Source organism: Vibrio sp. J383, from assembly GCF_023503985.1.
Classification (GTDB): domain Bacteria; phylum Pseudomonadota; class Gammaproteobacteria; order Enterobacterales; family Vibrionaceae; genus Vibrio; species Vibrio splendidus.
This window is the reverse complement of the sequence record NZ_CP097294.1, coordinates 57,672-115,342: the sequence shown is the minus strand read 5'-3', so window position 1 is coordinate 115,342 and position 57,671 is coordinate 57,672. Positions and strand designations below refer to the sequence as shown.

Annotated in this window: 54 protein-coding genes and 1 riboswitch (2 of these 55 cut by a window edge); of the genes, 33 read left to right on the top strand and 21 right to left on the bottom strand. The window is 44.6% G+C overall.

Going from position 1 to position 57,671, the window contains the following annotated elements; all coding sequences use genetic code 11:
* Together M4S28_RS17010 and M4S28_RS17005 are read right to left on the bottom strand one after the other, a co-directional pair.
* On the bottom strand, positions 1-1,048 hold the 5' portion of the coding sequence (locus tag M4S28_RS17010) for a nucleoside permease (RefSeq protein ID WP_151417438.1). 251 nt of this gene lie to the left of the window's left edge; the window shows 1,048 of its 1,299 coding nt (coding positions 1-1,048); it begins with the start codon at positions 1,046-1,048; its stop codon lies beyond the left edge, outside the window.
* Between the two features lie 341 nt (positions 1,049-1,389).
* Positions 1,390-2,553, bottom strand: coding sequence for an amino acid permease (locus M4S28_RS17005; RefSeq protein WP_249633736.1), 1,164 nt, complete (start codon positions 2,551-2,553; stop codon positions 1,390-1,392).
* 480 nt (positions 2,554-3,033) lie between these two features.
* On the opposite strand from M4S28_RS17005, the gene M4S28_RS17000 reads away from it, so the two are divergent.
* The 4 genes from M4S28_RS17000 (at position 3,034) to M4S28_RS16985 (ending at position 7,556) form a co-directional block, all read left to right on the top strand.
* Positions 3,034-4,272: an MFS transporter gene (locus M4S28_RS17000; RefSeq protein ID WP_249633290.1), complete on the top strand. Its 1,239-nt coding sequence runs from the start codon at positions 3,034-3,036 to the stop codon at positions 4,270-4,272.
* Entirely contained in the window at positions 4,247-5,215 is a 969-nt protein-coding gene (yidZ, locus tag M4S28_RS16995) for an HTH-type transcriptional regulator YidZ (protein ID WP_004732954.1), read from the top strand. The genes M4S28_RS17000 and yidZ overlap by 26 nt, the downstream gene beginning before the upstream one ends.
* A gap of 333 nt (positions 5,216-5,548) precedes the next feature.
* Entirely contained in the window at positions 5,549-6,097 is a 549-nt protein-coding gene (locus M4S28_RS16990) for a carboxymuconolactone decarboxylase family protein (RefSeq protein ID WP_004732957.1), read from the top strand.
* 136 nt (positions 6,098-6,233) lie between these two features.
* Complete coding sequence (locus M4S28_RS16985) at positions 6,234-7,556, top strand: IS4-like element ISVbsp1 family transposase (protein ID WP_009845967.1); 1,323 nt, start codon at positions 6,234-6,236, stop codon at positions 7,554-7,556.
* Positions 7,557-7,625: 69 nt separating this feature from the next.
* Here the strand turns inward: M4S28_RS16985 and M4S28_RS16980 are convergent, their stop codons facing one another.
* Positions 7,626-9,053 carry an aminotransferase-like domain-containing protein gene (locus tag M4S28_RS16980; RefSeq protein ID WP_249633289.1) on the bottom strand — a complete coding sequence of 476 codons (1,428 nt, stop codon included), beginning with the start codon at positions 9,051-9,053 and terminating at the stop codon, positions 7,626-7,628.
* Between the two features lie 123 nt (positions 9,054-9,176).
* Between M4S28_RS16980 and M4S28_RS16975 the strand changes: the two genes are divergently transcribed.
* The gene (locus M4S28_RS16975) at positions 9,177-10,076 is read left to right on the top strand and encodes a DMT family transporter (RefSeq protein ID WP_017076905.1); all 900 of its coding nucleotides are present in this window, start codon (positions 9,177-9,179) and stop codon (positions 10,074-10,076) included.
* Positions 10,077-10,182: 106 nt separating this feature from the next.
* Here the strand turns inward: M4S28_RS16975 and M4S28_RS16970 are convergent, their stop codons facing one another.
* Entirely contained in the window at positions 10,183-10,608 is a 426-nt protein-coding gene (locus M4S28_RS16970; protein WP_010432976.1) for a DUF3010 family protein, read from the bottom strand.
* A 261-nt stretch (positions 10,609-10,869) separates the two neighbouring features.
* Here M4S28_RS16970 and M4S28_RS16965 point away from each other — a divergent pair, with 261 nt between their 5' ends.
* Complete coding sequence (locus M4S28_RS16965) at positions 10,870-12,507, top strand: methyl-accepting chemotaxis protein (RefSeq protein WP_249633288.1); 1,638 nt, start codon at positions 10,870-10,872, stop codon at positions 12,505-12,507.
* A 199-nt stretch (positions 12,508-12,706) separates the two neighbouring features.
* Here M4S28_RS16965 and M4S28_RS16960 read toward each other — a convergent pair whose 3' ends face one another.
* A complete protein-coding gene (locus tag M4S28_RS16960; RefSeq protein ID WP_017076504.1) occupies positions 12,707-13,054 on the bottom strand; it encodes a DUF3316 domain-containing protein in 348 nt (115 codons plus the stop codon).
* Between the two features lie 261 nt (positions 13,055-13,315).
* Here M4S28_RS16960 and M4S28_RS16955 point away from each other — a divergent pair, with 261 nt between their 5' ends.
* Together M4S28_RS16955 and M4S28_RS16950 are read left to right on the top strand one after the other, a co-directional pair.
* Positions 13,316-14,185: a LysR family transcriptional regulator gene (locus tag M4S28_RS16955; RefSeq protein ID WP_017076903.1), complete on the top strand. Its 870-nt coding sequence runs from the start codon at positions 13,316-13,318 to the stop codon at positions 14,183-14,185.
* A 4-nt stretch (positions 14,186-14,189) separates the two neighbouring features.
* Positions 14,190-14,867, top strand: coding sequence for an endonuclease III domain-containing protein (locus tag M4S28_RS16950; protein WP_102560784.1), 678 nt, complete (start codon positions 14,190-14,192; stop codon positions 14,865-14,867).
* Between the two features lie 170 nt (positions 14,868-15,037).
* Here M4S28_RS16950 and M4S28_RS16945 read toward each other — a convergent pair whose 3' ends face one another.
* Positions 15,038-16,699 carry a methyl-accepting chemotaxis protein gene (locus tag M4S28_RS16945; RefSeq protein ID WP_249633287.1) on the bottom strand — a complete coding sequence of 554 codons (1,662 nt, stop codon included), beginning with the start codon at positions 16,697-16,699 and terminating at the stop codon, positions 15,038-15,040.
* Between the two features lie 275 nt (positions 16,700-16,974).
* Here M4S28_RS16945 and M4S28_RS16940 point away from each other — a divergent pair, with 275 nt between their 5' ends.
* The 12 genes from M4S28_RS16940 (at position 16,975) to phnE (M4S28_RS16885) (ending at position 30,654) form a co-directional block, all read left to right on the top strand.
* Entirely contained in the window at positions 16,975-17,487 is a 513-nt protein-coding gene (locus M4S28_RS16940; protein ID WP_249633286.1) for an RNA methyltransferase, read from the top strand.
* 110 nt (positions 17,488-17,597) lie between these two features.
* The gene (locus M4S28_RS16935) at positions 17,598-18,434 is read left to right on the top strand and encodes an SGNH/GDSL hydrolase family protein (protein ID WP_249633285.1); all 837 of its coding nucleotides are present in this window, start codon (positions 17,598-17,600) and stop codon (positions 18,432-18,434) included.
* A gap of 90 nt (positions 18,435-18,524) precedes the next feature.
* The gene (locus tag M4S28_RS16930) at positions 18,525-19,415 is read left to right on the top strand and encodes a LysR family transcriptional regulator (RefSeq protein WP_249633284.1); all 891 of its coding nucleotides are present in this window, start codon (positions 18,525-18,527) and stop codon (positions 19,413-19,415) included.
* 91 nt (positions 19,416-19,506) lie between these two features.
* Positions 19,507-20,514, top strand: a complete 1,008-nt coding sequence (gene dgcN / locus M4S28_RS16925; protein ID WP_249633283.1) for an N-acetyltransferase DgcN — start codon at positions 19,507-19,509, stop codon at positions 20,512-20,514.
* A 57-nt stretch (positions 20,515-20,571) separates the two neighbouring features.
* On the top strand, positions 20,572-21,558 hold the full coding sequence (dgcA, locus tag M4S28_RS16920) for an N-acetyl-D-Glu racemase DgcA (RefSeq protein ID WP_249633282.1): 987 nt from the start codon (positions 20,572-20,574) through the stop codon (positions 21,556-21,558).
* Between the two features lie 382 nt (positions 21,559-21,940).
* Positions 21,941-23,914, top strand: a complete 1,974-nt coding sequence (locus M4S28_RS16915; RefSeq protein WP_249633281.1) for an ATP-binding protein — start codon at positions 21,941-21,943, stop codon at positions 23,912-23,914.
* On the top strand, positions 23,911-25,263 hold the full coding sequence (locus M4S28_RS16910) for a sigma-54-dependent transcriptional regulator (RefSeq protein ID WP_249633280.1): 1,353 nt from the start codon (positions 23,911-23,913) through the stop codon (positions 25,261-25,263). The genes M4S28_RS16915 and M4S28_RS16910 overlap by 4 nt, the downstream gene beginning before the upstream one ends.
* A gap of 313 nt (positions 25,264-25,576) precedes the next feature.
* Positions 25,577-26,797, top strand: coding sequence for a glycerophosphodiester phosphodiesterase family protein (locus tag M4S28_RS16905; RefSeq protein WP_029222231.1), 1,221 nt, complete (start codon positions 25,577-25,579; stop codon positions 26,795-26,797).
* A gap of 300 nt (positions 26,798-27,097) precedes the next feature.
* Positions 27,098-28,138, top strand: a complete 1,041-nt coding sequence (gene phnD, locus M4S28_RS16900) for a phosphate/phosphite/phosphonate ABC transporter substrate-binding protein (protein ID WP_004732989.1) — start codon at positions 27,098-27,100, stop codon at positions 28,136-28,138.
* Positions 28,139-28,268: 130 nt separating this feature from the next.
* Positions 28,269-29,039 carry a phosphonate ABC transporter ATP-binding protein gene (gene phnC, locus M4S28_RS16895; protein ID WP_004732991.1) on the top strand — a complete coding sequence of 257 codons (771 nt, stop codon included), beginning with the start codon at positions 28,269-28,271 and terminating at the stop codon, positions 29,037-29,039.
* On the top strand, positions 29,027-29,851 hold the full coding sequence (gene phnE, locus M4S28_RS16890) for a phosphonate ABC transporter, permease protein PhnE (protein WP_017087092.1): 825 nt from the start codon (positions 29,027-29,029) through the stop codon (positions 29,849-29,851). Before phnC ends, phnE (M4S28_RS16890) begins: the two co-directional genes overlap by 13 nt.
* Positions 29,851-30,654: a phosphonate ABC transporter, permease protein PhnE gene (phnE, locus tag M4S28_RS16885; protein WP_004732994.1), complete on the top strand. Its 804-nt coding sequence runs from the start codon at positions 29,851-29,853 to the stop codon at positions 30,652-30,654. The genes phnE (M4S28_RS16890) and phnE (M4S28_RS16885) overlap by 1 nt, the downstream gene beginning before the upstream one ends.
* A 183-nt stretch (positions 30,655-30,837) precedes the next feature.
* Here the strand turns inward: phnE (M4S28_RS16885) and M4S28_RS16880 are convergent, their stop codons facing one another.
* The 3 genes from M4S28_RS16880 to hpf all read right to left on the bottom strand — a co-directional run bounded on the left by M4S28_RS16880 (position 30,838) and on the right by hpf (position 32,517).
* Complete coding sequence (locus M4S28_RS16880; RefSeq protein ID WP_102491052.1) at positions 30,838-31,617, bottom strand: HAD-IIB family hydrolase; 780 nt, start codon at positions 31,615-31,617, stop codon at positions 30,838-30,840.
* 109 nt (positions 31,618-31,726) lie between these two features.
* On the bottom strand, positions 31,727-31,882 hold the full coding sequence (locus M4S28_RS16875) for a DUF3012 domain-containing protein (protein ID WP_004732998.1): 156 nt from the start codon (positions 31,880-31,882) through the stop codon (positions 31,727-31,729).
* Positions 31,883-32,160: 278 nt separating this feature from the next.
* Positions 32,161-32,517 (bottom strand): ribosome hibernation-promoting factor, HPF/YfiA family, encoded by a 357-nt coding sequence (gene hpf, locus M4S28_RS16870; RefSeq protein WP_004733000.1) that lies wholly within the window; start codon positions 32,515-32,517, stop codon positions 32,161-32,163.
* A gap of 420 nt (positions 32,518-32,937) precedes the next feature.
* On the opposite strand from hpf, the gene M4S28_RS16865 reads away from it, so the two are divergent.
* Both M4S28_RS16865 and M4S28_RS16860 read left to right on the top strand, forming a co-directional pair.
* Positions 32,938-33,522 (top strand): hypothetical protein, encoded by a 585-nt coding sequence (locus M4S28_RS16865; RefSeq protein WP_102536889.1) that lies wholly within the window; start codon positions 32,938-32,940, stop codon positions 33,520-33,522.
* Between the two features lie 411 nt (positions 33,523-33,933).
* Complete coding sequence (locus tag M4S28_RS16860; protein WP_004733003.1) at positions 33,934-35,364, top strand: YfcC family protein; 1,431 nt, start codon at positions 33,934-33,936, stop codon at positions 35,362-35,364.
* A 121-nt stretch (positions 35,365-35,485) separates the two neighbouring features.
* Here M4S28_RS16860 and glgC read toward each other — a convergent pair whose 3' ends face one another.
* Complete coding sequence (gene glgC, locus M4S28_RS16855; protein ID WP_249633279.1) at positions 35,486-36,706, bottom strand: glucose-1-phosphate adenylyltransferase; 1,221 nt, start codon at positions 36,704-36,706, stop codon at positions 35,486-35,488.
* Between the two features lie 399 nt (positions 36,707-37,105).
* Here glgC and ompW point away from each other — a divergent pair, with 399 nt between their 5' ends.
* Both ompW and M4S28_RS16845 read left to right on the top strand, forming a co-directional pair.
* Positions 37,106-37,747 carry an outer membrane protein OmpW gene (gene ompW, locus M4S28_RS16850; RefSeq protein WP_102517189.1) on the top strand — a complete coding sequence of 214 codons (642 nt, stop codon included), beginning with the start codon at positions 37,106-37,108 and terminating at the stop codon, positions 37,745-37,747.
* A 200-nt stretch (positions 37,748-37,947) separates the two neighbouring features.
* A complete protein-coding gene (locus tag M4S28_RS16845; RefSeq protein ID WP_249633278.1) occupies positions 37,948-39,774 on the top strand; it encodes a choice-of-anchor I family protein in 1,827 nt (608 codons plus the stop codon).
* Between the two features lie 106 nt (positions 39,775-39,880).
* Here M4S28_RS16845 and M4S28_RS16840 read toward each other — a convergent pair whose 3' ends face one another.
* Positions 39,881-40,600 (bottom strand): SDR family oxidoreductase, encoded by a 720-nt coding sequence (locus tag M4S28_RS16840; protein ID WP_004733012.1) that lies wholly within the window; start codon positions 40,598-40,600, stop codon positions 39,881-39,883.
* 209 nt (positions 40,601-40,809) lie between these two features.
* On the opposite strand from M4S28_RS16840, the gene M4S28_RS16835 reads away from it, so the two are divergent.
* The gene (locus tag M4S28_RS16835; RefSeq protein ID WP_249633277.1) at positions 40,810-41,715 is read left to right on the top strand and encodes a LysR family transcriptional regulator; all 906 of its coding nucleotides are present in this window, start codon (positions 40,810-40,812) and stop codon (positions 41,713-41,715) included.
* Between the two features lie 57 nt (positions 41,716-41,772).
* Here the strand turns inward: M4S28_RS16835 and M4S28_RS16830 are convergent, their stop codons facing one another.
* The gene (locus M4S28_RS16830; protein ID WP_004733017.1) at positions 41,773-42,111 is read right to left on the bottom strand and encodes a winged helix-turn-helix transcriptional regulator; all 339 of its coding nucleotides are present in this window, start codon (positions 42,109-42,111) and stop codon (positions 41,773-41,775) included.
* Between the two features lie 105 nt (positions 42,112-42,216).
* On the opposite strand from M4S28_RS16830, the gene M4S28_RS16825 reads away from it, so the two are divergent.
* A complete protein-coding gene (locus M4S28_RS16825) occupies positions 42,217-42,984 on the top strand; it encodes an SDR family NAD(P)-dependent oxidoreductase (RefSeq protein ID WP_249633276.1) in 768 nt (255 codons plus the stop codon).
* A gap of 135 nt (positions 42,985-43,119) precedes the next feature.
* Positions 43,120-43,773: a cupin domain-containing protein gene (locus M4S28_RS16820; protein WP_249633275.1), complete on the top strand. Its 654-nt coding sequence runs from the start codon at positions 43,120-43,122 to the stop codon at positions 43,771-43,773.
* 77 nt (positions 43,774-43,850) lie between these two features.
* On the opposite strand, the gene M4S28_RS16815 is transcribed toward M4S28_RS16820, so the two are convergent.
* Entirely contained in the window at positions 43,851-44,489 is a 639-nt protein-coding gene (locus tag M4S28_RS16815) for an NAD(P)-dependent oxidoreductase (protein ID WP_249633274.1), read from the bottom strand.
* A 154-nt stretch (positions 44,490-44,643) separates the two neighbouring features.
* Between M4S28_RS16815 and M4S28_RS16810 the strand changes: the two genes are divergently transcribed.
* Positions 44,644-45,540 carry a LysR family transcriptional regulator gene (locus M4S28_RS16810; protein ID WP_029225576.1) on the top strand — a complete coding sequence of 299 codons (897 nt, stop codon included), beginning with the start codon at positions 44,644-44,646 and terminating at the stop codon, positions 45,538-45,540.
* 146 nt (positions 45,541-45,686) lie between these two features.
* Here M4S28_RS16810 and M4S28_RS16805 read toward each other — a convergent pair whose 3' ends face one another.
* Positions 45,687-46,550 carry a hypothetical protein gene (locus tag M4S28_RS16805; protein ID WP_249633273.1) on the bottom strand — a complete coding sequence of 288 codons (864 nt, stop codon included), beginning with the start codon at positions 46,548-46,550 and terminating at the stop codon, positions 45,687-45,689.
* A gap of 381 nt (positions 46,551-46,931) precedes the next feature.
* Positions 46,932-47,588 (bottom strand): 3,4-dihydroxy-2-butanone-4-phosphate synthase, encoded by a 657-nt coding sequence (ribB, locus tag M4S28_RS16800; protein ID WP_004733029.1) that lies wholly within the window; start codon positions 47,586-47,588, stop codon positions 46,932-46,934.
* A gap of 185 nt (positions 47,589-47,773) precedes the next feature.
* Positions 47,774-47,924: riboswitch (FMN riboswitch) on the bottom strand.
* 385 nt (positions 47,925-48,309) lie between these two features.
* Between ribB and M4S28_RS16795 the strand changes: the two genes are divergently transcribed.
* Positions 48,310-49,056, top strand: a complete 747-nt coding sequence (locus tag M4S28_RS16795) for a phosphatase PAP2 family protein (protein WP_249633272.1) — start codon at positions 48,310-48,312, stop codon at positions 49,054-49,056.
* Between the two features lie 55 nt (positions 49,057-49,111).
* Here M4S28_RS16795 and M4S28_RS16790 read toward each other — a convergent pair whose 3' ends face one another.
* The 3 genes from M4S28_RS16790 to M4S28_RS16780 all read right to left on the bottom strand — a co-directional run bounded on the left by M4S28_RS16790 (position 49,112) and on the right by M4S28_RS16780 (position 51,713).
* Positions 49,112-49,474 (bottom strand): MmcQ/YjbR family DNA-binding protein, encoded by a 363-nt coding sequence (locus M4S28_RS16790; protein WP_249633271.1) that lies wholly within the window; start codon positions 49,472-49,474, stop codon positions 49,112-49,114.
* Between the two features lie 83 nt (positions 49,475-49,557).
* Complete coding sequence (locus M4S28_RS16785; protein WP_198592567.1) at positions 49,558-50,283, bottom strand: sulfite exporter TauE/SafE family protein; 726 nt, start codon at positions 50,281-50,283, stop codon at positions 49,558-49,560.
* Positions 50,284-50,507: 224 nt separating this feature from the next.
* Positions 50,508-51,713 carry an MFS transporter gene (locus M4S28_RS16780; protein ID WP_249633270.1) on the bottom strand — a complete coding sequence of 402 codons (1,206 nt, stop codon included), beginning with the start codon at positions 51,711-51,713 and terminating at the stop codon, positions 50,508-50,510.
* A 29-nt stretch (positions 51,714-51,742) separates the two neighbouring features.
* Between M4S28_RS16780 and M4S28_RS26555 the strand changes: the two genes are divergently transcribed.
* Together M4S28_RS26555 and M4S28_RS16770 are read left to right on the top strand one after the other, a co-directional pair.
* Positions 51,743-51,892, top strand: coding sequence for a hypothetical protein (locus M4S28_RS26555; protein WP_017076875.1), 150 nt, complete (start codon positions 51,743-51,745; stop codon positions 51,890-51,892).
* Between the two features lie 460 nt (positions 51,893-52,352).
* Positions 52,353-52,967, top strand: a complete 615-nt coding sequence (locus tag M4S28_RS16770) for a DUF6198 family protein (protein ID WP_009846279.1) — start codon at positions 52,353-52,355, stop codon at positions 52,965-52,967.
* A gap of 137 nt (positions 52,968-53,104) precedes the next feature.
* Here M4S28_RS16770 and sigZ read toward each other — a convergent pair whose 3' ends face one another.
* Together sigZ and M4S28_RS16760 are read right to left on the bottom strand one after the other, a co-directional pair.
* Positions 53,105-53,719 (bottom strand): RNA polymerase sigma factor SigZ, encoded by a 615-nt coding sequence (sigZ, locus tag M4S28_RS16765; protein ID WP_108203144.1) that lies wholly within the window; start codon positions 53,717-53,719, stop codon positions 53,105-53,107.
* Positions 53,703-53,999: an ArsR/SmtB family transcription factor gene (locus M4S28_RS16760; RefSeq protein WP_004733042.1), complete on the bottom strand. Its 297-nt coding sequence runs from the start codon at positions 53,997-53,999 to the stop codon at positions 53,703-53,705. Before M4S28_RS16760 ends, sigZ begins: the two co-directional genes overlap by 17 nt.
* A gap of 233 nt (positions 54,000-54,232) precedes the next feature.
* Here M4S28_RS16760 and M4S28_RS16755 point away from each other — a divergent pair, with 233 nt between their 5' ends.
* Positions 54,233-55,333 carry a permease gene (locus M4S28_RS16755; protein ID WP_017070391.1) on the top strand — a complete coding sequence of 367 codons (1,101 nt, stop codon included), beginning with the start codon at positions 54,233-54,235 and terminating at the stop codon, positions 55,331-55,333.
* A 142-nt stretch (positions 55,334-55,475) separates the two neighbouring features.
* On the opposite strand, the gene M4S28_RS16750 is transcribed toward M4S28_RS16755, so the two are convergent.
* Positions 55,476-56,678, bottom strand: coding sequence for a hypothetical protein (locus tag M4S28_RS16750; RefSeq protein ID WP_249633268.1), 1,203 nt, complete (start codon positions 56,676-56,678; stop codon positions 55,476-55,478).
* Positions 56,679-57,042: 364 nt separating this feature from the next.
* Here M4S28_RS16750 and M4S28_RS16745 point away from each other — a divergent pair, with 364 nt between their 5' ends.
* A protein-coding gene (locus M4S28_RS16745; RefSeq protein ID WP_249633267.1) for a TackOD1 domain-containing metal-binding protein crosses the window boundary here: on the top strand, positions 57,043-57,671 show its beginning. 727 nt of this gene lie beyond the right edge of the window; only the first 629 of its 1,356 coding nucleotides appear in the window; the start codon lies at positions 57,043-57,045; its stop codon lies off the right edge, out of view.

Here is a 57,671-nt window from a genome sequence, read left to right as displayed (position 1 = left end):
CGATACCTTGGCAACCTAAAGTGATAAGGCCTTGTGCTGCGGTACGCATGTGAGCAGGTGCTTTTTTGTCGACGTAGATGTAAGCCGTTACGAAGTAGAAGTCGTAGCTCACGCCGTGCAAGAGGATGCCTGCGAACAGCAGTGAGTATAGGTACCAAGTGTCTGCGCTTCCGTAGACGAAGAAGCCGTAACGAACTGCTGCCGTAAAGAGACCAAGTAATAGTACCTTCTTAATACCAAATCGTTTGGTGAAGAAAGGTAATGCCAACATGAAGAAGATTTCAGAGAACTGACCCAGCGTCATCCAGCCAGTTGCGTTGCTCATGCCGACTTCGGTTAAGTAGCCGTTTGCGAAGATGTAGTAGAACGCCAATGGCATGCTGAACATGAAAGAACAAACGAAGAATGCTAGGAAGTTTTTGTCTTTCAGCAACACGAGAGCATCAAGGCCAAGCATCACTTTTAGGCTAAGTTTACCGGTACTTTTTGGTGGTGTGTCTGGCAATGTTAACGCGAAGATCCCCAGAGCTAAAGAAGCTAAAGCAGTCAGGATAAGAGGGATATTGCTTGATGAAATATCGCCGTAACCCAACCAACCTGGTAAGAAACCAATCGCAATACCAGAAGCGATCCAGCCGATGGTGCCCATTACACGGATACGCGGGAAGTCACGTTCTACGTCTTCTACGTTAGAGAAAGCAATGCTGTTGGTCAGTGCAATCGTCGGCATGTAAGTTAACGAGTAAAGCAAAAGGATTGGGAAGAAGGTGGCAAACTCGGTTTGTTGAGCCGCTAAGTACATCAAACCTGCACCTGCTATCAACATCACTGAAAGTACTTTCTGCGCTGCGAAGAAACGGTCGGTGATTGATCCAACTAGGATCGGTGAAATGATCGCTGCGATTGCAGTACATGCATAAGACCATGCGATCTCAGTTGGCGTAAAACCATTGGTATTGAGTATTTGCCATAAGGGAACAAACCATGCTCCCCAGATAAACCATTCAATGAACATCATTGAAGACAGTTTGAAGTTAGTCGATTTCATTATTATGTCCTTTAGTACTGTAGGGTACGCAATGATGGTATTTTAAATGACAGTACCAATGCAATACCATTGAGGTTGTTTTGTGATCTAATTATCAGATGTATCAGCAATGGAGTTACTTTATATGATCATAGAGCATGGTGTTTTGAGCTGGTGCTGAGATCTAAATATGACGAGTTTTTTATCTAAATGATTGTTTCTAAGGGCGTTCTTTGAAGGTCTCAGACGATGCTTGTCGAGAAGGGGGTAGGAATAACGTGGGTAGGGGAATTAGGCATAAAAAAAGAGCAGCCAAAGCTGCTCTTCTTGGTATCTTTTTAGGTCTATGACCGAGTGATGAGTTACCCCATAAACCAAGATACGAAAATCAAAGCACCAAAGCCGAATGTTGCCATTAGTGCCGTGTCGCCACCGGCTGCAGTATAGCTGCCTTCGGTTTGTAGGTGAGGGAAGTCAGGTCTACGAACCTTAACCACCATTGCAAGTGGTCCCCAGATAGCTAGGAACACCAATACCATCCCTGCGTAATCCAGCATGCTGACAAACTGGCTAGCGAACAGCTCTGCTAATGCCAAAGGTAAGATGAAGGTCAACGCATAAGCCAACGCTTTGTTGTTGGTCACCGCATCTTTGTTTTGGTCATAAAGCGCCATCGACACGCCGAGGAAAGAAGTCACCAAGGCTAAAGCGGAGAAAAGCGCAATCACCACTTTCAACCAAGCAGATTGGTCGCTGAACGCAGAGATCAACTCAGAGATATTGTGGAACTGACTGATCGCGTCTGTGCCAAGGTTGCCAATAATTGCGAATAACCAAGTCAGGTAGCAGACGAGTGGAATCACTGAACCCAATAGAATCATATTGCGGATCTGTTTTTGAGTCGCTTCTCGGTTGTAGATAACCAGTGACGGGATCACCACCATAGAGGCAAAACTGGTAAAGATAACCGCGCTGTATTGCACCACATCATTAGCGGTGTATTTGCTGGTTTGAGTCAGGTAATCAAGACGAATATTACTAAACAAAGAGGCAATAACAATAAGCAGCATCACCACCATCATGATGAATAAACCACGATTTAATTTGTCGATATATGACTTACCCGCCACCACGATCACACCCATCAATAGGCTGAAAATAGTATAGGCAACCGATGTAGACACATTGACGCCAACGTCGAGCAGCAGCTTGTGAATGATGTCACCGACACCCAAGATATAAGCGATCAGCATGCATACCAGCAACAGGTAAAAGAGTGCATTGATAAAGTGTTTACCTTTACTGCCAAGCGTTAAGTAAGCAACGCTGCTCATGCCACTGTTGTCTTTCGTTTTTGTACACGCTTCCGCTAGTAGAAGCGCAGAGTAGGTGGTGCCGATAAAGATAAGTAGCATCAGTACTGAGCTGATCATGAAACCAAATTGAGCTAATACCATCGGAATGGCCAGCATGCCAGCCCCTAATGCAGTCCCTGAAAGGATTAGGGAACTGCCGAATAATTTCATATTCAAGAAAACAACCTCAAGCGATCCAATTAATTTTTGTTTGGATTGTAAATAATTGTTTCCAAGACTAACAAAATACTCAGTAAAGTTAGGGGTTAATTTCTAATAAATTTTGAATTTTTCTAAAAAAGTTACGAAGCAATTTGCGAGGAGTATGGTTGGGTGAATTAGGTGTTCGGCAGGTGAATTGTTTTAGCCTTTTGATAACCTTTGTAAATTAATCGACGTTCAATAACTCGCACTGCACCTCTGATTAAGAGATGCCTTTATTTCAGAAAAATTCAGTCCAAATCTTGCTTATTTAGTGAATCTCTGCCGGATTTATATATCTAGCACACCCTATTTGACTAGCCCCAATCAATAGACTTCTTGAGAGAGCATGGGGGTTTGTCGTAAATGGAAAGACCTGTTGTCGTAGATGCCACTCGGTAGTTTTGCATTTCGCTCTTATTATCCTCACACCAATTATGTGGGGGTGTTATGTATCGTTTTCTATTTTGTAGTTTCGCACTTGTGCTTTTGTATCCAACGGCCATTGATCTGTATTTGGTTGGGTTACCTCAAATCGCCGCGGACTTAAATGCTTCTGAGGCTCAGCTCCATGCCGCGTTTTCTATCTATCTGGCCGGTATGGCAACGACTATGTTGTTCGCGGGTAAATTTGCCGATAGCGTAGGGAGGAAGCCCGTTGCCATTTTCGGTGCAATTATTTTTACTCTATCGTCGACGTTGGGCGGGGTTGTGAGCAGTGCTGAGTCGTTTCTTATCGTGCGTTTTTTCCAAGGTGTTGGTGCTGGAGCTTGTTATGTGGTGGCGTTCGCCATCTTACGAGATGTCTTAGACGATAAAAGGCGTGCGAAGGTGCTGTCGATGTTAAATGGCATTACTTGCATCGTTCCGGTACTCGCGCCTGTGATTGGTCATCTAATCATGACTATTTACCCATGGCCGAGTTTGTTCACGACCATGGCAGGCATGGGTGTAGTGGTGTGCTTATTGTCTGTATTGGTGCTAAGAGAGACTAAGCTCAACATCAAAGATAATGGGTTAGCCAAAGCCTCTCTCTCTGAGAAATCGCGCTTACCTGAGAAACCTGTAACCCTTCATTCGACTTCAATCGAAACGTTTAAAGAGCCGTTGTTTATTAGCCGAGTGATCATGACCAGTTTCGGCGTAACCACAATTCTCACTTATGTGAATGTCTCTCCACTGTTGATTATGACAGAGCTTGGCTTCGATAGAGGTCAGTACTCTTACACCATGGCATTAACCGCCTTGGTGAGCATGTTGGTGTCATTTTCAGCCCCATTTGCATTGAATGTGTTTAAGCAGAAAAGCTTAATGCTGACCTCTCAAACGTGCTTCATTGTGGCTGCTATTTTGCTAATAGCCTCGATGGATGGTGGATTAGGACATTACGTGACATTAATAGGCTTCGCTTTCGTGTGTGGCGGATTCTCGTTAGGCTTTGGTGTCGCGATGAGCCAAGCATTGAGCAGTTATTCGCAGCGGGCAGGTGTGGCTAGTTCGATTCTTGGTGTTTCTCAAATATGTACGTCGGCATTGTTTATCTGGTTTATGGGCATTATTGGGCTAAGTGCATTGAATATGTTGGTATTTATACTAGCTGTTGGTGGAGTTATCAGTATTGCTCTAATACTATGGGTAGGTCCCTCTCAAGTTAAAAGTGATTATGAAGAAGCCACTAGCCCGTCTTGATCTGAACCTGTTGTTCACTCTGCAATTGCTGCTGCAGGAGCAGAGTGTTTCAAAAGCTGCGAAAAAGCTGAACGTCACGCCTTCTACGGTGAGTAAATCACTCACCAAGCTTAGAGATTGGTTTGATGATCCTTTGTTTGTGAAAACGCCAAGGGGATTAACGCCAACGCCACTTGCACTGAGCATGGTAAAAGATCTTCAAGACTGGCTGCAGATTGGAAGCCAAATACTGACGACTCGTGGTGACGAAGCGCCAAAAGATGTGCGTTTGAATCTAGAGGCAGAATCTCCTTTATCTCTGATCATGCTTAACGAGTTGACGCAAAGCGTGTCTCAACGTTACCCCAACGCGAAAATCAAAATGCGTAACTGGGACTACGATTCGATAGATTCCATCGTACGTGGCGAATCGGATATTGGATTTTCAGGGAGAGAAAGCCATCCACGTTCGAAAGAATCCCTAGACTCACTACCTTATTTCATCGACTTCGAGGTTCTGTTTCACGACTTGCCGGTTGTGTATTTGAGAAAAGATCATCCGGCCTTGAAAGAAGAGTGGAATCTAGAGGCTTTCCTTAAATACCCCCACATCAATATTGTGTGGGAGAAAAGTGAAACATGGGCGCTAGATGAAGTGCTTACTGACCTACAACTAGACCGAAATATCGTACTGACTTTAGCTGGTTTTGAGCAGTCGTTATTTATGACAGCTCAATCAAACCATACCATGACTACCGTTGCGCCGAATTACTGTCGACGTTATGTTGAACAGCTCCACCCCAATCTTACCTGTCTACCTATCCCTTTAGATGAAGAAAACGTCAAAAAGCTGCTGATCCCGTTCACCATGATTTGGCACAAACGCAATGCCTACAACCCCATCGTTCTATGGTTAAAAGACACGCTCAGAGAGCTTTACCAATTTGAAGGGAAAAGTGTCTAACCTTGTGATGAGATTAGATGTTCTGAAGGCTTGTACCGTTAGCATTGATCGTTGATTGAAATAAGAATGCTGACTTATAAGCGAGCCCGTCAGTTGATGCCTGGCGGATTTTCTGTTTTTTAATCATGGGGTTAGGGTTAGCCCCTCTAAAATAAAATCGGTTTTTTCTTAATTGTTGATTCGATAAATAGAATGAAATTGAACGAGTGTTCAAAATAACACTTAAACGATCGTTCTAATTTGATCTACATTGTTTTCACACCAACGGAGAACAGTCATTAATTGCTCCGTGATTGAATAACTTTAGAATCATAAATTGATAGGGATAAAACAATGAGCAACTTCAAAATTCATTCAGTAGAATCAGCACCAGAACAAAGCCAACCTATTCTTGAAGGTGCTAAAAAGCAGATGGGCAGAGTACCGGGTCTTTTCGGTGTGTTGGCTGAATCTCCAAACACACTTAAGGCTTACACTCAGCTTCATCAGGCGTTTAGTGACTCATCTTTCGATGCTGAAGAGCTGACGGTTGTTTGGCAAACCATCAACGTTGAACACGAATGCCACTACTGCGTTCCTGCGCACACAGGTATCGCACATTCAATGAAGGTTGATCCTGCGATCACCGAAGCACTTCGTAATCGCACGGCTCTACCCACTGAAAAGCTGCAAGCACTACATGACTTTACGCTGAGCATGGTACGCAACCGCGGTAATGTACCTGAAAGTGAAATGGCCGCATTTTTCGAAGCGGGCTACGGTCAGCAACAGGTGTTAGAAGTGATTCTTGGCTTGTCTCAGAAAGTGATCAGCAACTATGTAAACCGCGTTGCTAAAACGCCAGTAGACAAGGTGTTCGAACAGTTTGCTTGGCAAGGTTAATTGCATTTAAGCAACCCAAGATATGATAATGATGAAAGCCCCACTCAGTTGAGTGTAATGCCGATCGTTTAAGAAGACTTGAACGATCTTGCAGTTAGCAGATAATCCCCATCAACAACGTTGATGGGGATTTTTTATGCTTGAACAAGAATTAGCAATGGCACACGAGACCATTGAAGATGCCGACAATTATGAATCTGTCGTCGACGCCATTCAGATTGAGTGGATAGAACAAGCTCTTCTTGAAACCAATAAAGCGAGCATAAGACGACGTCGGCTTCCCGCTCAGCAAGCTGTCTGGTTAGTTATTTGGATGGGGCTGCAACGCAACATGTCTATCAAAGAGGTATGCAGTTCATTAGACATTGCGCTTCAGCCTAAACCTGAAGATAGCTGGTCTCGTGTTGCACCTAGTGTCCTAACTGATTCACGCCGACGTCTAGATGAGAGTCCATTAGCGGCTTTGTTTCACACAACGGTAAAGGCTTGGAATGGAGATATCCTTCAACAAGATAAAGACTTAGAGCTTAATGTTCTTGCTGTGGATGGAACTACATTTAGGTGCCAAGATTCCCCAGAGAACGCTGAAGAATTTGGGTTCATCTCTAAAAAATTGAAACCTTACCCTCAACTTCGTTTAGTCGCTTTGATGTCAACAGAAACTCGAATGATTATGGGGGCGGCTTTTGATGGCTGTCATGTCGGTGAAACGACCTTAGCTAAGCGTCTATTCAATGATATCCCCGCACATTCATTGACCTTATTTGATCGTTGTTATTTCTCGGCAGACCTTTTGTTGTCGTGGCAAGAGAGTGCGGAAAATGCTCACTGGTTAATGCCTGCAAAACGTAAGCTACGCTATGAAGTGTTGGAGAAATATGCGGAGAACGACATGCTCATCTCAATGCCCATCTCTCCTCAAGCTCAACGGCAGAATCCGAATTTACCCGCACGTTGGGAAGCCAGATTAGTCCTATATCAAGAGCCAAAAGGTGAGATAAAAGGTTTTATTACTTCACTTACAGACCCTAGTAGATACTCGCTAGAAAGCCTGCTGCGTATTTATTGGCAACGCTGGGAGATAGAAGAAGGTTATGGTGAAATTAAACAGACTCAACTGCAAAGTCACGTCACTTTACGAAGTCGTTTTTCTGCCGGTGTGAAGCAAGAGCTTTGGGGCGTATTACTTGCCTATAACTTAGTGCGATTAGAGATGGTTAAGATAGCTTCAGAAGCCGGGGTTCGAGCGACTAGGGTCAGTTTTACCGCCGCAATTAACCTTATTGATGCGCAATTACGTTGGTTAGCTTTAAGTCCAGACGGAACTCTACCTGTAAAACTGAAAAGGATGAGAGACAGTTTGAGTCACTTCATTCTTCCAGATAAAAGAAAGGACCGAACGTTTCCACGTTCAGTCCTCTTTGTCCCAGCCAAATATCCGTTCAGGTTCAAGCAATAATGCTTATCCGAACGGCATTAACTCAGTTGAGTGGGGCTTTGTTGTTTGGGCTATGTGGGTCTAATCTGGTTAATGTGTATGCTTAGCGATTATCTTCGCTAATGTCACAACCCCTTCTTTCCACTCTTTGCTCTCTTCAATATTGGCGACAGTGAAGCGCAAGCAGTGTTTATATTGGTCATTCGTCCCAAACACAGTACCGGGTAAAATCCCTAACTTGTGCTTTAAACAATCTTGGTAGACGGCATAACTATCGACCGACTCAGGCAATGTTATCCAGTTTAAAAAAGAGCCTTCTGGCTTCGATAAATGATAACGCCCTTCAAGATGAGGATAGCTATCCAATGCTTGTATTAACAAGCTTTGAAACTGCTTTTGGTTGGTTTGGTAGAGTCGTTTCATTTTCGAAAGGTGACTGCGGTATTTTCCTGTTGTGAGGAATTGCCCCACAGCGGATTGCATCAGGTTTGAGCTGCCCATGTTGTCGCATAAAAGGTACTTTTCGACCAAAGGTTGGTAGCGCCCCGACAATAACCAACCGATTCGCAAGCGTGAGTCTAAGGTTTTAGACAGTGAGTTGACGTAGATGACTCTATCTTGGTCATCCAGCTCTTTGAGGCTAGCGATTGGTGTATCGAATGCCAAGCTACCGAACACATCGTCTTCGATAATTGGTAAAGATCCGGTGATCTCCAGTAATGCTTTTCGATTCGCCAATGGCATCCGTGATCCCGTTGGATTAGTAAAGTTTGGCGTTAGCAGCAGTGTTTTCACTTCCCATTTATCTAGAGCGCTTTGTAGTGATGGAATATCAATGCCATGGCTAACACTGCTCGGGATTTCTAAAGCTTGCAAGCCAAGTGATTCGAGCAACAATAAATTACCGAAGTAACAAGGCGACTCTACGGCCACGATGTCACCCGGTTTGGTGAGCGCACGTAGTGCCAAACTGATCGCCTGTTGAGCACCATGAGTAATCGCAATCTCTTTGGATCCCGTAGGTACGCCTAGATCATGGGTGATCTTTAACAATTGCTTTACTAATTGCTCGTCGCCGGGAGGTAATTGGTAATACCCAGGCAATTGAGTTTGTAATCGACTGTGGCGACCAATCTCCGCATACAAGCTACGAATCGCAGGGTTGTTTATGTTCGGGTGCGCAGAACCTGCCAACAGTTTCAGGCGGCCTTTCGGGCGAGAGAGTACCGATTTGGTGACAGACAAAAGGTCCACTTTTTGAGGTTGGCTTGGTGTATCCCTGCTGGTGGTGTTCGGTGTCTTTACGCGATAGCCAGATTTAGGTACCGAGTAAACCCAACCCGTTGCTTCGAGTTCTTGATAGGCGCGAATCACGGTATTTTTGCTTACGCCAAGCTGTTCGCTTAACTGGCGGATCGAGGGAAGGCGATCGTCTGGATGAAAAAGTCCTTTATCGATCTGAGCCTTAATATGTTGTTCGGTAGCAAGGTATTTATTGCCGCTGAGTTCTGCTTCCACGTTTTTCTCCCTCGTTGCCACTCTTAATCTGTAACCATTTAAAGTGTTATATCTGTGTCTTTATTAGTTATCTGTACCCAACTAAGGTAACAGCATTGATGAAGAGTTGACCAGAGGTTTGTAATGCTGATTAAAATGATTCCGTTTGTGTTTGTAATATTGTGGTCGTCAGGCTTTGTTGGCGCACGTCTTGGTGTTGAATATGCCGAACCCGCAACGTTACTCTCACTGAGGATGGTGGCCAACGTAGCGCTGTTCTTGGTTTTGATTGCAATCCTTAAGCGTCGTATCCCTCGTGGTCGCGCATTCTTCCATGCTTGTGTGGTCGGCATCTTGATTCATGGTTTCTACCTTGGTGGCACCTATCTGGCGATTGATATGGGTATGCCTGCCGGGTTGAGTTCTTTACTGGTTGGTTTACAACCGATTCTTACCGCATTGATTATGATCAGCTGTACTTCACAGCGTTTTAATTTTGCACAGTGGCTGGGATTAGCGCTCGGTTTTGCGGGTATTAGCTTGGTGTTGATGGGCAATATTGAATGGCAGTCAGACGACCAAAAAGGCCTGGCAACGTTATTGTGTTTGGTTTCTTTGGTTGGTATTACCTGCGGCACTCTGTATCAGAAGCGTTTCTGTCAGGGGACAGATATGGTCGGCGGCGCGATGGTGCAATACTTGGCTTCTGCTGCGTTGTTTCTACCGTTCGCAATGCGTTACGAAACTATGCAAGTGAACTGGACTGTAGAATTCACGTTGACTCTAATCTGGCTGGTGGTGGTTCTGTCTTGTGTTGCCATCCTTTTGCTGCTTTACATGGTAGAGCACGGTGCATCTTCAAGTGTGGCGTCGGTGTTTTACTTGGTGCCACCGACGACAGCAATTCAAGCCTGGCTTATCTTTGGTGAGTCGTTCGATATCTACGGCGCGACGGGCTTCGCCTTGTCTGCCGCTGCGGTTTATCTGGTGGTGAAAAAGCCGGAATGGATTAAGGCTCGCAGGCGAACAGCGTTAGAGCGGTAAGCGTATTTCATCAAAATTAACTGGGTTTAAAGCCGAGTGATAGAAACAAAAAAGAGCCTGAATATTCAGGCTCTTTCTGTATCAAATATTGGCTAGCGACTATTGATTAGCGCTGCATTAAACAAGCGTAAGCCGTTGTAAACGGTGCTTCTTGGTATTGCTTAAGGCCAGTTTCTTTGAACTTCATCATAAGAGGGTTGCGCTTAAGGCTCTCCTTGATGTCAGCAGGTGATACAACGGTTACGTCTAGGCCGTCGATCAGTTGAATTGCTGCTTCTAGTTTGAAACCAAAGCCACCGCCAGCAAATTTGCCTTTAGTTTGGCGTTGACGAATCACAACTTTGTCTACTTGGTAATCTTCCATTAACTTTGCAAAAGAGAATTGAAAGTCTTTCATATTCTGCGTGTCGTTTGCGTCGCTAATCGCAACCTTTGAAACTCGGCAATCAGGGATATTAAATACACCATCTGACAGAGAAAGAAGACAGATGACAGCATCGTTACCTTTGATTTCAACACCACAAATTTTCATGTTCATACCTATTTACTTTTGAGCCGTACATTATGGTGCTATTTCCATTACTTCTCCAGTATTTGAGCATGTCTGTGGTAAATAAGTGCAAAAACGTCTTTGGCTCTACTTTTTAAAGTTGACCTTTGGTTGAATAATAGACAGTCGATTCAAGGGTAACGTTTGATGTGCGACTAGGTTCACAAACTTTTAGCTAGCTTTTATATTGATACTGTATATTATGCGCGCGTCCCTATTTACTGTGTGGTTATTAACCCCCTTATGAGTATCAACAACCTATCTATTAAGAGTAAAATTGCGATTCCACTAATGGTGATCGTGATTGTTTTCTCGACTGTTACTGTGCTTAATGTCATTAGATCTAATGCTCAGGCTGCGATCAACCATGAGCTGAATAATGTGGTTCAGCCCGTGTTAGACAATTTGGAAGATGGGTATCGTGACATTTACCAAGTTATCGCTTCTGCTCAAGGTCTGCTACTCGCGAAAGACCAAGCGGCGATTGAGTACCAAAAATTTGAGTTTAAAGACAATGCTTACAAAGCGGTTCCTCGTTTTGAAAGTGTGGAAACTTTATATGCAGCGGGCGTGCTAGATCCTTCTTCTCGCAGTGAGTTGTCAAAGCTTGTGAACGCGATGAGCAAATGGGTGGCGCTGCATGAACCAATGTTTGCAGATCCTGCTAGCGCATACCAATACAACATCAATTACTCGTCAGCATTAGACGCTGAGTTTGCAATCATTCGTGTTCAGCTTCGTGATATCAGAACCCTGATTGAACAGAAGCAGAAAGAGCTTCGTCAGCAAGCTGCTGACTCTATCGAATCAAGTAAGTTGATTATTGAAGTGGGTATGGCGGTTGCTGTTTTCGCTGCGCTTTTTGCGATGTGGTTATCTAACCGTTTTATCGTCCAACCAATCCAGAACGTAGAGAAAGCGATGAATGAGATCGCATCGGGCGACGGTAACTTGTCTCAACGCATGAAGGTTGAAGGCAACGACGAAATTGCTCGCTTAAGCTCCGCATTTAACCAGTTTGTTGGCAAGATCCATGTAACCGTGGAGCAAGTTATTCTTACATCGAACGCGGTACGTGGCGAGATGGAAAACATCAAATCACTCACGCAAAGTGTTGCTGAATTTTCATCGAACCAACAGAGAGAAAGTGAAGTCGTCGCGGCAGCGGTTCATGAAATGCAAGCAACTAGCGAAGTGGTCAGTGGTAATGCACTGGATGCCGCAACTGCAAGTAACGTTGCCAATCATGAAGTGGAATCGGCAGATAAGACGCTGGGTTTAACCGTGACTTCTATTGAACGCCTTGCGCAAGATATCGAGAACGCGGGTGGCGTGGTTCAAGAGCTGGATACCGATGTGAAGAACATTGCTTCAATTCTAGGCGTGATCAAAGGCATTGCAGAGCAAACCAACCTGCTTGCATTGAATGCGGCGATTGAAGCCGCTCGTGCCGGTGAGCAAGGCCGTGGTTTTGCCGTAGTCGCAGATGAAGTAAGAGCGTTGGCGAGTAAAACTCAAGACAGTACTGGCGAAATCCAATCAATGATTGAACGCTTAGAAGTGGGTGCTAAACATGCGGTTGGTGTGATGACCGAAAGCAAAGTGAGTGGCGAGAAAACCATTGTTCAGGCAGGAACGGCGGCGTCTTCATTGAGTGAGATTCGAAACTCAATCGGCAAGATGAATGACATGAACACACAAATCGCAACGGCGGCTTCGCAACAGTCTCAAGTGTCTGAAGAAGTGAATAAGAATGTTCAACGCATCGCTGAAAGCACCATGCAAATGGTTGAAATGGCGAGCAGCGCTGAGAATGCTTGCATGGCATTGGCCGAACAGTGTGAAGCGCTTGATAGCCTTGTGTCTCAGTTTGAGGTTTAATCTTCAAAGATAAGCAGATAAGCAGATAAGCAGATAAGCAGATAAGCATGATCTGATAATGGTTGCGCGCTCTGGATCCCATTGATCATAGCTGAACGACAAAAAAGCCCGCATTCTATGAGTGCGGGCTTTCTTTTTGGCTAGGCGATCAGTTTTTTGACTACGTGATCAGTTTTTAGACCTGATCAATCATTCGGTGTTAGCTGCTGCGACCGTCTTTGTATGTGTAACGGTAGTCAACTTTTACGTTCGCTTGGTAATGAATGTCACCGCTCATGTTAGTGATTTTCTTCACTTCCATATTCGCGTCATCAATCTTGAACGAATCGTATTTGGTTGTCTGTTGGAACTGTGGCAGTTCTCTTGAAAGCTCAAAAGGTGTTTTTGCGCTTAACTCATCCATAAGGTTTGTGCCTGCATCGTATGCTTCCGCTTCAGTAACAAATGTATCAGACTTTAGCGTTGTTTCTTGAATCGTTGTTTTAGTTGCTGCAAACGCTGTGGTGCTGAGAACAAGAGTTGATGCAAGTATGATTAATTTTTTCATAGGATTACCTTACTTTGTTGGAATACCTGTGTTCCGGTACAGAACCAACATACCAATGAAGTGGTAAGATGAGTGTCAGGAGAAAAGCCGATTTTGTTAGTATTAGGTAGGAATATGGAGAAATGTCAGGTGTTGGTTGTATTGATTTTGAACGATTGTAGATGCAGACCATTTATGAACAGCGCATATCAAGCAAGGTGACACTGATATCTATCTTCAATACACTGTCTGGGTAACCATCGTTCAGCATAAGGTAAAAACATGGCCAATTGGGAAGGGGTAAGTGAGTTTGTTGCAGTGGCAGAGCGTGAAAGCTTTACTGGTGCGGCGCAGAAGCTCGCTACGTCGGTGGCTCAAATCAGTCGTAGAGTAGCAAATCTCGAAGAACGACTCGCGGTGAAACTGCTCAATCGAACGACGCGTAAGGTTTCTCTAACAGAGGCCGGGCAACTCTATTATCAGCAGTGTAAGTTACTGGTTGAAGGCTTAGAAATTGCTGAGCTTGCGGTCACGCAGATGCAATCCACACCAAAAGGCTTACTGAAAGTCACTGCGCCTGTGACCTATGGTGAGCGCCAACTCGCTCCAATACTTCATCAATTTTTAAAGCTCCATCCGCAGGTCGAACTTGAGCTGATGCTGACCAATCAAAAGCTCGATCTCATCGATTCTGGTGTTGATGTGGCGATTCGCCTTGGCCGCTTAGAAGATTCAAGCTTGGTCGCAAAGAAGTTATCGCAGCGACAGCTTTATGTATGTGCAAGCCCTGAATACATTGAACGCTATGGTGAGCCGCATACGCTTTCTGAATTGAGTCACCATCAATGTTTGGTCGGTGGCTTTGAACATTGGCGATTCAAAGAGAATAAACGCCCTCGCTCGGTTCGTGTTAATGGACGAATTAGGTGTAACAGTGGCTTAGCCTTATTGGATGCCGCTAAACAGAGCATTGGCTTGGTTCAACTGCCAGAATATTACGTGAGTGAAGATCTAGAGTCGGGAGAGTTGGTCGAAGTGCTATCCGATTATCGAGACGACAAAGAAGGGATATGGGCGCTTTATCCTCAGAACCGTAACCTGTCTTCAAAGGTTCGCTTGCTAGTGGACTTCCTGTCTGAGCAATTGGATTAGTTCTATGACCCAAAGCCACAACAATTCAAAGGGTCAAGCCGAGCTGATCCTTAGCGTGTTCGACACCCTTGAGCAGCACTATGGCTATTTTGATTGGTGGCAAAGGGAAGACCCTTACGAGATAGTTTTGGGCGCTATTCTGGTTCAAAACACTAACTGGAAGAACGCAGAGAAAGCGCTCACCAACTTAGGCGATAAGTGCGATCCAAGCTCAGTAGCCGATATGGATCTTGATGACCTTGCCCAAAAGATTCGTTCGAGTGGCTACTACAATCAAAAAGCCATTAAGTTGAAGGCCGTGACAGAGTGGTTTTCGAAGTATCAATACGATATGTCTGTGGTGCGAGAACAAGACAAAGATAAGCTGCGAAATGAGCTATTGGAAGTTAAAGGAATCGGTGGTGAAACGGCTGATGCGATTCTGGTGTATGCGATAGGTAAACCATCTTTTGTGATTGATGCGTACGCAAGAAGGATCTTCACTCGCAATGGGCTCGATGTGCCTAAATCGTATGAAAAATTTCGAACCCTGATGGAAAGCGTGATCCCTCTAGATACTAAAAAGTACGGCCACTATCATGGTTTGCTAGTCGAACATGGTCAGCAGTTTTGTAACCCTAAGCCCAAGTGTGAACATTGTCCTCTGAATCAAAGTTGTGTTGAGGCTGAATTTGGGTCTTAGAGCCGTGCAATATGCTTCCTTATATCAATACCCCATTTAATTAAAAACGGGCCTCAGAGTAGAGATTCTGAAGCCCGTTCTTATTTAGTGTGAAAAGTCTTAACGTTAAGTAGCGCTTACTTGTTATTTATAAGTAGCGTTTATTTACTATTTAATAGACCGTAAATGTCCTAGACCGTGAAGCGATCCACCAAGTGGTACAGCTCATTTGCGCGGCTGTTGAGGTTTTGGCTCCCCGCACGGTTTTGATTCGCTAATGATGCTGATTGTGAGCTTTGATCGGAAATCACCACAATACGTTGAGATATCTCTTGGCCAACAATGTTTTGCTGCTCTGTCGCGGTAGCAATCAATGAGTTCATGTCCATGATCGTATCAATCGACTCTTGGATTTTCGCCAGTGCTGCGGCTGCGGCATTCGCTTCTTCCACCGTTTGAGCACTTTTATTTTGGCTCGAATCCATTGCTTTTACGGCAGCATCTGAGGCGGCTTTTAGCTGCTGAATCATTTTATGGATGTCGCCAGTGCTTTCTTGAGTTCGGCTTGCCAGTTTACGAACCTCGTCCGCAACCACTGCAAATCCACGCCCTTGCTCACCTGCACGAGCGGCTTCAATTGCTGCATTCAGTGCTAATAAGTTTGTTTGTTCGGCAATATCTTGAATGACCGTCAGTGACGACGAAATGTTTTGTACATCACCCTCTAATCTAGATACCACTGTGTTGGCTTCGGATACTTCGCTAGCAAGACCAGCAACAGAGTTGGCAGCAGCGTTCACTATTTGTTGAGCTTCTTTGGCATTACCCTCTGCAAGCTTCGCTGAGTCAGCCGCCTGGCTTGCGTTACTGGAGATCTCTTGTGCTGTTGTTGTCATTTCAGTCATTGCTGTTGCAACTTGTTCAGTCTCTTCACGCTGACCAGTGGCAATTTCATCAACCTGAGCGGCGCGAGAAGACATACTGCTGGTTTCAGCGACGACTTGCTGGCCAACATCACTCACGCTGCGGATGATGGTTTGTAGGCTAGCGACGAAGGCGTTGAAGTTCTCGCTGAGCTTAGTGAACTCAGGGGCTTTGAATTTTTCCATTCGAGCGGTTAAATCGGCCTCGCCACTTGCAAAGGCACTAATTGAACGGTCGAACTGCTCAAGAGGTTGCATGATGGTACGGTTCACTGCAACAGCGAAAACGGCTACCACTAGGGCAATCAATCCGCAGAAAATCGCGATAGCAGTCAAGGAACTTTGTAGCGCGACATTCGAACTTTCTTTCATCTCGGCAATAACAGCGTCGATGTCATCGGTGTAGAAGCCAGTACCAAGCATTAAGTCCCATTGCGGAACAAATACTGAGTAGCTGAGTTTTGGTAATGCGACAGATTGGCCCGGTTTCGGGAAATAGTAAGTCGTGAATTCACCCAGTTTGGAGTTCTTAATGAGGTCGCGGATTAAGTAGTTACCTTGCTTGTCTTGTAGGTCGAAGTAGTTGTTACCAATGCCATCGTTGCTTTGCCCAACAACAACTCGGACACCTTTAGAGTCATAACCAAAAATATAGCCAGATTCGCCATATTCTAATGTTCTCAGTGTTGGTAGAGCTTCTTCAAGCGTTGCCCCTCTGTCCAAAAATGGGCTTATCGAAGAGTAGGCCATTTGGAGATACGCTTTGAGTTCTTTTTCTTTCATCGCCATCATATTGCTACGCGTCGATTCTACTTGCTGAGCCGTTAGCTCGGTGCTCTTCATATAAGTCACGCTCATCATCCCGATCGCCATTAGCAACAAGGGTATGAAGGAGAGAATATAGAGGCGATTCTTGATGGTTAGGGTCATGTCACGGTTCCTGTGCGATTGTCCAATGCAGTTTTCAACAGATTATTAATGTGGTTTCAAAATGTAAATGAACTTGTTGTTTAATTGTTACCCTAAATGGCATTTGTTTTGTAAATATGAAGGTGGTTCTGTTTTCTTGCTCGCAGGCCTATGTAATCAAGGGCAGTGCGCATAACTATGGGGATCGTTTATGTGCTTTTGAATTGGACGTTGCTTTGTTAGAATGCGACGCTTTGTAGCACCCTGCTATGTCTATTCGTTAAGTGAGAAAATTCATGAACAAAAGCCATGTGACTATTGGTTTAACTAACCCAAAGAGCCCGACGAATGTTGGTGCTGTTATGCGTGCGGCTGGTTGTTACCAAGTCGACGAAGTTAAATACACAGGGCAACGCTACGAAAAAGCCGCTAAATTCCACACTGATACTAAGAGTGCAACGCGCACTATTCCGCTGACTAGTGTCGAGTCATTTTTAGATAATCTTGACGCGGAAACTCAGATTGTGTGTGTAGAACTAGCAGAAGGTGCGACACCACTGCCTCGTTTTAAACACCCTGAAAATGCTATCTATATCTTTGGCCCTGAAGATGGCTCAATTTCTCAAGATGTTGCGGATAGAGCTGATCACGTTGTGTATGTACCAACGGTCGGCTGTATGAACTTGGCTGCGACAGTGAATGTGCTGCTTTATGATCGCCTTGCAAAGTCAGATGAAATGGATGAGAGCAACGAGCTTATTAAAAAGAGCCGCGATAATCGTAATCATCTATTAATCAAAGAAAAGTAACTATTTACTTCTAGTAAAAGTAACGATCTGCTTCTAGTGTTATCTATCCCGTAAGCAATCGGATATTATCTTTGATTCATCATTAGATAATTGAAGGGTTAGATAACACCATGGAAGACAAGCAATTACTTGCCGCGCTGCAACAACACCCTGTCCTCGATCTGTATCAGTTATTCCAAGAAGTTGGTCAAAATAGCTCTCTATACGCACTATTAGAGAGGTTATCTTCCCTTAAAGAACACCACCAACTGAGTACTCGTCTTAGCCCTTTTAAGCCACACATCGAAGGGTTATTGGCTCAATTTGATGGCACTACGCCGGACAGTGATATCCTCAAGGCAGTTTCTCTTCAGTCTGAGATTCAGCAACGAGGCCACAGCATGAGCCGTTACATCATGACATCAGACAATCACCGTCATTTCTCTCCAAATGCAGACTTAGTGATGTTTGGTGATTCGATCACTGAATGGGCACCGTGGGCGGATATTTTCCGCGATGTCTCGATGGTCAATCGCGGCCTAGCAGGCGATACCACAACGGGTATGTTGCGCCGTATTGATACCACGTTGAATGTGAAACCAAAGCTTGTATGTTTTATGGCAGGGATAAACGATTTAGCTCAGGGTTATGATGTCGAACATATCTACCAGAACTACATTGATATGCTTAAGGTGTGGCAAGAAAACGATATTCGCATATTGGTGCAATCAACGCTTTATGTCGGTTCTAAACTGCAAGGTTTGAACCCTTCAGTGGAACTGCTCAATAGCAAGATAAGCGAGTACTGTTCTCAGCAAGGCATTGCGTTCTTAGATGTGAATTCTGTATTGTCACCTAATCAGCTTTTGTCGAACGAATACTCATGTGATGATTTGCATTTGAATGCGAAGGCTTATCAAGCTTGGTCAAAAGTGCTCCAGCCTAAGATTGAAGAGCTATTAAACTAAACTTACTGCTTACTATTTATTAATAGGTAATTGAGCTTTTAGCTCTATGCCTGAAGTTGTTAGCTTTTCGTGAATCATAAGGACATCAGTTTGAACCTAAGACAGTTGGAAGTCTTTTACGCCATCATGCAAACCGGAACCGTATCTGGAGCTGCACGTAATCTACATGTGTCGCAACCTAATGTGACTCGTATTCTGGCGCACACAGAGCAACAACTCGGTTTTGGTTTATTTGAAAGAGTTAAAGGGCGTTTAGTGCCAACGGTTGAAGCGAAAACTTTATTACCGGAAGCGGAGAAGGTCTACCAACAACTGGGTCAATTTCGTTCTTTGACCAACAAAGTTAAGCAAGGCCATCAGCATTTACGTATTGGTGCGCCACCGATTCTGGCGACCAAGTTGCTGACGCCAGTGATTGCTCAAATGTCTCGCGAACAAGAGCTCTCTTTTGAGTTGCTGACAGCAAACCGTGATGAACTGTGTGCTGGGTTGTTAAAGCATGAGCTTGATATTGCTATCGCGTTTGGCGATGAAGCGCCGCCTGCCATATTGACTGAAATGTTCTTAACCGAGTCACTCAAGGTTTTGGTTCCATCCAATACGGTTGAGCAGTTACCGGCAGAATTAACGCTAGATGATCTTATCAATTATCCGCTGCCAATCATCGGGCTTGATAGCCGCGATCCATTAGGCCTCCTGTTACATCAAAGCCTTATTGCACGCGATGAGCATTATCACCACCCTATATCGGTACGTGGATACAGCGCTGCGGCGGAACTGGTGAAGCACCAAGCAGGGTTTGCGATCGTTGACCCGTGGACGGCAGAGCAGTATCAAAATGACGATTCGGTTTGTGTGTTGCCACTTCAACCAGATATCCAATTCTCGGTATCGATGCTTTGCGCAGAGCACACCCCTCAGTCAATTTCCGTTAAGCAATTTATCGCTTCATTGAAGATCTATACTCACCCTATAACTTAAGGTTATAGGCTCGCCATAAATAGGTATTCGGCAGCTATCTAATTCCTAATTAAAGTAAATCCATACAAGGATTTATTAATTAGGAACACTCATGTCTATCGCTCAACCTTACCTTCTTTTTCTTGGGGATGTTACTGACCCACTCGCCGCAAAAACAGCTCGTGGTATTTACCAATGGCGACCAGAAATCTGCTTAGGCCAGCTGCGTTTAACGGGCGATACCGTTTCACTGGGCTTAATGGACATGACCTTGCAAGAGGCGCAAGCGCAGGGGGCGAAAACGCTAGTGATTGGCACCGCAAATCCGGGGGGCGTCATTCCTGATTCTTGGCAGTCAACCATAATGGCCGCTGCAGAAATGGGATTTGAGATTGCATCTGGCATGCACCAACGATTGAGTGAATTTTCACCGCTTGCTGACATGCAACAGCAAGGATTGACTAAGCTTCATGATGTACGCCATTTTGACGGTGTTCTTAATGTTGGTAACGGTAAGCCTCGTCAAGGTAAGCGCTTGCTTACTGTCGGAACAGATTGCTCAGTAGGCAAAATGTTCTCGGCATTAGCGATTGAAAAATCGCTTAAACAAGTGGGAACGTCAGCTCAGTTTAAAGCGACGGGGCAGACGGGTATCTTGATTGAAGGCCTCGGGATTTCGATTGATGCTGTGGTTGCGGATTTTATTTCCGGCGCGGTTGAAGCGATTAGCCCCGAATTTACCGACCACGAGTGGGACATCATTGAAGGGCAGGGTTCTTTGTTCAACCCTTCGTTTGCAGGCGTGAGTTTGGGGTTATTACATGGCGCACAAGCCGATGCTTTGGTGTTGTGCCATGAAGTCGGGCGACCACATATTCGTAACCTTCCTCATGCTCAATTGCCAAGCATAGAACAGACGATTGAAGCCAACTTACAAGCGGCACGACTGACGAATCCAGATGTGAAATTGGTTGGCATCTGCTTAAACACGTCGGCAATTAGCATTGAAGACGCAGAGACATTATGCCAAGAATGGACCACACTCTATCAAGTGCCCGTGACGGACCCTGTGCGTTTTGGTGTACAACACATTACTGATCATTTGCGACATTCACTTTAACGACTTCATCATTTCTACGTTTCCATTTGTTAAAGCGAACATCAACCGAGTGAAATTATGAAGATTACAGCAGACCCCATTACTATCGCGATGCAAACGGCTTTTCGCATCTCTCGTGGCAGCCGAACTGAGTGTCACGTTGTTCGTGTTTATATAGAACATGATGGCAAACAAGCTCAGGGAGAGTGCACCCCTTACCCACGATACGGCGAGTCATCGGAGTCTGTGTTAGCGCAAATCCAACAAGCGTCTAGTGCTCTTGAAGGTATGTTTGAGCGAGGCGTTACCGATCCGGCAGAGCTAAGAGATCATCTTCAGTCTTTATTGACCGGAGGGGCAGCGCGAAATGCGGTCGATTGTGCGCTTTGGGAGCTTGAAGCCAAACAACATGACCAGGTCTTCCCAAATAGCCTGTTTGAGTTGCCCAATCAAATCGTGACAGCGATGACCGTCTCGATTGGCACTCCAGAAGCGATGGCGACTCAGGCTCGAGATTATGTCGCAAATGGTGCGAAACTCTTAAAAGTGAAGCTTGATGGAGAGCAAGTGGTAGAGCGTGTTCGCGCGGTACGAGAAGCGGCGGCAGATGTTCAGATTGTACTGGATGCCAATGAAGCGTGGACGGGGCTGAATCTCGAAGAGTTGTTTAATCAACTGACAGAATTTGATATTGCGATGATCGAACAACCTCTTCCACAGCAACATGATGCGTCACTGGCACACATTAATCACCCGATACCACTGTGTGCGGATGAAAGCTGTCATACCACTTCACAGCTGTCATCTTTGTTGGGTAAGTATGAGATGGTCAATATTAAGCTCGATAAAACCGGTGGTCTGACTGAAGCATTGGCTCTTGCAAAAGAAGCCCAAAGGCTCGGATTTACTCTGATGTCGGGTTGTATGCTAGGAACCTCATTGGCGATGCGGGCAGCGCTGCCTATCGCCGTTCAATCTGAAATTGTCGACCTTGATGGCCCAGTCTTACTTGGCCAAGACGTTTCTCCTGCTCTGACTTATCGAGATGGGATGATTATTCTCTAAGTTCGCTGAGCCTCGGGTTAGTCGATGGACATGATATAAATGAAATCGCATGAGTGAAAGCTTGTGCGATTTTTTAGATCTCTAGTCCTTAACTTATTAAATAATCAAAGGTTTTTACTGCTTGATTGAGCGTGCTATTCGTATGATTTACGGGCGTATTGATAAAGTAATCACGTTTCTGTCGGTGCGGTCACTTTCTATTATCGCAAAACAGACAGCTCAAGCTTTATAAAACAATTGTTATGATATCTTATGTGAAATGTTAATGATTACTCTTCATTTAATAGCTTCACTAAAGCTATTCGATGCAAACCTAAGTAAGGATTACACCCTAACTAATTGAATCATTGACAGTTTCTGTTGATTATTTGATGAGAAGAAGGTGGAGCGAGTGAGTAGTCATGTCTCCGAGGTTGTAGAAAATAAGGATAGTTTCGAGCGCCCGTTCTCGATCAAAATTCCACGTCGTAAGTGGTTTGGTTGGAAAGGCATTGAGCTGCGCTTGGTACTTGCGTTAGCCATGCTATCGATGACCACTATCTTCCTCTCGGTTGTCTCTAGCTTTACCTTCGATGATTTAAACCAACGTCTTGTTGAGCTAAAGGAGAGTGAAATCCCGGCCTTAGATAATGCCGCACGCCTAAATGATATGGTGCGAGTGATTATCACAACGTCTTCTCAGCTCGGTGACGCTGAATCGAATTTAGAGCGCAAACAGGCGATGCTAAAAATCGAAGGCGCTATTTCTGTGATGAATAGCGTAATGGTTCAATTTCCGGATTATCACTCCTATTTTAAAGATCTTATCGCCCAAGTTAATAACAGCCTTAGCTTGTTGTATCAAAGTGAAATTGAGTCAGAACAGCTCAACCAAGAACTTCGAAATCTACTGGAAGGTTTTTACCCGCTACTGCAGCAAGCTAGTGATTCACTCGATAGCTTACCTGAGTCTGCCAAAGACCAAATCCAGTACACACAGCTCAAGTCTCTGCTTTATTACCAATTAGGCTTGGTCGAAAAGCTGTATAACGACTCCAGTTTTAATGAACTGGATTACACCAGTTTGCGATTAGAGCAGGTAGGGGAAGAGTGGTGGAAGCTCTGGGTCAGTGGTGATTTAAGAAGTGATTTTCCTCAATTAGATCATCAACTCACGGTGATTTATAACCTTGCCTCAAGCGATAGCAGCTTGTATGGGATGAAAAACAAAGCGCTCGATCATCTTTATCAAGAGCAATACTTCCTGCAAAACAGCCGCGAGCATTTGAACCAATTAACCGTGCAGATCGAAAGCAACACCAGCAAGGTGAATAGCAATATTGACCAATCGATTCAGCAGGCACAGCAATCTTTGCAATCTAACCAGCGTCTCTCTCTTTTCCTTTCTCTATTTAGCGTGTTGGCTGCCGCTGCTATTTCATGGTTCTACGTACGTAAGAGCATTTTGGAAAGACTTTTACAGCTTAAAGACAACATGTTTGCGATTTCTACCGGCCATTTAGATACCGAAGTGTCCATTCGTGGCAAAGACGAAGTGACGCAAATGGCCAAGTACCTGAAGGTGTTCCAAACCACGGCTAAAATCGTTAAGCAGACCAACAGAAAATTAGAAGCCGAAGTGGAAGAGCGAACCCTAGCCGAAGCCAAATTGCGAGTGACTCAAGATGAGTTAATCCAAGCGGGTAAGTTGGCGGCATTGGGACAACTCAGTGTCGGGATCACGCACGAGATCAATCAACCTCTGACGGCTGTGAATAGTCACGTTCGAAGCGCTCAGCTCTGGCTCGGTAAAAATAGACCAGACAGAGCACAAGAGAATCTTAAAAAGATCGAAGTCCTGCTAGAAAAGGTGGCTGCGATTACTCGTCACTTAAAAGCCTTCTCACGTAAGAGCGACGGCAAGATTGATAATGTGGAACTAGAGAAGGTGATTGGTGATGCGATTGATCTGTTTGAAACCAGACAGAGCCCAGTGTCGATTCTATATTCGCCCCAAAGCTACCAGATGGTTCGAGCCAACAGCATACGCTTGGAACAAGTGCTGGTGAACCTCATCAGCAATGCTCTGGATGCGATTGAGCATAAAGAGCAGCCTCAACTTAGTATTGCAACGCAAGAGCTTTCGAACACCATACAGATTTTGGTTAAGGACAACGGACTGGGCATACCTGAAGAAGATATCCCGTATTTGTTTGACCCATTTTATTCCAGAAAAACAACAGGTAAGGGGCTTGGGCTAGGCTTGTCTATCGCATACAACATAATAAAAGATTTTGGCGGCTCGATTCACGTGGAATCGGTTGAACACCAAGGCACCACCTTTATCGTCACTCTACCAAAAGGCACAGGTTCATGATTTCAGAAAAACACATAGTTCTTATCGACGATGAAATAGATGTCGTCGAAGCCGTGAGCGAAATGTTAGAGCTAGAAGGGTTTAGTGTCACCACCTTTACTGATCCCAACCTTGGCCTAAAGTCGCTTAAAGCAAACAGTCAGTCGGTTGTGCTGTGTGACGTGCGCATGCCGAAAGTGGACGGTTTGACGTTGTTGAGCTCAATCCAACACCGTGCCCCGAATGTGCCCGTTTTATTGATGAGTGGCCATGGCGATATTCCAATGGCGATCGAAGCGATGAAGTTGGGCGCTTTCGACTTCCTAGAAAAACCGCTTAATTCGAGTGAGCTGGTGGAGAAGCTTGATTTGGCGATTACCCAGTGTCAGCACAGCTGCCCGTCAACCTTGGATGGTGATGAGCAAGAGGATTTACCGATTGAATCTGTGGTTATTGGCCAATCAAAAGCGATGGATACGATACGTAAGCAAGTGCTCGCTTTAGCGCATACTGGCGTCGACACCATCATCAACGGAGAAACGGGAACGGGCAAAGAGGTGATAGCTCAAGCTCTGCATCAATTCAGTCGTCGTAAGACTAAGCCATTTGTCGCGATTAACTGTGGTGGCATGACAGAGAGCATTATTGAGAGTGAGTTGTTTGGCCATGAAGCGGGTTCGTTTACTAGCGCGAACAAGAAGCGTATTGGCAAAATAGAACAAGCCAATGGTGGCACTCTGTTTCTCGATGAAATTGAGAGCATGCCGATTGCGGTACAAATAAAACTGCTGCGCGTGATTCAAGAGCGAATGATTGAGCGTGTTGGTGGTAATGAGTTGATACCTGTCGACATCGTCGTGGTCGCAGCCAGTAAAGCCGATCTCGTGAGCTTGAGTGAGTCTGGGGAGTTCAGAGCCGATCTCTTCTATCGATTGAACATTGCGAGCTTAAACCTTCCGGCACTGCGCCAACGAAAAGAAGACATTCAGGTGCTGTTTCGCCATTTTGTGATTCAAGCGAGCCACAAATATAAGACGCGCCCATCAACGATTTACCCTGAGCAGATACAGCAGCTATGTCGGCATGAATGGCCGGGTAACGTTCGTGAACTACGTAATGTCGCTGATCGATTTGTGTTGGGTATCGTCGGCGATGGCTTCGATCTTCAGTCACCGATTTGTGAAGCGTCCGGAGAAGATTTCGCTTTTGAAAAGCAGATGGAGCAGTACGAAAGGAATGTACTGACGGAGGCGCTAATAGAAAGCGCAGGTAACATTAACGAGGTATCAAGTAAGCTGAATTTACCGCGTAAAACCCTTTATCGAAAAATGAAGAAACACCAATTAGATAAAGAGAGTTTCAAAGCTTAATTCGTTCAGGTGTTTGTTAAATGGAAAACCAAAATCAAAAGCAAAACCAAAGCCAAAAGAAAAAGCACAAGACAACAATGACCCATTTGGTTTTTAGTCGAATGGCTAACTGTTTCAAGTGATTGTAATAAAAGAGCTTTAACATCTGGCACAAAGCGTGCAACCCCTACATTGTGGCGTCAGCCCACACGAGGTTATTCGGTGTTGAGTCAAAAAACATATGACAGCTATCTATATATGACAGCTATCCAACATTGAATGATCGAATAAAGGACATTAGAAAAATAATTGCTTGTTGCAAGGAGATACAAACATGAAGCAAATACTGAAAGGTTCGATTGCTCTGATATTAGGCATGAGTTCAATAACGGCATGGGCCGCTGCAGAACCAGCAAACTTAGGACCTCGTCCCCTCTTTTTAGTCAACAATATGGATGAGAGCCCTTTGAAAACTAAGCTGTTGAGTTGCAGCGAAGGACCTTTTCATCGTAGTGATTTTTCTATTGGGCATCGCGGAGCTGCGATGCAGTTTCCTGAGCACACTAAGGAATCTTATTTAGCGGCGATTCAAATGGGCGCAGGCGTTGTCGAGTGTGATGTGACCTTCACCAAAGATAAGGCGTTGGTATGCCGTCACTCGCAAAGTGATCTGCACACGACGACCGATGTATTAGCACACCCAGATCTTGCGAAGAAGTGCTCAACCCCGTTTACACCAGCTAATCCAGCGACAGGCGAAGATGCTCAGGTTGAGTGCCGTACTTCTGATTTCACGCTGGCTGAGTTTAAGACGCTCAAAGGTAAAATGGATGGTGCGAACCCAAAAGCCACCACGGTTGAAGAGTACATGAACGGGACTCCAGGTTGGAGAACCGATCTTTACAGCCAAAGTGGCACACTGATGACACACGCAGAAAGTGCAGCACTCTTTAAAGAGCACGGCGTGAAGGTCACTCCTGAATTGAAATCAGCAGCGGTAGATATGCCTTTCAATGGATTTAGCCAAGAGATGTATGCGCAGAAGTTGGTGGATGAACTGAAAGAAGCGGGTTTCAAGCCTTCTGAGACTTACCTACAGTCATTCAACTTGGATGATGTGAAGTATTGGATCAATGAAACGCCGAAGTTCGGCAAACAAGCGGTTTATCTTGATGACCGTGTTTATGAGCAAGCGGACTTTGTCGCGTCTGTTGAAAACATGAAAGAGCTACACGATGCGGGCGTGAATATCATCGCACCACCTCTGTTTGCTTTGGTTGAACTTGATAAGAACAACGAATTAGTGGCGTCTAACTACGCGAAACTGGCTAAGGATGCGGACCTCGACATTATCGCATGGACACTGGAACGTTCTGGCCCGCTAGCGCAAGGCGGTGGTTGGTACTACAAGAGCGTGAAAGATGGCATCAACAATGATGGCGATATGATGAAAATGCTTGATGTGTTGGCACAAGATGTTGGTGTGATGGGCGTATTCAGCGATTGGCCTGCAACGGTAACTTATTACGCTAACTGTATGGACAGCGACGCATAGGCGATTCTGAGAACGCTGTTACGTCGCTAATTATAGCGTTTGTATAGAGAGCGCTTAGCCAAAGAATAATAAGAGAAAAAGCAGTGAACCAAAGAGCCTTCGGGCTCTTTTTTTACCACTGAAATTGGTGGGACAGAAATGACCCAAATGATTGGTTTTGAGTTGGACACTTATGACTCAAAAGTAATTTGAAAGTTTGGGGTTTTATTTAAGCCTTTGAAATTAAAGATATAAAAAGGTGGCACAAAGGCTGCAGTAGCTAAGGTGACTTTCAACAATAAGTAAAAGTAAGGTTTGAATATGAAAATCAGTGTTAAAGGACTGTTAATCGCTAGCTCATTACTACTTCCTTCAATGGCTATGGCAAGCGACTGCTCTAGCCGTGGTGTGTTAGACGATCGATACTGTGATGAAAACCAAGATTTGGTGGCCGATTCACCAAAGAACCCAGACGAGTGGAATGACCCAAGTACGCTTGTGTTTACTTACACGCCTGTAGAAGACCCTGCGTTGTACAAAGATGCGTTTGCGGATTTCCAAGCTCACTTAAGTAAAATTACGGGTAAGCGAGTGATTTACTACACAGTTCACTCGAACTCTGCGCAAGTAGAAGCGATGCGTTCTGGTCGACTGCACGTTGCAGGTTTCTCTACGGGCCCAACAGGCTACGCAGTTAACTTAGCAGGTTACGTTCCAATTGCGGTGAAGGGCGATGAGTCTGGTTTCCAAGGCTACAACCTAATCACGATTGTGCGTAAAGACAGCGGCATTAACAAAATGTCTGATCTGAAAGGCAAAAAGGTTGCACACACTTCTGCATCTTCCAACTCTGGCAACCTAGCTCCACGTGCGTTATTCCCAGCGAAAGGCCTAGTGCCAGATGAAGATTACAAGGTGCTTTACTCAGGTAAGCATGACCAATCGATTCTAGGTGTTTTCAATGGAGATTATGACGCAGCACCTGTGGCATCGGACGTGTACGATCGTATGGTAGCTGCAGGTCGTGTTGACGATTCTGAACTGAAGATCATCTACCGTAGCCCACGCTTCCCAACGTCTGCTTTTGGTTACGCTTACAACCTAAAACCAGAGTTAGTTGAGAAGATCAACGAGGCTTTCTTTAGCTACCGCTTTACACCAGAAATGAGCGCATCGTTTAAAGGTGCTGACCGTTTCTCTCCAATCAGCTACAAAGAAGAGTGGGATGTAATTCGTGATATCGCTCATGCGACAGGTACGGCTTACACCAAAACTGGCTTGAAGAAATTGGCTGAAAAAGATGCGGCTAAACGCGCAAAGAAAAAAGCCGCTGAGCTAGCAAAACAAGCAAACAACGGCTAGTTCTTAGCTCTGTTGGAAGGCTAAGTTTTAGAAAGACTTAGCCCTTTAAAAAACACCTACTTCAACTAAATATCTATGCCCTCGCGGGTAGGGCATAGATCATTCGAAAATTCGCACAAGGAAATGCAGTATGGCCGTAGCAAGCTATGAAGGAATAAAGATAAACAACCTTTTCCACGAATACGTGGCAGGCAAGCCAATCCTTAAAGGCATTAATATTGATATCGATGAGCCAGGTATCATCGCGATCATTGGTCCATCTGGTACCGGTAAAAGTACGCTTCTGCGCTGTATCAACCGACTCAACGACCCAAGCCAAGGTGAGATCATATTTGATGGCGCAGACCTGACTCAATTAAAAGGCCAAGCGCTACGTAAACAGCGTCGACACATCGGCATGGTGTTTCAAGAATATAACCTCGTGGAACGTTTAACGGTTATCGAGAACGTGTTGAGTGGCCGTTTGGGTTACATGACCGCTTGGAATGCATGGCGTCGTAACTACTCTGCGCAAGACTTAGCTAAAGCGTTCGAGCTACTTGAATTTGTTGGCTTGCAAGACTTTGCTAACCAACGCGCCGACAGTTTATCGGGCGGCCAAAGACAGCGTGTCGGTATCGCTCGCGCCGTTATGCAAGACCCATATATCTTATTGGCGGATGAACCGACGTCATCACTCGACCCGAAAACCGCGGTTGAGATCATGGAGTTGATGGAGACATTCGCAGAACAGAAAAACATTCCCGTGTTGGTTAACATCCACGATGTGAACTTAGCCAAGCGTTATGCCAAGCGCATCATCGGCATGTGTAACGGTAAAGTTCATTATGACGGTAGCCCTGAAGGGATCTCAGAAGAAGATCTAAAAATCATTTACGGGGGTGAGTCATGGCTGGATTAACCCCAAGTTCATCGCCAAGCGTACCGTCAAACCAGTCGCCAGCGAAGCATGAAAACCCGTTCAAAACCTCATGGACTAACCGAGCAATCATCGCTGCAATCATTGGCTACCTGTTTTACAGCTTTGCGACGTTAGGACTGACTTTTGATCGTTTGGTCATCGGTTTTGGTGAAAGTGAGCGGTTACTATCAAGAATGTTTCCGCCTGATTTCTCGCGTACTAGCTTACTGCTGAGTGGATTAGCGGAAAGCTTACAAATTGCGATTATCTCAAGCTTCTTTGGCATCGTTATTTCATTGTTTCTGGGCTTGTTAGCTGCGAGAAATATGATGCCTTCAATCGTATCGACGCCAATACGTTGTTTCATCGCACTATGTCGCTCTTTTCACCCGGTGATTATCGCAATCCTATTTGTGAAAGCGGTGGGCTTCGGTGCCCTAGCTGGGATCCTGACTTTGGTCTTCGCATCGATTGGTTTTATTGCCAAGCTTTTTGCAGAAGCGATTGAAGAGATCTCTTTTAAACCGGTTGAAGCGATTAAAGCAACCGGTGCCAGTTTTATCAGTGTCATTTTGTATGCGGTAATGCCTCAAGTGTTTACTCGTTTTATTGGCTTTGCTAGTTACCAGTTGGATTCAAATCTACGTAACTCAACCATGGTTGGCATTGTGGGTGCGGGCGGCCTTGGTGGTACGCTTTTCTCTGCATTCCAACGCTTCGACTACGACTTTGTCGCTGCTATTTTGATCACCATCATCGCATTGATTCTTGTGGGTGAATTTCTTTCCAACATTGTTAGGAGAATCTTCTAATGACAACTGCATCTATCGATAAAGAGTGGCAGCGCTTTACACCCAACGAACGTGTGGCTCGATTTGCCGTTTACCTTAGCTTAGTGTGTGCGATTGTTTGGTCTTGGCAGACGGTTGAAGTGATTCCTGAGTTCCTATACGACGCGCCAGCGCAGTTTGCTGACATGTTCGAGCGTATGGTGCCAGTGGACTACGCTTTCTATCCTGAATCAATCCACGCAGCGATGATTGAAACACTGCACATTGCGACGTTAGGTACCTTGTTTACCTTGATATTTGCGATTCCATTGGCGTTGTTGAACGCGCCAAATATCACACCTAACAAAGCGCTGAACTGGGTGGCTCAATTCTTTCTGGTGTCTTCACGTTCTGTGAACTCATTGGTTTGGGCTTTGTTGTTTATCGCACTATTTGGCCCCGGTGTTCTCGCAGGCATTATGGCAATTGCCATTCGCAGTATCGGCTTTGTAGGGAAGCTGTTAGCGGAAGCGATTGCCGAAGTGAACATGGGGCCTATCGAAGCTCTGCGCGCAACTGGCGCTTCTTGGATGAGCATCTTGCTTAAAGGGTATTGGCCACAAGTGATGCCCGCATTCTACTCCATCGTGTTGTTCCGTTGGGACATCAATGTGCGTGAATCTGCGGTATTGGGGTTAGTGGGCGCTGGTGGTATTGGCGTGGTGCTAAACGATGCGCAGAACCTTTTTGAGTGGCAAAAAGTTTCGATGGTATTAGTGAGTATCTTCGCAGTGGTTATCGTTGCAGAAGCCGTAGTGATCCACATCCGTAACAAACTCATATAAACATATGGTGCAATACAGCGTGTTTTGTGTTTTGTGTGATGTGTCAAAGTTAAGAGCTTATCTAGCATTTTGAAGCTCAAACGACCCTAGGTACTTCGGTCTACCTAGCGGTCGTTTTTTTATGTCTATTGAGTGACCTAAGACCTTGTTAGAAGTAGAAGGGCGTGATTCGTTTTTAAGTGTCTAGCTTTTAACTGCCAGCAGCGCATCCACAAATTCTGCAAACCCATAGCCACCCGGCTGCGACATCACCTTACTTGGATGATGCTCTAACTTATCCCAATAATGCTTAATGTTTGCCACGCCAACTGTGAGTGGTAGTGATTCGAACATCTGCTGATCGTTCATTGAATCGCCGACATAGCAGGCCTGATTGTGGATTTTCTCAAGCGATAAGCCTTTATTAGCAAGGAAACGGTGCACGGCGTTTTTCTTTGAGTGTTCGCCATACCAAGCATTGATATGAATCGAACTTGCCGTCGCGTGTGCGCCTAAAGCGTGTATTCTTTCGAGTACCGCTTGAACAGTTTCAGGATCAACAGGCTTACGGTTTTGGCCGATATCAATCGCGACCTCACACAAGCGGTAAGATTGATCCAAAGTTAGCGAGAGGTCGGGGTAACTCAGCAAGATCGCTTCAACTTCTTGTTTTAGCTTAGCTTGGTTCTGACGCACTTGTTCTAGCGGTGTTTCTGATGAGAGTTGTAATGCACCATCTTGCTTCTCTAGTAAGAAGGCGCCGTTCTCTCCAAGCACGGCATCGACAGGCCAAAGCTGAGCAATATGGTCACACCAACCAGCACAGGCTCCCGTTACTGCGACTACTTTGATTCCATTGTCTCTCAGCTTCTGTAACGCAATCAGGGTTTCTGGAGGGAGTGAACCTTGCCAAGTGAGCGTGTCATCGACGTCGGTTAATACCCAGTTGATGTGTTGCCAGTCATTACCTAGTTGGTGTTCCATCCTCAAACTCACTTATTCGGGTTTATTGTGTTGTGTGGAGTGCTCTGTTCGTCGTTAAACGTTTTTCACTCAGTGCTACTAAGTGTCGTTAATTAACGCTTAACCGTGTTTAGAAAACACAATGTTTAGCAAAATCACCGGCTTCATTGGCAGTCCAGTCGCCTTTCGGTTTTTCTTTCATATCTGTACACCAAGCTTCACTGCCCACTTCTGTACAAGCCATCAGTTGAGTCGCTAGAAATAGAATTAGCGCGATTTTTTTCATAATAAACATTCCTTTATTCTCTAAATTTCTGCTTATAACTGTACCAAATACGACTAGAAATTGTTATAGCAGCCAGTGACATAAGTTTGCTAAAAACGATATAGAGTTGGACTTGGTTCGAAGATGAGAAGTGAAGGGGTTAGGCCGTCGCGATAGTCAAAATCAAAGTAATAGATTGATAAAGAGATTGAGGGGGGATCGAAAAAGCCAGCAACATGTGCTGGCTTTGAAATTCTTGTGCGCTTCTATTCGTTAGTGCGCTTTAACTACTTATCGAGTTATACCAGTTTCATCTCTTGGATGATGTCCGAAGCGATTTCTGGCTTCGTGCTCGTTGGTTTCTCGTGTAGGTCTGCTTTCAATTGTCCCTTACGGTTACTTAGGCCTGCTTCAAGTTTCTTGAGTGCTGCAGCGATAGCTGGGTACATAACATCGTCTGTAGATTTTGCTGTTACTCGTACACCTTCGTAGTTGGTGAATACTTCTACCTGATGTTGACCGTGTTCTTTAGTAATGATGATGTCGCAACTGATCAGTGATGGGAAATGGTTCGATATCTTCTCGAATTTACTTTCGATGTCTTTGCGTGACTCGTCGTTAATTGATACGTGATGTGTTTGAACATTTATTTTCATAAATCATACCTTTCCAATGACTGTGTCATTTAAACGTAGCAAACATCGGTGAGTTTAACCAACTGCGAAATAGCACATGTGTGATTCACTTCAGTGTTATCAAATAATCTCCCATTACTCCCTTGAAAGTCCGATGAACTGGTCGCATATTATGTTTCGTGAATTTCAAACGTGTTTAAAAATCCCTCACCTTTGAAGTATTACTCCAATTCACTCTTTCAACTTAGTTTTTATCGCCCTAATCACGCATCACTCCAAATACTTATTCTAGTCTGCTTTTATAAATCCACATCCATTTTAGTGAACAAAACATATCTGCTCTGTCAATATCACAATTACTGATATAAAGAACAATGAGATATTGAGATGAATTTTAGTACGGGATACTCTAACAGCCATCTTCTATTTGGATCCGTTATCATGAAAATGCCTGTTAAATTCGCTGCAATTGCAGCTTCCCTTTCTTTCGCTTTCAATGCCTTTGCTACCCCTGTTGAGTTTCAGAAAATTCCAGAGATCATGCAGCAGTTTGAAACGGCAGAACTGTACGTTAAGAAGTCGGTCACCTTAGGTCGTTTACCGGCCGAGTCTGAAATTGGCATTGATTTCCCGACCTATGTTTCAGACGGTGAGGGCGGTTACAGCATCGAGACAAATAACGTAATGACAGATTCTGTTGTTATCGCAAGCATGCCGAAAGCGATTGTGGATGATGTTTTCAACCAATGGCTAGTACCTAAAGAGACATGGATCAGCAGCTACGGATCTTTGCCAACCTCGACCACTGAATTTAAGCCCTTTAAGCGTATTAAAACCATTAAAGCGATTAAGATCGATGCTGAAATGCTTGAGCTGTTAGGCAGTGAAGATGGCAACACGGCGATGATCAAAGTGAGCTGGGATGAGAAGGGAATGAAGGTCTATAAGGATGGCTACTTAGCGGATTATGAGTACGGGATTGCCCCTCATGAGATGCAAGAAAACTATGAGCTAGCGCCTAAGTAATTAAGTTCAATGTAAGAAAAGCGCCCAGTTTTTGCTAGGCGCTTTTTTAAGCCCACCAAAACATGACGAAACTCACACTTTTCTGACAATTTACCGCTCGTTGTGTTAGCATGCGCGGCTTGTCTTTGTAATTGATAAAAAACATATTACTCAGCGGATTTCTTTGTTTATCTGCCCGTAATGACCTCATTCAGTTTGGCCTGACTTGGCTGAACATCTGCATTTTGCTCGGACGCAAAGAGAGTAGTACTCACTACTTCACTATGTACATTTGAGAGCACCATCTATCAAAGGCCTTTTTGAAACAGCCTAAATTAGCGCGAACTTAATTCTGCGTGAAGGGTTTCGTTTTTCCAAAAATCCCTCTCGGCGGCTAAGTACTCCTTAGTTGCTGACAAGTAAGGAGTCTATATGACGACTACGGTATCTACGTCCGTACCTACATCTCAAGCTGGTAACACAGCTCCGATAGAGAAAGAAGTAAACCACCCGTTTCTCTCTTTGGTTATCATGGTGATTGTTGCTGCAATCGCAACTTACTTCATCCCTGCTGGTGAGTTTGAACGAGTGGTCATGAATGGCCGCACGGTTATCGACCCAGACAGTTACACACTATTAGCCAGTAACCCAACAACATTAGCCTCTTTTTTCGAATCATTTTTTAAAGGCTTCAAATCCGCTTCTGGTGTGATGGGTGTTGTGGTATTCGTTGGTGGTGCTTTCGGCATTATCAAACACATGGGTTTGTTAGACGCATCCGTCGTTGCGCTAACCACTAAGCTAAAGAAGCAAGGCTTGTACGTGATTGCACCTGTGATCATGACGGCGATCTTTTTCAACGTCACCTTCACGGGTATGCGTGAACTTGATGTCATTTTTATCTCTTTGATGATCCCTATCTGTATCAAACTTGGCTATGACGCGATAACGGCACTTGGTGTTGTTTTACTGGCAAGTTGTGCTGGTTTTGCAGCTGCGCTAGCTAACCCATTCTTCACAGGTATCGCACACACTATTGCTGAACTGCCTATGTATTCAGGCATGTGGTACCGCTTTATTGTTGGCATGTTCATGTTGTTAACGGGTGCTTGGTATGTACTTAACTACGCGCGCAAAGTTAAGCAAGATCCAACCAAAGGTTTGTTGCATGGTACGGGTTACCACTACGAATCTAGCGTTGAAGCGAAAACACTGACTACTCGTGAAAAGCTTGCGGGCATCGCGTTCTTGGGCGTATTCGCATACATGATCTTCGGCACGCTGACGATGGGTTTCGGTTTCACTGAGATTGCGGGTGCATTTGTGGCGATGGCGATCATTCCGGGTTTGGTTGCGGGCTTGTCTCCGAATAAGATTTGTGAATATTGGACCAAAGGTGTCAGCGATGTATTGGTTGCTGTGCTGATCATCTTCTTCGCTCGCTCAGTGTTGACCATTATGGAAGACGCGAAGATTGTTGATTCTATTATCTTCTATCTTGCACAGATCATTTCTGGTAGCTCTAAACTTGTGGCAGCAGCAGGGATCTACTTCTCGCAGGCTGCGATCAACTTATTCATTCCGTCTGGCAGTGGCCAAGCTGTGATCACTATGCCAATCATCATTCCATTGGCAGATATTGGTCAAGTGACTCGCCAAGTAGCAGCACTTGCTTCTCAATTGGGTGATGGTATTTCTAATTATATTTACCCAACCAACGGTGGCTTGTTAGCGGTATTGGCTATTGCAAAAGTGCCTTACACCAAGTGGGTTCGTTTCTTCTTACCGCTGTTCTTGTTCTGGTCAGTGGGCGCTTTGATTTCAGTTGTGATTGCTCAAATGATTGAGCTAGGGCCTTTCTAAGGTTTCTGTTTAATCGAATACATGGACAGTTAAGGCTTAACTGAAGCCGTGTGAGTAAATAAGAAGGCAGCGAATTCGCTGCCATTTTTTGTTTAAAGAAAAGCTATTCTAACGTCAAAGATTATTCTTCAAATTGGTAAGAAGAGGGCACCACAATGACGCCTTTTTTCGATATATGAAAGCGTTTAGCGTCGGCAAGGCTATCAATGCCGATTTGGGTTCCATCTGGCACCTTAACGTTCTTATCGATGATGCAGTTTTGAATGTGACAATTTTTCCCAATTTCCACATCTTCAAACAGAATACTATCAATCACAATCGCGGCATTGCTGACTTTGACCCTAGGGAAGAAGATAGAGTTTTGCGCTGAACCGCCTTCAATCACCACCCCATTCGCGATCATCGAGTTGATGAATATCCCCTGGTTACCTTCGACCGAAGCAATGGTTCGCGCGGGCGGCAGTTGCGGCTCGTAGGTGCGGATTGCCCAATCGGGTTGGTATAAATCGATAGGGGAAACTGGCTTTAGCAAATCCATATTGGCTTGATAATAAGAGTCGAGGGTACCAACGTCTCTCCAATAAGCATCTTGTGTCACTCGGCCTTCGGTGTCTCCAAATTTGTAGGCATAAACGCTTTTATCCCCCACCAATTTAGGTATCACATCTTTACCGAAATCGTGGCTGGAATTTGGATCTTCTGCATCCGCCAGCAGTGCTTGTGTAAGCACTTCTTTATCGAAAATATAAATTCCCATAGAAGCCATGCTTCGTGTTGGTCTTCCGGGTACGCAGGCAGGATAACGGGGCTTTTCTGTGAAGTTGTTTATCTGATGCGATTCGTTAATTTCCATAACGCCAAACTCTTTGGCTTCATCAATCGACACTTCCATACAAGCCACCGTTAAGTCGGCTTCGCTCTGTTTATGTTGTTTGAGCATTGGCGCGTAGTCCATACGATAGATATGGTCACCGGATAGCACCACCACATGCTTGGCTTCACTACGTGAAAGCAGATACAAGTTTTGATAAATCGCATCGGCCGTTCCGCTATACCAGCTATCACCTGTGCGCATTTGTGGGGGAACATTGGTGATGTATTCGCCGAGCTCGGGGTTAAGCACCGACCAACCATCACGTAAATGTTTTTGCAAAGAGTGAGACTTGTACTGAGTTAGTACCAAAATTTGGCGAAGCCCAGAATGCAGGCAGTTCGCGAGAGTGAAATCGATGATTCGATATTTGCCACCAAAGGGTACCGCAGGTTTTGCGCGGTTATCGGTGAGGGGAGAAAGCCGAGAGCCAACACCGCCGGCCAGAACGATCGTTAGAGTGTCTTGCATAGTCAGAACCTCAATGTACTTATGATTATGAACATAGACTTGCAAGCACTAAGCCAAATGTAACTTGTTGAATATTAGGTGATGTGTGAGCTGATAATACGAGGCTGCACCAAATTGATGCACACGAAATGCTGGCTTGCTCCATTTTGATCCAAAAGATCTGAGTAAGGTTGAGTTGTTGGATTTAACGGCATGACGCACGGGAAAGTTGCATTACAAAACTGTCAATAAAATGAAGGAATAAAGTGATCGAGTCGATATAAATTTACATAAATGGTCACAAGTTTTCACAAATTGATTTCCATCAATAAAGTAGGGTTATTATATGCTACCTTGCACGCAAAATAAGAAATGATTACTCATTCACAATTAGAACAAGCCCTACAAAAGGAAATAATAATGAAAAAAACAGTATGTGGTATTGCGGTTATTGCGGCTCTTATGTCTACCAATGTACTTGCTCATAAAGAAGGTGATTTCATCATCCGTGCAGGTGCAGCGACCGTCTCTCCAAACGACAGCAGTGGAGATGTTCTTGATACTGCTGGAGTTAAGTTCGGTGTCGATTCTAATACTCAACTTGGTCTTACTTTCGGTTACATGTTTACTGACAACATCAGTCTTGAAGTATTAGCAGCTAGCCCTTTCTCTCATAACATTTCAGCTACTGGCCTTGGAGATATTGCAGAAACTAAACACCTACCACCAACGTTTATGGTTCAGTACTACTTTGGCCAAGCGAACAGTGACTTCCGCCCTTACGTAGGTGCGGGTATCAACTACACCGTATTCTTCGATGAATCACTAAACCAAGGCGCGAAAGATCTAGGTCTAAGCGACTTATCTCTTGATGATTCTTGGGGCTTAGCAGCAAACATTGGTATGGACTACATGATCAATGAAGACTGGTTTCTGAACGCATCAGTTTGGTATGCAGACATCGGCACTACAGCAAAATATAAGTTTAATGGCCAACAGTTCTCAACAGACGTTGATATCGACCCATGGGTATTCATGATCGGTGGTGGTTACAACTTCTAATTCACCTCATTAGTTTACTAAAGGCGCTCAAGCACCAGCCAGCTTGGGCGCTTTTTTTATTGCTTGCTAATAAAACGCTCACTCCAACTTGCTGTTGTTATGGGTAAAGTAAACTGATTGCCGTCATTTATTATTAATAAAAGAGAAAGATAAGTGTCATAACAACGCTCTATGATCGCGATTCTAATTATGGAGGATATATGAATCGTAAATTTAATAAGCTGACTTTATTACTGCCTATCGCGGTAAGTTCTGCTCTGGTTGGGTGTTCTCAGTCAACTTCAACGACTGCAACACCATCAACAACTGCTACGCAATCTCAAACGTCACGTGATGCTTTTAACCTTCAATGCCAATCCATCCAACAACCAATCGCATCCGATGCCGCGGTTACTGGCATTAGTCTGGTTGGTCGTTCAATTGCCTATGCCCCATTTGATACCTCAGCAGCCGAAATCGTCAGCTACGACTCATGTACCGACAAGCTTTATGTTGTGAACGCCCAAGCTCAGAAAGTTGATGTGTTATCAATGAACTCGGTTAGTGAACCAACATCTTCAGGTTCGATTGATCTTCAATCAGCGGCTGTCGCTTCTGGTATTGATATTGGTGCCGCGAACAGTGTATCGACTCATCAAGGTTTGGTGGCTGTAGCGATCGAAAACGCCGACAAGCAACAAAATGGCATCATTGCGCTTTATCGCTCAGACACATTAGAGCTGATCACCACTTACGTTGCAGGCGCACTGCCAGACATGGTGAGCTTTTCTAAGGATGGCCGTTACATTGCATCAGCAAATGAAGGGGAGCCGAATGCGGATTACAGCATTGACCCTGAAGGCTCAGTGACATTGGTAGATTTAGCTAGTGGCCCTCTGCAAGCGAAAGTCACGCAGATTGATTTTAAGGCATTCAATCAAGGTCAGCCACGCCATGCAGAACTGACAGACAAGGTTCGAATCTCTGCTCCTAATGCAACCGTTGCTCAAGATCTAGAACCTGAATATCTAACGTTTGCTGACAACGGAAAGCTCTACGTAGCCCTTCAAGAGAACAACGCATTGGCAGCAATTGACGTGGCGAGTGCAGAAATCGATGCGATTCTTGGATTAGGTGGAAAGCCTTGGGATACCGCTCAGTTGGATGCGTCAAACAAAGACAAAAACATCGGTAACCTGCAAAGCTACGCAATGTTAGAAGGCCTTTACATGCCAGACAGCATCACGAGCTACAGTGTTGATGGGAACACCTACATTGTGACTGCGAACGAAGGTGATGGCCGTGAATATGGCATCAAGGCGACACAACAAATGTGTGAAGACAAAGGCTTTGAGTGGGATGGTGACGATTACCAAGGCACCGAAAGCTACACAACAGAAAAAGACTTTTGTATTGCTTATGTAGATGAAGTGCGTGGCAAGAAGCTAGATGTTGATGTTAACCACCCACTAGCGGGTGCTTTGAAAGACAACAAACAACTTGCTCGTCTTAAAGTGATTAAGCCACAAGAGACACTTGCTGCTGATCAAAAGGTTCAAGCATTCGGTAGCCGTTCTTTTTCTATCTGGGATCAATCAGGCAAGTTAGTATTTGATAGCGGTGATGATTTTGCTCGAATCGTACTTGAGCAAGATCCGGAAAACTTCAACAGCACCAATGATAACAACCAAAGTGGTGACGATCGCAGTGATGATAAAGGAGCGGAACCTGAAGCTATCGAAGTGGCTGAGATCAACGGCAAGCACTATGCCTTTATTGGACTTGAGCGCCAAGGTGGCATCATGGTTTACGACGTAGCACAGCCTAAAAACGCAAGTTTCATCAGCTACTTGAACAATCGCGACTTTACTCAGCCAGTGTGCACTAAGGTTGATGAAGACGGTGATTGCGACAACGAGACTTACAACGCTAAAGCGGGTGATTTAGGTCCAGAGTCAATCAAGTATTTCACTCGCTCTGGTAACCACTTTATCGCGGTCGGCAATGAAGTGAGCGGCAGCACATCAGTTTACCGCGTTGAGTTTTAATCACGCTTCTTACTAGCAATTAGATTGAATCAAAACAAAAGCGCCACTACTGAATAAGTAGTGGCGCTTTTTAGTTCATCGCTTGTTTAGTAGCGATAGCAAAGGCCTATGGCTGTTGCTTAGTTGGTGCTAGAGCAATCTCACGGATACATACGTTCTGTGGTTGTTGGTAAGCGAATGATACAGCGCGAGCGATATCGTCAGCTGCCAATACGCCGCCCATGTCTTCTTTCCAAGAATCGTAACCGTCTTTGATCTCTTGAGATGTTGTGTGAGACAGAAGCTCAGTTTCTACAGCACCCGGTGCGATAGTGGTAACACGAACGTTTGAAGCCGCCACTTCTTCACGTACGTTTTCAGAGATAGCGTGAACCGCGAACTTAGTACCACAGTAAGCAGCGTGGCTTGGGAATGTTTTCTTACCCGCGATAGAGCTGATGTTGATGATAGTACCTGTGTTACGTTCCATCATCGGAGCAAGTACAGACTGCATGCCGTTTAGAAGACCAATCACGTTCACATCGAACATTGTCTTCCACTCTTGAGCGTCTTGAGTATCGATTTGACCAAGAAGCATTGCACCAGCGTTGTTGATAAGTGCATCTACAGGGCCAAATTTCTCTTCACCTTGAGCGATTGCTGCATCAAATGATGCTTTGTCTGTTACGTCTACCTTCACTGATAGTGAGTTTGGTAGGTTAAGCGCTTCAAGGCGATCAACACGACGAGCTAAAAGTAGCAGAGGGTGACCTTCATCGCTTAGACGACGAGCGATTGCTTCACCAATACCAGAGCTTGCACCTGTAATTACGATTAGTTTTTTCATTTTATTTCCTCTGTACTTTTATTGCGTCGGTTGGCTACGACGTATTGTTTAAGTGCATTCGAATCAAGTGCTTGTTGCCTTGCTTCGTTGCGATGGAGGTATATTAAGGAAAATAGCATTGTTGATATATAGCTCTTTACTTGAAACACTGTTGCTGTGGTGCAACAATAAAACGTGTATCTCATAACCTCACTAGTAAGCTGGCGGCCATGCTCAATCAAATTAACCTGTCTGATATTCGCTCCTTCGTGCTGATCGCTCGTTTAGGTAACTTCACTAAAGCAGCGGAGGAGCTTGATGTGTCGCGGTCCCACGTATCACGCCAAGTGAGTAGCCTCGAGAAGCAGATGGGCGTGACCCTGTTTATCCGCACCACTCGAACCTTAAGGCTGACTCACGCAGGGCAAGATCTGTACGCGAGATGTGAACAAGCCTTAGATAATATAGACCAAGCCTTGATTGCTGCTGTGGACGATGTCGAAGAAGTACGTGGCGACATAAAAGTAAATTGTGTCGGCGGTTATCTTGGTGAGGTGATCATCGCGGATCTGGTCAATGAGTTCATGCAACTCTACCCAGATATCAGCATCAGTCTTGATTTCAGTAGTAACCGAGTCGACCTGATTGAAGACGCTTTCGATATCGCTTTTCGCATGGGAAGCTTAGAAGACGCGGGCTTTATCGCAAGAAAGTTATTAGACATCGAGATGGGAACACTCGCGAGCCCTGAATATTTCGCTCGTAAAGGAAAGCCAAGCCATCCTAAAGATCTGATCCACCATGATTGCTTAACGGGGTCTGTGCGTAAGTGGAGCTTTCAAGCTTTGGACGACACCAAGAAAACGGTTGATGTGCATGTGACGGGCAGGTTGCAATGCAAAAATGGCCGAGTGTTGGTGCAAGGCGCGAAGTCGGGTAATGGGATTATTCGTGTTCCAACCATCTATTGCTTACAAGAACTCAACGACGGGCAATTGCTGCAAGTGTTTGAAGAATGGGTGGTGCCTAAGGTCGACTTTTCAGCGATCTACCATCGAGACCGCTATCAACCGAGCCGAATTCGAACCTTCATTGATTTTGTGAAAGGCCGTTTTGAGAAAATGCCAGTCAGCTAAATGGCGCGTGCTGCCTACCTTCCTCCTTCTTTTGGCAATAGTTGGACTGGCTTGGGCTTACATCTCGTCGATTTCGTTTTGTAGGTTTTCCAGCTGGTCTAGAATCAACAAGAACTTCTCGCCGAACGGCGTCACTTGGTATTCAACTCTTGGTGGCAGTTCGTTGAACATTTGTTTATCTAAAATCCCAAACTCCACATTTCGCTTCAAGCATTCATTCAATACCTTAGTCGATAACCCTTCGACCGAGCGCACCATTTCACCAGGGCGATTAATGCCATTTGCCAGTAATTGGTAAACCGTTAGCGACCATTTACAGCCGTAGATGGTTTCTACCATGCGAGCTGAGCGCTCTGGTGCCGATTTTCTTGAAAAAAAGTTTTCCTGATTTTTCATAAAGATGTACCAATAAGTACCTACCTAACCGATTTGTACTTACTATTCATAGTGTTAGTTCAAGGCCTAAGATTACCACGTTCACATGACTTAGGAGATAACAAAATGAACTTCACTAAAAATGGTATTGCAGTAGTAATCGGTGGCACAAGTGGTATGGGCTTTGAAACAGCGAAGCAATTAGTCGCTCAAAACATCCATGTGTTGGTTGTCGGCAATAACCCAACTAAGTTAGATAAAGCGGTGTCAGAATTGCAATCGTTGGGCCACGCTTCTGGTTGGCAAGCTAACCTTTATGATGATGCGAGTGTGTCTCGCCTTATTGCGCATTTAGAGTCGCTCGAAGAAGGTATTGGTTACCTTGTTAATGCGGCTGGTTACTTCAACCCTAAAGCGTTTATTGAGCACCAAGAATCTGATTACGAGCAATACATGCAGCTTAATAAAGCAACCTTCTTCATTGCTCAAGCGATAAGCAAGTTGATGATCAAGAACGGCGGCGGCAGTGTGGTTAACGTTGGTTCTATGTGGGGTAAGCAAGCAATCAAAGCGACGCCATCTTCTGCCTATTCAATGGCTAAAGCAGGCCTGCACGCATTAACACAACACATGGCAATGGAACTGGCTGAGCATAACATTCGTGTGAATGCAGTGTCTCCGGCTGTGGTTAAAACATCGATTTACGAATCTTTCATTAAACCGGAAGAAGTGGATCAAGCGCTAGAAGGCTTTAATGCGTTCCACCCTATTGGTCGAGTAGGTTTGCCGAAAGACATCGCCAATAGCATTTCTTTCTTACTGTCAGACAGTGCTGATTGGGTAACGGGTGCAATCTGGGATGTTGACGGTGGCGTGATCGCTGGCCGCAATTAATCAGGATTCTTTTTAGGTGGCTGTCGCGCAGGCAAAATAGCAGCGAGATAGCCTCCTTGATGAGTATTCGCGTAGAATAGAAACTAGAAAGACAACAATAATAATTAAAACGATAACAAGAGTAAGGTCGCCATTATGTTCAATATGGACTTTTCAAAGAGACTGGTTATAGAAACCGAGACATTAGATTGGATCGCAAGCCCAGCCAAAGGGGTATGGCGCAAGCCGCTTGAAAGAGAAGAGAAAGAATCGGGCCACACAACCAGTGTTGTGAAGTACGATCCTGAATCTTCGTTTTCTGAGCACCCGCACCCACAAGGCGAAGAGATCTTCGTATTAGATGGTGTGTTCTCAGATGAAACTGGAGATTTCCCTGCAGGCACTTATATCCGTAATCCCCCGGGCAGTGCGCATTCTCCATCAAGCAAAAATGGCTGCACGATCTTGGTGAAGCTCAACCAGTTTGATGCGAGAGACTTAACTCAAGTTCGCATTAATACTCTAGAAACAGAGTGGCTTCCGGGTATTGGTGGTTTACAAGTGATGCCACTGCATGAATTCGAACACGAGCATGTCGCGTTAGTGAAATGGCCCGTTGGTGAGCGCTTTCAGCCACACCGTCATTTTGGTGGTGAAGAGATCTTTGTGTTGTCAGGCACTTTTAAAGATGAACATGGCGTGTATCCAAAACACACTTGGATGCGTAGCCCTCATATGAGCGAGCATTTCCCTTATGTGGAAGAAGAGACGGTTATCCTAGTGAAAACGGGTCATTTGCCATTGGATTAAAGGAATGCTCAATATAAAGATGAGAAAGCCGCATTGTTTTGAACAAGCGGCTTTTTTAGTTTTTATATATGAGCTGACTAGTAAGCGACACCAATGCGTTGGCGTGGGAACTTGCCAGCTTCGAGTTCATCAATCATCGCGATAGCGTAGTCGCTGACGGATATTTTGCTGTTGCCAGCTTCGTCGGTGAGCAGTTGGTCGCCACCTGTACGGTAGGTCGACAGTTTCTCACCCGGGAAAATTTCTGCTGCAGGGCTAATGAAGGTCCAGTTAACTTCGCTGTTAGATTGCTTAAACACTTCAAGAGCTTCACCCTGAGCTAGCGCTTCGTTTTTGTAATCCGCAGGGAAGTCAGGAACGGTCACTAGCGGAACGTTTGGCGCCACTTCTAATGAGCCTGCACCGCCAACCCACAACAAGCGCTCGATACCGATACTTGGTAATGTTGCCAGCAATTTAGTCGCAGTGTTTTTTACGATGTCGTGATTGCCTAGAGCGCGTCCACCAATCGAAGCAATTACCGCATCAACGCTTGAGAAAGCGGTCGCTAGACTTGCCGCTTCATCTTGTAAATCAAATGAACGAACTTCAACATCGCTGATTTCTACGCGGCTTGCATCTCTTACAACAGCAACAACTTCGTGTCCGCGAGATTGAGCTTCTTGAGTGATGTGGCTACCAATCCAACCTGATGCGCCTAATACTGCAATTTTCATAATGTCTCTCCAATTATCTAATTTATTGAGTCTGTTTCTCGACAGCCATTGCAGTCTAATAGCTCACTAGATTGCGATAAATATCGTAAAATGATGTAGATTGTATCTATATAGTTATCTAATAAGCTTGGTTAAGTCGGTAAGGGAGAGTGTGATGGACAGGTTGACGGCGATGCGTAGCTTTGTTGAAGTCGCAAATTGCGCCAGTTTTACTCAAGCAGCAGAGCATTTGGACATGAGCCGTTTACAGGTTTCACGGCATGTTCAAGAGATCGAAGGGTGGTTAAAACAAAGGCTTCTGCACAGAACGACTCGTAAGGTAAGTTTGACGACAGCAGGGGAGATTGCGCTACAACGTTGCGAAAAAATACTCCATGAAACGGCGGAGCTAGAAGTCACTGCACTTAATCAAACCGATGCTCTTTCCGGAACCATTCGAATAGCAGCCCCAATTGGCTTGACTCAACATATGCTGTTGAGTGTGGTTGAACAGTTCACAGAGCTTCATCCCAGTATCACAGTAGAGCTTTTTGCTTCTGACCATTTTGCTCAGCTGGTGGACGACAGAATCGATATTGCGCTGCGCTATACCGATCAACCTGACGATAGTTTGATTGCTCGAAAGCTAATGGAAATTGATTCGGTGGTGTGTGCCTCACAAGACTACCTAGACAAACACGGTGAACCTGAAACGGTTGAAGCGCTTAGACAACACAATTGTTTTCGTCATTTGAGTGTCTCTAAGTGGGATTTTGTTAAGGATAACCAACATTATTCGGTTGAGGTGTCGGGGACTATTAAGGCCAATGATGTTGGGGTGTTAGCTCGCGCCGCACAGCATGGCAAAGGGGTTGTTCGATTACCTTGTGATTTAGCGAATCCGTTGATTGCAGAAGGGAAGTTGAAACGAATTTTGGATGATTTCGTTTCACCGAGTAGTGTGCTTTGGGCGGTGTACTTGTCTCGCAGTTATCAGCTGCCTGTTGTTCGTCAGTTCATTGATTTTGCAGCAGAAGCTTGGTCTAGCGATATCAAATCTGGAGACGTTTAAGCTTACATCGCTCATAACTTGTCTCGTCCTAAAATAGAACCAAATAAATCTATAAGCCCATAAATACAAAAATCCGATATCAATGGTGATATCGGATTTGAACTCAATAATTCAGAGTTCCAGCACGCTCTCCTCTCACGAAGTCTTTACATGTAATGATGTACGGATAATCGGGTGTTTATCGCCTTATCGTTGATGCCAGGTAAAGGCTGATACAAGCTTTTGGTAATGTCTGATAATACTTGGTCGTAGACTTGCGATACCACAGTAGAGATATCACTGGTTAACTCGTACATGCTATCTGCTGGTTGGGTCGCTTCAGTGCTTGATGCGATCTCGGTAAGTGCATGCATCGCACGTGTACAAATGGGTGATCCACTGCTGATAGGGCAGATAATCGATAATTGGTTGAGTTTACGGTGTGTCTGAGATGCGTAGAATTTGAATCTCGCATACTCCTCAGGCTTCTCCATATCTGCCTTTTCTATTTCAGGGATACACATTCGTAACTTGGTCAAGATCTCCATGCAGTCTAAGATCTGTTGCCAATTCATGTGGTATTCACTACTCATGTCTTCTCGCTCAGACTGGATCAGCCAGATGATCATCACTTCATCCATCAAGAACATGCTGTGGCGAATTGTTTTGCCATGAATCGATTGGTTACGCACCAAGCTGCGGTTTTGCCAGTCGCTGTGCATAGCGATGAGCTTGAGGTGATAGATGCGATACATAGGTCGGCTATCGAACGACACATGGGATTGAAGCAATTCAGAGACCTCAAGTATGTTGTCGTAAATCTCGTTTACTTTACGAATCGAGTCGCTAGACAATTTATACGCCAGAGCGTAATGCGTTGCAGCGCGATGTTTACGTGATAACAACAATAGCTCTCTAAGCAAAACTAAGGTTTCGAACCGGTGTGATAGCGCTGTTTCTCTCTTCCTTGAGAAATGATACAGGGCGGAAAGTACTAATAGGGATAAACCCACTGAAATAACTACAAACATATTCTACTCCTAATATCTGCATACCTACTTAGTGGTAGTGCAGACACCATGCCAAAATATATAATTGTTATATTTCAATTGCTTATGTTTTTTCTCTATTTATGGATGTTCAATAATGGTGCATGACTTCACCATTCGAGTGAATTTTTCTCATATTTTGCAGGACTTTTTGAGAGGTTACGCTTTTCTTGTGATTAGGCTGGGGAGGTTTCGATAGGTAGGGACACTTCGGCGATCAATCTCTAGCTCGTCTCAAAATACGGAAATTAAAAAGGCCTAATTCTTTAATGCTATTAACTAGAAACAGCATTAAAGAATTAGGCCTTTCAATATTTATTAGCGATCCAATTATCGCCAGCGCTGGACACTGACGATTAAGCGTTATGCAAGCTTAAGGTCGAACTCAGTGCGGTACATAACCATATCTTCAATGGTCAGTACTGGCATGTTGTGCATTTTACCGAAAGCAACGATCTCTGGCGCTTTTGCCATCGTGCCATCTGGGTTTGTTACTTCACACAGTACACCGGCAGATTGAAGACCAGCCATTTGCATAAGATCCACTGTACCTTCTGTGTGGCCGCGACGAGCAAGTACACCACCTTTACGAGCACGCAATGGGAATACGTGGCCAGGGCGAGCAAGGTCAGTAGGCTTAGCTGTTGGATTTGCAGCTGTCTTGATCGTTGTTACACGGTCAGCGGCAGAAACACCTGTTGTTACACCAACTTTCGCTTCGATAGTTACGGTAAACGCAGTTTGGTTTGCGCTGTTGTTATCAACAACCATAGGTGGAAGTTCAAGTTGGTTCGCTTGCTCGTCAGTTAGACACAGACACACAATGCCGCTGCATTCGCGGATCATAAGCGCCATTTGAGCATTCGTCAGGTGTTCTACTGAGTAGATGATGTCGCCTTCGTTCTCGCGATCTTCATCATCGAGTAAAAGTACGCCACGACCTTCGCGTAGAGCTTGCAGTGCGTTTTCAACGCGAGTGATTGGTTCGCCAAATTCGGCAAGTAGTGAAGACTGATTCATGGTTAAACTCCTAAAATATCACCAGAATCAGGGCTGTATGAGGGATCTCAACCGAGCACAACAAAGCCTACTCATTACAAGAGGCTTTAGCTCATCATGGTTTTATCCAAAACGAAATGCACCCGTCTAAGTTTGAGGCATGAACCCAATAAATGGGCGCGCCTTTCCAACTAAAACGAGTGTGTTTTCATTCTCTCTCATCCGGACTATGACCGTCGGCTCTGGCATCTCACCAGATCTGCTGACCTCGACGAATCGAGCGCTCGCGGGCTTATCTTTAGATTTTGCTAAGGACATACCGCCGGTGGGGAATTTCGCCCCGCCCTGAGAATAAAAATTAATAATCTGTTTTGCTTTTGAAAGCAGACCAGATGGTAATCCTTTCAATAGTGGATTTAAAGGACTGACAGCAAAGTATTTAAGATTTTGGCCTTATAATCCGGTAAGTGTTCACTTTATCGGCAGAACACGTCAGGCAGTCTTTAGTGGGATGATGCCTTTGTCTCGTTTGATTTCTGTGGTCTTTACTTTCTCAATGAACATAAGTGGATGGTGAACATTATTGGTGTTGGCGTGGCTGTTCACCGAGTCAATATTCAAGCTCCGCATTAATCGGATATTGTTACGCCATGACAGCTCACTGACCGTTTTGACATAAAATTGATATTGGCGATGCTAAGCTGCGATAGCATCCGACCACTTTATTCAAAAGGTCTTAGCCATGACTTCTCTGTTCTCTAACAAATCCAAAGGCTTATTACTGCTCGTTCTAAGTTTGTATTCTCTCGTACCTTTTTTGATCTTTGGATCGGACTTTGATCTTGGAAGTGCGGTTTTGCCTTTCTATGGCGTCTTAATGACGTTCGTGACTTACTCAGCAGGTAATCAAGGGTTCTTGGTGACGCTCGCTGTGTTGTCTTTAGTATTGCTCACGATGAAGTTTTCCAAAGCTAAGTTAGTCAGCCTTTGTCTGCAGCTCGGCCTGTTGTTGGTGCTTAGCTTTGCAGCGAAAACCTTCTTAAAGCATTCCACTGAGAGCCCTCGTCCTTATTCTGAGTATTTGGTGACGCAAGAAGTCGTTGAAATACCAGAGCTGTTTTACGAACTGCCATTGGTAGAAAAGAATGCTGCTATTGAGTCTGTACAAGATAAGGTGAGCGAGTGGCGAACACGTCATTGGCTGGGTGAAACCGACTACTCTTTCCCATCTGGACACATGATTTTCGTAGGTGTGTGTTTGGCGTTTTTTGGGGGATTGTTCCTAGAGGCGAAACGCTTTTATTTAGTCGGCGGTTTGTTGGTTTGGGCTGGTGGTGTCGCATATAGCCGTGTTTGGCTTGGCATGCATCGACCTGAAGACTTAGCCGGATCTATCGCTTTTGCGGGTTTAATTTATTTATTGGTGCCGCTCATGTCTGAGCAAAAAATAGAACGCTATTTATCTGCATTTTTGAAACAGACTTCCTAGTCATCGTTCCTCATTACAAAAAACTAGGGCTCAGAGTCGCAATACGTGACAAACGTTATTGGTTGAGCCCGAGTTCTGCTTGTTTCTTTTTGGTTAGCCCTAAAGACACAATTCGGTGTGATTCAGTGAGGTAATACTTCAGCTCCTCATCCCTTTTTGATGTGCTCTCAAAAAGTTGGATCCACTTCATTCCGCGCGAAGCAAAGTAAGGAGCAGGTTTATAGCCTGACTCTTCTTTCAGGAAATCAAAATTCTGATCGGATGCCTTGAAGATAAACGCAGGCTCGTCATTTGGTCCCCAACCACCTATCGCAAACACCTTGCCACCCACTTTCCAGACGTGGGAGTTATTCCACTGCATCACATAACTGGTTGCAGGTTGTGACTGGCAGAATGCATTGAATTCGTCGTAAGTCATAGAGCGTCCTTTTATCTATTGGGTGTTTGAACTGTGTTGGTTTTCTAAGATGTTTTTCTTCTTCCCGTCTTTATCGAAAATCACTAGCTAGCTAAGCCCTGCCAAATTGCAGTAAAGCCACTGATAGAACATAGCAGTAAAGAACCGATGCGTATTTTCTCTTTAGGGATGCTTTGCGTCGTCAGCAATGCCACTTTGTAACCCAACCAAGCCGCAGGAAGCAACGGGATTGTGATGATCAAATGGTGCATCGTGAAGAAGCCAATTGGGATTTGCACAATCAATGAAATGATCGAACTAAACACGAAAAAGGCAGACAAGTTACCACGTAGTTGATTTGCATCTTGATGCTGCAGTAGTAGCGCCATCGGAGGGCCACCAATACCGGAACTAGTGCCAAAGAATCCTGAGAAAAACCCCGCAATACCCATTTTAGTTGGGGTTGGTTCGAGTCTGAATGGCAGTAGGCTAACAATTACGGCAAATACCACCAATAAGCCTAACCATAGTGACAGCACGCTCGTTGAAACCATTACCAGCAAGGCTCCGCCTGCAATTGAACCTGGAATACGGCCAAGCAGTGCAATTTTTAATCCGCCGATAGAAATGTTTGCTCGGTGTTTAAACGCATTGAATATAGAAATGAACAGGCCAACGAGACAGATAGGCGCGGGTACGTAATCAGGTGAGACTAAAAACAACAGTGGGGCTGCCACAATAGCCAAGCCAAAGCCGATTGCGGTTTGCACAAACGAACCGACAAAAATGAGTGCCATCGCGATAAGGGCGGTCTGATCTAGGTATTCCATAAGCCTGCGAATTAGTTTTAAAGGAGCGAGTGGATACTATAAATTAAAACGAAAAGAATAGTCTTATTATTCAGTGAGGTTTATGCAAGTTTCGTTAGTTATCATTTGGATAATAACGACTAACAAAAAAGCGAGTGAGCATATCAGGATACTTCCTTTCAATACTCACTCGCTTATTGGAACGACTTGTTGCTTACGCTAGTGGGGGGAGTCAGCATAAAACGTTAAGCCATTGCCAATTTCAGTCGCTCAATCGGCTTGTCATTGATAGGCAAATGGATCAGTGCTGCTGCAAATGCCAGTACCACCGTTGACCACCAGATTGGCTCGTAAGATCCGTAGTAATCGTAAATACGACCACCAACCCAAGCGCCTAAGAAGCTACCCACTTGGTGAGTAAAGAATACCAAGCCGTACAACGTCGACAGGTAACGAGCACCGAAGATCTGACGAACTAAACCAGACGTTAGCGGAACCGTACCCAACCAACAGAAACCAATCGCCGCACCGAAGATAGCCGCGGTTGACTCAGTCACTGGCAAAGTCACAAACGCACCAATAACTACAGTACGCACTAAGTACAGTGCCGACATTACATGACGTTTGCTGAACTTATCGCCCATCACACCCCAGAAGTAAGATCCGAAGATATTGAAGATACCAACATAAGCCAGTGCCATCGCTGCACTACTCGCAGGCAAATCTTTGTCTGCTAGGTAGCTTGGTAAGTGCGTTGCAATGAACATGACATGGAAACCACACACGAAAAAGCCCGCGTGAATTAACCAGTAGCTTTTGTTAGCAAACGCTTCAGATAGCGCTTCTTTTAGTGTCTGGTTGTCTTCAATCTGTTTATTGGCTGCCGACTTCGGCGCTCGCATAAACAGCGCAAATGAGATCATGAAACAACAAAGCACGCCAAAGACTTGCATCGCACTCTGCCAATCAAATTCGTTCAACATGTATTGGGCGCCTGGAATCACAGCGAACATGCCAAACGAGCCTGCTGCTGTGGTTAAACCAAATGCCTTAGCTGCGTGTTCTGCAGGTACTACTTTTGCTACTGCACCTAACACGATCACATAGCTTGTCGCACTTAACCCAAGTCCAACGAGTGCGCCTAGTGAAACGTAAAGCATGCTCGATTCGGTAGAAATTGAGGTAAGAAGTAAACCCAAACCATAAGCACATGCGCCAGCGATAATGATGCGTCTTGCTCCCCATTTGTCAGCAGCCATACCAACAAAAGGTTGGAACACGCCAAACAATAGGTTTTGTAGCGCAATCGCGAAGCTGAAAAACTCGCGACCCGTGCCGAAATGCTCTGAAATTGGCATCATGAAAATGCCGAATGATTGTCTGATCCCTAGACTGATAATAAGTGTGCCGATCCCAAGCCATACCAGTAAAGGAAAACGGAAAATGCTCATTCTAATACTCTTAAATTAATGGTGGTGATGTGAGTGGTCTTGCGCTGACATGTGTTGGTCAGTCATCTCATGGTGATGTTCGTGCCCAGAATGCTCATGCGCTGATTGCTGGTGGCAGCCACTGCTCACGGCATGCTGAGCCAAGAGATCAATCAATGGCTGACTGTGATGCACAATAACCAAACTAATGATGAGAAATAGCGTCATTCTGGCCAGTTGGGCAAAAAGAGATTGTGAAAACATAAGGTGTTTATATGCGCTCAATGTTGTAAGAAGTCGCGCATCATAATGACGAGTAGGGTATGTATCAAATGACCATTTGTGATTTAGTCTATGCGTTTTACGCATAGATTTATGCGTCGTTAGAATTGGGGCGAAACGTGACCAATAAATAGGAAAACTCGAAGTTTACTGGTTAATAGATAGAAGTATGTAATTAAGAATGAAAGTCCAAATGAAAGATTGTAACTGTCTGTTTAATTAAAGATTTCACAAAACTGTAAAAACTAATATACAAACTAATCACTAATCAACATTGGCCATTCACTCGACTTATCTGTCAAACATCGTAAATTTGGGCATAAATCGTTTCAAAACTACTGAAACGCGATGTTAAAAGATTCAGGGAGAGTCATTCACATGGATAAAGATCATAACCTTCGCGAAAATTTACTGGCACTGCTCTTAGGTAGCGCACTGGTTTCACTCGGCGTTATCTTTTTCAACCAAGTCGGTTTGCTCACCGGAGGCACGGCTGGTCTAGCGATCTTCATTACCAAAGTAACAGATTTGAGCTTTGGCCAAGTATTCTTCGCACTTAACTTACCTTTCTATATTTTGTCGGTTGCTCGTATGGGCTGGCGCTTCACCATCAATACGTTTATCGCTGTTTCGATTGTTTCGTTCGCTGTGGATCACTTGTATCACGTGATTCAAATTGCCGAAATTCATGCATTGTATGCAGCTTTACTTGGTGGTGGCTTGATTGGTACCGGCATGTTGGTGATTTTCCGTCACAAGATGAGTTTAGGTGGCTTCAACATTCTGGCGTTGTTCTTACAAGAACGTTTTGGAATTCGAGCGGGTAAGGTTCAGATGGCATTAGACTGCACGATTGTTGTGCTTTCTCTGTTCATTGTTGATGTGTCATTGGTTCTTCTGTCTGTGCTTGGTGCGATAGTCACCAACTTGATTCTAGCAATGAACCATAAACCGGGGCGCTATCAACCTGTGGTAAAAGCCGAAGCAGCATAGTTCGGTTCTCTAAAGCACTAGGTTCGCTTAAGCACTAGATTCGCTTAAGCAAAGCGTGATTTGCAGATTATGAAAACAACAAAGCCAGCATCAATTGCTGGCTTTGTTCTATTGAAATAACGGATTCGATGTAACGATTAACACTTGCCGCAGCTGGTGTTCGACTTAAGCTCGCAATCAATCACATTGCCTTGTTGATCAAGAGACAAGTTACAACACTCTTCAAACAGGTTCTTAAGATCAGCACGGCTTTTTTGCACGCGAGATTTAACCGTTGAGTAGCTGACGTTCTGCGCTTCTGCGATCTCTTTTTGGCTTTGACCTTTGATGTCGACCGCAAGCAGTAGCGATGAACTTTGTTCTGGTAGTGCCTGAATAAAAGGTTCAATACACAATGAAAGCTTCTGCTTAAATTCAGAGTCGTGGTCTAAATCGGTAAACCACAGATCTTCAGCACCAATTTGGCTATCACGTTGTTGGCGTGCATGCTTACGGTAGAAGTCGATAATGGTGTTGTTGGCTAACTGGAACAGCCAAGCCTTAACACTGCTCGCATCTTGTACCTTGTCTAAGTTCTGAAAGGTCTTAATCAAGATATCTTGGAGCAAGTCGTCTACATCCGCAGAATTGTTGACCTTTGAATGCAGGAATGACTTTAATGCTTGCTGATACTCGGCCCAGACTTGCTCGAGCTTCAAAGGTGCCTTATTCAAAGGCGCCCCGTTCAAAGGTACATCAGTTGCACTGTTCATTTACGCAACACTCGTCTTGTAAGAAATCAATCACACCTTCTAGGCACTCATACTCCGCCACGCAGAATAGAGTTCTTCCTTCTCGTCTTTGGCTGATTAGGCCCGCAGACGCCAAGCTGGATATGTGGTGAGACAAGGTAGAACCGGGAATGCCTAGCTCTTCTTGTAGGCCGCCAACTGCAATGCCTTGGTAGCCAGCTTTAACGACACTCTTATAAATGGTTAGGCGAATAGGGTGCCCCAACTCTTTAAGTGCTTTCGCAACGACTTCTAAGTTCATATTAACTCCTCAAGATTTAATTTCGATGTTAGTCGAAATGTATGATGAATTCAAATTTAAAAACGGTGTCTGTGTAAGTCATTGAAAAACTGTGTTTTCGAAAATCATTTCGATTTTTATCGAAATAAAGCTTGATCTGGAGCTGTTTATTTCTATAATTCGAGAATATTCGAAATTAAGGGTTGGTTACTTTTCTCATAGAGCCCGACCTTCAATCCAGTTTGGAGTTAATTATGAGCAATGAAATGTTAACAATGCTAAAAGACGCACTTGATATGTTCGCTTTCTTAGCAGTAGAGCTAATTATCCTTTTCTTAGCGATCAGCTACATTGTTGGGATTCTTCAAGAGTTCCTTACACCAGAAAAGATTCAATCTATCCTGAGCTCACGTAATGGCAAGGGTTATGTAGTAGCAGCACTATTGGGGGCAATTACACCTTTCTGTTCATGTTCGACCATTCCTTTCCTAAAAGGATTGCTGCGTGCAAGAGCGGGTTTCGGTCCAATGATGGTGTTCCTATTCGGTAGCCCTCTATTGAACCCAGTGATCATTGGTTTGTTCGTGATTACCTTCGGCTGGCAAGTGGCTGTGTTCTACTTCTTAGTCGCAATGACAGTATCTGTAGTGGCAGGTTACGCACTTGAGAAGCTTGGCTTTGAGCGTTACGTAAAACCTGAAGCGTATGAATCAACAGGTTCAGCTTCAAGCTGTGGCACTAGCTGTGGTGACTCTGCTCCTAAGAAAGCAGCACCGGTTAAAGCAGAATCTTCATGTGGTACAAGTGCATGTGGCGAACCTGCACCCGTAATGGCGAAAGAGACATCTTGCTGCGATTCTAAAAAAGAAGAGCCACAAGTAACGGTTTCATGCTGTTCAGCGGATGGAAGCGCAACAGCTGAAATCGTAGAGAAGAAAGAGCCTAGCCGTTGGATGAGAATTTGGTTCTCAACTTGGAAAGACTTCAAACAAGTTTTCCCTTACCTAATGATGGGTATCGCGATTGGTTCATTCATCTACGGCTTCATTCCTACAGACCTAATTGCACAGTACGCTGGTGAAGGTATGTGGTATGCGATTCCTGTAGCAGCCGTGATTGGTATTCCACTGTACATTCGTGCTGAAGCGGTAATCCCACTAAGTGCTGCTCTAGTTCAGAAAGGTATGGCGTTAGGTTCGGTAATGGCATTGATCATTGGTAGTGCGGGTGCAAGTTTGACAGAAGTTATCCTGCTTAAATCAATCTTCAAAAACCAAATGATTGCAGCATTCCTATTCGTTATCCTAAGCATGGCGATGGGTGCGGGCTTCCTATACAGCTTCATCTTTGGTTAATCAGTTCTGATTTCGAGATAACACCATTGATACCAAACACCTTTGATACCAATAGATAGATAATAAAAAAGAGCTCACTTAGTTGAGCTCTTTTTTTGCTTAGGTTGTCCCGTCCTGAAATGTGTTTAACAAAGCATGATTATCAGACTGCGTTTGGCAGCGCAGCCGAAGTACCGTATGCAGCGAAAGCATTGGTGGCTAATACATCACAGTGATGACGATTAATGGCATCACCGTAATTGTTAGTGATTCCGGGGAACTGAAAGCGATACATTGGAATACCATAGCGACGCTCCCTCTGCTGACCGATTCGATCTTTGCTTGTCCATAACAGTCGGTTCTTTGCCGTGTAAGTCATGCCGTGCATTTTATTGAAGTATTCTTCATTGCTGCGCATTTGCTCGTATAGCTCAATGATGCGTTGCCTAGAAAAGTTCAACGTCGAGTTCGCCTTAAGTTGCGTTCCCCAACCCGTTAACACTTTTTCCATGAAATCACGAGTCACGAGCCCGGGGCCAGTAAGTAAACCCGCACCTTTACTTCCGCCTGAGGTATTGGCATTACCCACCAAAGTACCGTGTCGGCCTGGCATATAGGTAGTGTAATATTTAGTGGAAGGGGACAAGCGTGGCATTCTCGCTTTGAAAGCTAAAGAGCGTTCGTCTTCAGCAAACACACATACGATCTGTTTGACGTTTTTGCCCAGTAATTTGTAATCCTTGAATGCGTTCATCCCACCAGGAACGGGGTCACACGCAAAGATGTTGACTGGAATATGGCTTAGCTTGGGATCTTTGAGCATTCGGTTCGCCAATTCAAAGCAACTGACACCCCCGCGGCTCCAACCCACGATGTTAACTTGGCTAATGGGTTTAGTTTGGCGCTCAATCGCAATGTTCTGTTGGCGAGCGGCAATCCCTTGTTTTAAGTCTGCAGCTAGAGCTTGTGAATCTTTCAACCAATCTTGATATTTCTGATTGGTTGCGAAAGGCCAAGCGGATTTTTCTGGGCGAGATTCGCTAAGCAGTCCTTTTGCTCTCTTCATGTAGTTATTCTTATCTTGTTGGTTTCCGCGCAAGATATTCAGTACATGACGCATGTTGCTGTCGATGCCTTTGCCTAGCAATGTTCCCTTAACTCCAGAATATGTGTCGTCCTTACTTTGCTTCAACCATTCGTTCTGATTCCCACTGCCAACGCCATCCACTTGAATGTAGTCAATCATGTCTCTGCCCGTTGCATTCTTCGCTAGCGTCGAAATCAATTCGCCAGAAACATAGTTTTTGTGATTGTTGTCTTCTGAGTTTGAGCCTGTTCCACAGAAGAATACGGTTAATACGCTCATCCTTTGCCTTTAACACGATTAATTAAGATTGGAATCAGTATAGAAGTGATATGAGAAATTTATAAGATTGAATGAGTTAGAGAGAGGCATTGCTCCGAAAGTTGATGTAATTAGTCTGAAAAAAGTATCGTTATCCAATTTTTGGAGTGCTGTATATCTATAATTTTAAAATTATCATTAATATCTATGTTTCTGTATTGTTAATGTAATGGTGTCAGTATTTTATATTGTTGGTTAATAATTGGACTGTTTTTACATCGATATCTAGTATTTGTATAAGGCCGACCAATCCAATAGCATTCATTAATATTCAGAATGTTACGTTTATTTGACGGTGGAAGTGTCAAAAGTATGGAGTTAATGAATGAGAGATAAATTAAAAATTTACTGTCTTGGGACCCCAATAGTTGATACGGAAAATCGATTTGATATTGCGCAAGTAAGTGATATTGAGCAACTACCAGAGCTGTTAGGTGGTGTGGTTTTTCTAAACACAGAAGCCAGTGTACAAGATGATTTATTAAGTCAACTTCACCGTTGCAGAAAGTTTTGGTCTTGGAAGATTTATGTATTTGAAACTAGCGCATTGTCAGTTTGTTTATCTGATGGAGTTTTAAATCAAGAGACTATTGAGGAAGAATTACTCCAACATAGTAGAACGTTGAACAGTGTTTCCGAATCGACGGAGGCTTTAGACCCTTTAATTGGATGGTTAGGGTTAGAGCAAGACCGACGACTAGTCCCTCATCGATCCCTGACTCTGAAATCGATATATTCTTACCCTTTAGTCGACTTATATTATCCAGAGTTGAGTTCTACATATCGTTTTGTTTTGTCAGAAACCAAGCGTGATACGTTTGAATATGATGAGTTGATCAATCGAGTCCGTGTATGTTCTGACTGCGCTAGTGCTCATTTGAATTACATCGAAGTGTGCCCTTCATGTAAAGACATTGATATTACCGAGCGTGTCTCATTACATTGTTTCACCTG

Coding starts and splice junctions, on each gene's coding strand:
- M4S28_RS16750 (WP_249633268.1), bottom strand. CDS start 56,678: ATGAGCGTATTAACCGTATTCTTCTGTGGAACAGGCTCAAACTCAGAA.
- M4S28_RS16955 (WP_017076903.1), top strand. CDS start 13,316: ATGGCCAATTGGGAAGGGGTAAGTGAGTTTGTTGCAGTGGCAGAGCGT.
- M4S28_RS16960 (WP_017076504.1), bottom strand. CDS start 13,054: ATGAAAAAATTAATCATACTTGCATCAACTCTTGTTCTCAGCACCACA.
- M4S28_RS16845 (WP_249633278.1), top strand. CDS start 37,948: ATGAATCGTAAATTTAATAAGCTGACTTTATTACTGCCTATCGCGGTA.
- M4S28_RS16825 (WP_249633276.1), top strand. CDS start 42,217: ATGAACTTCACTAAAAATGGTATTGCAGTAGTAATCGGTGGCACAAGT.
- M4S28_RS16875 (WP_004732998.1), bottom strand. CDS start 31,882: ATGAAAAAAATCGCGCTAATTCTATTTCTAGCGACTCAACTGATGGCT.
- M4S28_RS16940 (WP_249633286.1), top strand. CDS start 16,975: ATGAACAAAAGCCATGTGACTATTGGTTTAACTAACCCAAAGAGCCCG.
- ribB (WP_004733029.1), bottom strand. CDS start 47,588: ATGAATCAGTCTTCACTACTTGCCGAATTTGGCGAACCAATCACTCGC.
- M4S28_RS16795 (WP_249633272.1), top strand. CDS start 48,310: ATGACTTCTCTGTTCTCTAACAAATCCAAAGGCTTATTACTGCTCGTT.
- M4S28_RS16840 (WP_004733012.1), bottom strand. CDS start 40,600: ATGAAAAAACTAATCGTAATTACAGGTGCAAGCTCTGGTATTGGTGAA.
- M4S28_RS16975 (WP_017076905.1), top strand. CDS start 9,177: ATGCTGATTAAAATGATTCCGTTTGTGTTTGTAATATTGTGGTCGTCA.
- M4S28_RS16805 (WP_249633273.1), bottom strand. CDS start 46,550: ATGTTTGTAGTTATTTCAGTGGGTTTATCCCTATTAGTACTTTCCGCC.
- M4S28_RS16780 (WP_249633270.1), bottom strand. CDS start 51,713: ATGAGCATTTTCCGTTTTCCTTTACTGGTATGGCTTGGGATCGGCACA.
- M4S28_RS16830 (WP_004733017.1), bottom strand. CDS start 42,111: ATGAAAAATCAGGAAAACTTTTTTTCAAGAAAATCGGCACCAGAGCGC.
- M4S28_RS16985 (WP_009845967.1), top strand. CDS start 6,234: ATGCTTGAACAAGAATTAGCAATGGCACACGAGACCATTGAAGATGCC.
- M4S28_RS16810 (WP_029225576.1), top strand. CDS start 44,644: ATGGACAGGTTGACGGCGATGCGTAGCTTTGTTGAAGTCGCAAATTGC.
- phnD (WP_004732989.1), top strand. CDS start 27,098: ATGAAAATCAGTGTTAAAGGACTGTTAATCGCTAGCTCATTACTACTT.
- M4S28_RS16865 (WP_102536889.1), top strand. CDS start 32,938: ATGAAAATGCCTGTTAAATTCGCTGCAATTGCAGCTTCCCTTTCTTTC.
- M4S28_RS16785 (WP_198592567.1), bottom strand. CDS start 50,283: ATGGAATACCTAGATCAGACCGCCCTTATCGCGATGGCACTCATTTTT.
- M4S28_RS17005 (WP_249633736.1), bottom strand. CDS start 2,553: ATGAAATTATTCGGCAGTTCCCTAATCCTTTCAGGGACTGCATTAGGG.
- glgC (WP_249633279.1), bottom strand. CDS start 36,706: ATGCAAGACACTCTAACGATCGTTCTGGCCGGCGGTGTTGGCTCTCGG.
- M4S28_RS16820 (WP_249633275.1), top strand. CDS start 43,120: ATGTTCAATATGGACTTTTCAAAGAGACTGGTTATAGAAACCGAGACA.
- M4S28_RS16910 (WP_249633280.1), top strand. CDS start 23,911: ATGATTTCAGAAAAACACATAGTTCTTATCGACGATGAAATAGATGTC.
- dgcA (WP_249633282.1), top strand. CDS start 20,572: ATGAAGATTACAGCAGACCCCATTACTATCGCGATGCAAACGGCTTTT.
- yidZ (WP_004732954.1), top strand. CDS start 4,247: ATGAAGAAGCCACTAGCCCGTCTTGATCTGAACCTGTTGTTCACTCTG.
- M4S28_RS16990 (WP_004732957.1), top strand. CDS start 5,549: ATGAGCAACTTCAAAATTCATTCAGTAGAATCAGCACCAGAACAAAGC.
- M4S28_RS16935 (WP_249633285.1), top strand. CDS start 17,598: ATGGAAGACAAGCAATTACTTGCCGCGCTGCAACAACACCCTGTCCTC.
- M4S28_RS16945 (WP_249633287.1), bottom strand. CDS start 16,699: ATGACCCTAACCATCAAGAATCGCCTCTATATTCTCTCCTTCATACCC.
- M4S28_RS16770 (WP_009846279.1), top strand. CDS start 52,353: ATGGATAAAGATCATAACCTTCGCGAAAATTTACTGGCACTGCTCTTA.
- hpf (WP_004733000.1), bottom strand. CDS start 32,517: ATGAAAATAAATGTTCAAACACATCACGTATCAATTAACGACGAGTCA.
- M4S28_RS16970 (WP_010432976.1), bottom strand. CDS start 10,608: ATGAAAATTTGTGGTGTTGAAATCAAAGGTAACGATGCTGTCATCTGT.
- M4S28_RS16905 (WP_029222231.1), top strand. CDS start 25,577: ATGAAGCAAATACTGAAAGGTTCGATTGCTCTGATATTAGGCATGAGT.
- M4S28_RS16880 (WP_102491052.1), bottom strand. CDS start 31,617: ATGGAACACCAACTAGGTAATGACTGGCAACACATCAACTGGGTATTA.
- phnC (WP_004732991.1), top strand. CDS start 28,269: ATGGCCGTAGCAAGCTATGAAGGAATAAAGATAAACAACCTTTTCCAC.
- M4S28_RS16755 (WP_017070391.1), top strand. CDS start 54,233: ATGAGCAATGAAATGTTAACAATGCTAAAAGACGCACTTGATATGTTC.
- M4S28_RS16815 (WP_249633274.1), bottom strand. CDS start 44,489: ATGAAAATTGCAGTATTAGGCGCATCAGGTTGGATTGGTAGCCACATC.
- phnE (WP_004732994.1), top strand. CDS start 29,851: ATGACAACTGCATCTATCGATAAAGAGTGGCAGCGCTTTACACCCAAC.
- M4S28_RS17000 (WP_249633290.1), top strand. CDS start 3,034: ATGTATCGTTTTCTATTTTGTAGTTTCGCACTTGTGCTTTTGTATCCA.
- M4S28_RS16950 (WP_102560784.1), top strand. CDS start 14,190: ATGACCCAAAGCCACAACAATTCAAAGGGTCAAGCCGAGCTGATCCTT.
- ompW (WP_102517189.1), top strand. CDS start 37,106: ATGAAAAAAACAGTATGTGGTATTGCGGTTATTGCGGCTCTTATGTCT.
- M4S28_RS16790 (WP_249633271.1), bottom strand. CDS start 49,474: ATGACTTACGACGAATTCAATGCATTCTGCCAGTCACAACCTGCAACC.
- phnE (WP_017087092.1), top strand. CDS start 29,027: ATGGCTGGATTAACCCCAAGTTCATCGCCAAGCGTACCGTCAAACCAG.
- sigZ (WP_108203144.1), bottom strand. CDS start 53,719: ATGAACAGTGCAACTGATGTACCTTTGAACGGGGCGCCTTTGAATAAG.
- M4S28_RS16835 (WP_249633277.1), top strand. CDS start 40,810: ATGCTCAATCAAATTAACCTGTCTGATATTCGCTCCTTCGTGCTGATC.
- M4S28_RS16965 (WP_249633288.1), top strand. CDS start 10,870: ATGAGTATCAACAACCTATCTATTAAGAGTAAAATTGCGATTCCACTA.
- M4S28_RS16860 (WP_004733003.1), top strand. CDS start 33,934: ATGACGACTACGGTATCTACGTCCGTACCTACATCTCAAGCTGGTAAC.
- M4S28_RS16760 (WP_004733042.1), bottom strand. CDS start 53,999: ATGAACTTAGAAGTCGTTGCGAAAGCACTTAAAGAGTTGGGGCACCCT.
- dgcN (WP_249633283.1), top strand. CDS start 19,507: ATGTCTATCGCTCAACCTTACCTTCTTTTTCTTGGGGATGTTACTGAC.